Annotated in this window: 52 protein-coding genes and 4 pseudogenes (1 of these 56 cut by a window edge); 30 read left to right on the plus strand and 26 right to left on the minus strand. The window is 69.2% G+C overall.

Going from position 1 to position 56,221, the window contains the following annotated elements:
• Positions 1-491 (plus strand): annotated as a pseudogene (locus P3X83_RS04195) (hypothetical protein); the annotation flags it as partial.
• A gap of 33 nt (positions 492-524) precedes the next feature.
• Entirely contained in the window at positions 525-1,475 is a 951-nt protein-coding gene (locus tag P3X83_RS04200) for an ATP-dependent DNA ligase (RefSeq protein ID WP_277303514.1), read from the plus strand.
• Positions 1,476-1,678: 203 nt separating this feature from the next.
• On the opposite strand, the gene P3X83_RS04205 is transcribed toward P3X83_RS04200, so the two are convergent.
• On the minus strand, positions 1,679-2,008 hold the full coding sequence (locus P3X83_RS04205) for a DUF3140 domain-containing protein (protein ID WP_277303652.1): 330 nt from the start codon (positions 2,006-2,008) through the stop codon (positions 1,679-1,681).
• Here P3X83_RS04205 and P3X83_RS04210 point away from each other — a divergent pair.
• Positions 2,007-2,393, plus strand: a complete 387-nt coding sequence (locus tag P3X83_RS04210; RefSeq protein ID WP_277303658.1) for a hypothetical protein — start codon at positions 2,007-2,009, stop codon at positions 2,391-2,393. The two genes, P3X83_RS04205 and P3X83_RS04210, sit on opposite strands and share 2 nt — an antisense overlap.
• A 2-nt stretch (positions 2,394-2,395) precedes the next feature.
• Here the strand turns inward: P3X83_RS04210 and P3X83_RS04215 are convergent.
• The 5 genes and pseudogenes from P3X83_RS04215 to P3X83_RS04235 all read right to left on the minus strand — a co-directional run.
• Positions 2,396-2,536 (minus strand): annotated as a pseudogene (locus P3X83_RS04215) (DUF2945 domain-containing protein); the annotation flags it as partial.
• A gap of 149 nt (positions 2,537-2,685) precedes the next feature.
• Entirely contained in the window at positions 2,686-2,946 is a 261-nt protein-coding gene (locus P3X83_RS04220) for a hypothetical protein (protein WP_277303515.1), read from the minus strand.
• A 1,741-nt stretch (positions 2,947-4,687) separates the two neighbouring features.
• A complete protein-coding gene (locus P3X83_RS04225; protein ID WP_277303516.1) occupies positions 4,688-6,838 on the minus strand; it encodes a hypothetical protein in 2,151 nt (716 codons plus the stop codon).
• Positions 6,835-7,068, minus strand: a complete 234-nt coding sequence (locus P3X83_RS04230; protein ID WP_277303517.1) for a hypothetical protein — start codon at positions 7,066-7,068, stop codon at positions 6,835-6,837. The genes P3X83_RS04225 and P3X83_RS04230 overlap by 4 nt, the downstream gene beginning before the upstream one ends.
• Positions 7,069-7,120: 52 nt before the next feature.
• Positions 7,121-8,137 (minus strand): PHP domain-containing protein, encoded by a 1,017-nt coding sequence (locus P3X83_RS04235; protein WP_277303518.1) that lies wholly within the window; start codon positions 8,135-8,137, stop codon positions 7,121-7,123.
• Positions 8,138-8,386: 249 nt separating this feature from the next.
• Between P3X83_RS04235 and P3X83_RS04240 the strand changes: the two genes are divergently transcribed.
• The 5 genes from P3X83_RS04240 (at position 8,387) to P3X83_RS04260 (ending at position 15,674) form a co-directional block, all read left to right on the plus strand.
• Positions 8,387-11,635: a glycosyl hydrolase family 18 protein gene (locus P3X83_RS04240; protein ID WP_277303519.1), complete on the plus strand. Its 3,249-nt coding sequence runs from the start codon at positions 8,387-8,389 to the stop codon at positions 11,633-11,635.
• A gap of 257 nt (positions 11,636-11,892) precedes the next feature.
• Positions 11,893-12,057: a hypothetical protein gene (locus P3X83_RS04245; protein ID WP_277303520.1), complete on the plus strand. Its 165-nt coding sequence runs from the start codon at positions 11,893-11,895 to the stop codon at positions 12,055-12,057.
• 83 nt (positions 12,058-12,140) lie between these two features.
• Positions 12,141-13,502: a glycosyltransferase family 2 protein gene (locus tag P3X83_RS04250; RefSeq protein WP_277303521.1), complete on the plus strand. Its 1,362-nt coding sequence runs from the start codon at positions 12,141-12,143 to the stop codon at positions 13,500-13,502.
• 137 nt (positions 13,503-13,639) lie between these two features.
• Positions 13,640-15,277 (plus strand): alkaline phosphatase D family protein, encoded by a 1,638-nt coding sequence (locus tag P3X83_RS04255; RefSeq protein WP_277303522.1) that lies wholly within the window; start codon positions 13,640-13,642, stop codon positions 15,275-15,277.
• Between the two features lie 73 nt (positions 15,278-15,350).
• The gene (locus P3X83_RS04260) at positions 15,351-15,674 is read left to right on the plus strand and encodes a hypothetical protein (protein ID WP_277303523.1); all 324 of its coding nucleotides are present in this window, start codon (positions 15,351-15,353) and stop codon (positions 15,672-15,674) included.
• A gap of 67 nt (positions 15,675-15,741) precedes the next feature.
• On the opposite strand, the gene P3X83_RS04265 is transcribed toward P3X83_RS04260, so the two are convergent.
• Positions 15,742-16,284: a ricin-type beta-trefoil lectin domain protein gene (locus tag P3X83_RS04265; protein ID WP_277303524.1), complete on the minus strand. Its 543-nt coding sequence runs from the start codon at positions 16,282-16,284 to the stop codon at positions 15,742-15,744.
• Between the two features lie 320 nt (positions 16,285-16,604).
• Here P3X83_RS04265 and P3X83_RS04270 point away from each other — a divergent pair, with 320 nt between their 5' ends.
• The 4 genes from P3X83_RS04270 (at position 16,605) to P3X83_RS04285 (ending at position 20,306) form a co-directional block, all read left to right on the plus strand.
• Positions 16,605-17,861: an ABC transporter substrate-binding protein gene (locus P3X83_RS04270; RefSeq protein ID WP_277303525.1), complete on the plus strand. Its 1,257-nt coding sequence runs from the start codon at positions 16,605-16,607 to the stop codon at positions 17,859-17,861.
• Positions 17,861-18,751: a sugar ABC transporter permease gene (locus P3X83_RS04275; RefSeq protein ID WP_277303526.1), complete on the plus strand. Its 891-nt coding sequence runs from the start codon at positions 17,861-17,863 to the stop codon at positions 18,749-18,751. Before P3X83_RS04270 ends, P3X83_RS04275 begins: the two co-directional genes overlap by 1 nt.
• Positions 18,748-19,665 (plus strand): carbohydrate ABC transporter permease, encoded by a 918-nt coding sequence (locus P3X83_RS04280; protein WP_277303527.1) that lies wholly within the window; start codon positions 18,748-18,750, stop codon positions 19,663-19,665. Before P3X83_RS04275 ends, P3X83_RS04280 begins: the two co-directional genes overlap by 4 nt.
• Positions 19,666-19,757: 92 nt before the next feature.
• Complete coding sequence (locus P3X83_RS04285) at positions 19,758-20,306, plus strand: RNA polymerase sigma factor (RefSeq protein WP_277303528.1); 549 nt, start codon at positions 19,758-19,760, stop codon at positions 20,304-20,306.
• Here the strand turns inward: P3X83_RS04285 and P3X83_RS04290 are convergent.
• Positions 20,263-21,284, minus strand: a pseudogene (locus P3X83_RS04290) (RNA-guided endonuclease TnpB family protein); the annotation flags it as partial. The gene P3X83_RS04285 and the pseudogene P3X83_RS04290 overlap by 44 nt on opposite strands.
• 126 nt (positions 21,285-21,410) lie before the next feature.
• Here P3X83_RS04290 and P3X83_RS04295 point away from each other — a divergent pair.
• The gene (locus P3X83_RS04295) at positions 21,411-22,373 is read left to right on the plus strand and encodes a hypothetical protein (RefSeq protein ID WP_277303529.1); all 963 of its coding nucleotides are present in this window, start codon (positions 21,411-21,413) and stop codon (positions 22,371-22,373) included.
• Here P3X83_RS04295 and P3X83_RS04300 read toward each other — a convergent pair.
• Positions 22,363-22,776, minus strand: coding sequence for an ATP-binding protein (locus tag P3X83_RS04300; RefSeq protein WP_277303530.1), 414 nt, complete (start codon positions 22,774-22,776; stop codon positions 22,363-22,365). The genes P3X83_RS04295 and P3X83_RS04300 overlap by 11 nt on opposite strands.
• A 189-nt stretch (positions 22,777-22,965) precedes the next feature.
• Between P3X83_RS04300 and P3X83_RS04305 the strand changes: the two genes are divergently transcribed.
• The 3 genes from P3X83_RS04305 to P3X83_RS04315 all read left to right on the plus strand — a co-directional run bounded on the left by P3X83_RS04305 (position 22,966) and on the right by P3X83_RS04315 (position 24,636).
• Positions 22,966-23,796, plus strand: coding sequence for a helix-turn-helix transcriptional regulator (locus P3X83_RS04305; protein ID WP_277303531.1), 831 nt, complete (start codon positions 22,966-22,968; stop codon positions 23,794-23,796).
• Entirely contained in the window at positions 23,781-23,981 is a 201-nt protein-coding gene (locus tag P3X83_RS04310) for a DUF397 domain-containing protein (RefSeq protein ID WP_277303532.1), read from the plus strand. Before P3X83_RS04305 ends, P3X83_RS04310 begins: the two co-directional genes overlap by 16 nt.
• Before the next feature lie 280 nt (positions 23,982-24,261).
• Positions 24,262-24,636: a hypothetical protein gene (locus tag P3X83_RS04315; RefSeq protein ID WP_277303534.1), complete on the plus strand. Its 375-nt coding sequence runs from the start codon at positions 24,262-24,264 to the stop codon at positions 24,634-24,636.
• A gap of 644 nt (positions 24,637-25,280) precedes the next feature.
• Here P3X83_RS04315 and P3X83_RS04320 read toward each other — a convergent pair.
• On the minus strand, positions 25,281-25,583 hold the full coding sequence (locus P3X83_RS04320; protein ID WP_277303535.1) for a hypothetical protein: 303 nt from the start codon (positions 25,581-25,583) through the stop codon (positions 25,281-25,283).
• 154 nt (positions 25,584-25,737) lie between these two features.
• Positions 25,738-26,775 (minus strand): helix-turn-helix domain-containing protein, encoded by a 1,038-nt coding sequence (locus tag P3X83_RS04325; RefSeq protein ID WP_277303536.1) that lies wholly within the window; start codon positions 26,773-26,775, stop codon positions 25,738-25,740.
• Between the two features lie 99 nt (positions 26,776-26,874).
• Here P3X83_RS04325 and P3X83_RS04330 point away from each other — a divergent pair, with 99 nt between their 5' ends.
• The gene (locus P3X83_RS04330; protein ID WP_277303537.1) at positions 26,875-27,087 is read left to right on the plus strand and encodes a DUF397 domain-containing protein; all 213 of its coding nucleotides are present in this window, start codon (positions 26,875-26,877) and stop codon (positions 27,085-27,087) included.
• On the opposite strand, the gene P3X83_RS04335 is transcribed toward P3X83_RS04330, so the two are convergent.
• Positions 27,077-28,732, minus strand: coding sequence for a TROVE domain-containing protein (locus P3X83_RS04335; RefSeq protein WP_277303538.1), 1,656 nt, complete (start codon positions 28,730-28,732; stop codon positions 27,077-27,079). The genes P3X83_RS04330 and P3X83_RS04335 overlap by 11 nt on opposite strands.
• Before the next feature lie 323 nt (positions 28,733-29,055).
• A complete protein-coding gene (locus P3X83_RS04340) occupies positions 29,056-29,238 on the minus strand; it encodes a hypothetical protein (RefSeq protein WP_277303539.1) in 183 nt (60 codons plus the stop codon).
• A gap of 760 nt (positions 29,239-29,998) precedes the next feature.
• Here P3X83_RS04340 and P3X83_RS04345 point away from each other — a divergent pair.
• Both P3X83_RS04345 and P3X83_RS04350 read left to right on the plus strand, forming a co-directional pair.
• Positions 29,999-36,727 carry an RHS repeat-associated core domain-containing protein gene (locus P3X83_RS04345; RefSeq protein ID WP_277303540.1) on the plus strand — a complete coding sequence of 2,243 codons (6,729 nt, stop codon included), beginning with the start codon at positions 29,999-30,001 and terminating at the stop codon, positions 36,725-36,727.
• A 72-nt stretch (positions 36,728-36,799) separates the two neighbouring features.
• Positions 36,800-37,120, plus strand: a complete 321-nt coding sequence (locus P3X83_RS04350; protein WP_277303541.1) for a hypothetical protein — start codon at positions 36,800-36,802, stop codon at positions 37,118-37,120.
• Positions 37,121-37,143: 23 nt separating this feature from the next.
• Here P3X83_RS04350 and P3X83_RS04355 read toward each other — a convergent pair whose 3' ends face one another.
• Entirely contained in the window at positions 37,144-37,614 is a 471-nt protein-coding gene (locus tag P3X83_RS04355) for a MarR family winged helix-turn-helix transcriptional regulator (RefSeq protein ID WP_277303542.1), read from the minus strand.
• Between the two features lie 60 nt (positions 37,615-37,674).
• On the opposite strand from P3X83_RS04355, the gene P3X83_RS04360 reads away from it, so the two are divergent.
• Positions 37,675-38,091 carry a cupin domain-containing protein gene (locus tag P3X83_RS04360; RefSeq protein ID WP_277303543.1) on the plus strand — a complete coding sequence of 139 codons (417 nt, stop codon included), beginning with the start codon at positions 37,675-37,677 and terminating at the stop codon, positions 38,089-38,091.
• 277 nt (positions 38,092-38,368) lie between these two features.
• On the opposite strand, the gene P3X83_RS04365 is transcribed toward P3X83_RS04360, so the two are convergent.
• From P3X83_RS04365 to P3X83_RS04375, 3 genes are all read right to left on the minus strand, one after another.
• Positions 38,369-38,812, minus strand: coding sequence for an SRPBCC domain-containing protein (locus P3X83_RS04365; RefSeq protein ID WP_277303544.1), 444 nt, complete (start codon positions 38,810-38,812; stop codon positions 38,369-38,371).
• A gap of 218 nt (positions 38,813-39,030) precedes the next feature.
• Entirely contained in the window at positions 39,031-39,369 is a 339-nt protein-coding gene (locus P3X83_RS04370) for a metalloregulator ArsR/SmtB family transcription factor (RefSeq protein WP_277303545.1), read from the minus strand.
• Positions 39,366-39,818, minus strand: a complete 453-nt coding sequence (locus P3X83_RS04375; protein WP_277303546.1) for an SRPBCC domain-containing protein — start codon at positions 39,816-39,818, stop codon at positions 39,366-39,368. Before P3X83_RS04375 ends, P3X83_RS04370 begins: the two co-directional genes overlap by 4 nt.
• 217 nt (positions 39,819-40,035) lie before the next feature.
• Between P3X83_RS04375 and P3X83_RS04380 the strand changes: the two genes are divergently transcribed.
• Positions 40,036-40,944, plus strand: coding sequence for an LLM class flavin-dependent oxidoreductase (locus tag P3X83_RS04380; protein ID WP_277303547.1), 909 nt, complete (start codon positions 40,036-40,038; stop codon positions 40,942-40,944).
• Positions 40,945-40,990: 46 nt separating this feature from the next.
• On the opposite strand, the gene P3X83_RS04385 is transcribed toward P3X83_RS04380, so the two are convergent.
• On the minus strand, positions 40,991-41,806 hold the full coding sequence (locus P3X83_RS04385) for a PIG-L family deacetylase (protein WP_277303548.1): 816 nt from the start codon (positions 41,804-41,806) through the stop codon (positions 40,991-40,993).
• Between the two features lie 89 nt (positions 41,807-41,895).
• Between P3X83_RS04385 and P3X83_RS04390 the strand changes: the two are divergent.
• Both P3X83_RS04390 and pip read left to right on the plus strand, forming a co-directional pair.
• Positions 41,896-42,183 (plus strand): annotated as a pseudogene (locus P3X83_RS04390) (SDR family NAD(P)-dependent oxidoreductase); the annotation flags it as partial.
• A gap of 69 nt (positions 42,184-42,252) precedes the next feature.
• On the plus strand, positions 42,253-43,215 hold the full coding sequence (gene pip / locus P3X83_RS04395; protein WP_277303549.1) for a prolyl aminopeptidase: 963 nt from the start codon (positions 42,253-42,255) through the stop codon (positions 43,213-43,215).
• Here the strand turns inward: pip and P3X83_RS04400 are convergent.
• On the minus strand, positions 43,212-43,559 hold the full coding sequence (locus P3X83_RS04400) for a DUF952 domain-containing protein (protein ID WP_277303550.1): 348 nt from the start codon (positions 43,557-43,559) through the stop codon (positions 43,212-43,214). The two genes, pip and P3X83_RS04400, sit on opposite strands and share 4 nt — an antisense overlap.
• A gap of 110 nt (positions 43,560-43,669) precedes the next feature.
• Between P3X83_RS04400 and P3X83_RS43295 the strand changes: the two genes are divergently transcribed.
• Positions 43,670-44,164, plus strand: a complete 495-nt coding sequence (locus tag P3X83_RS43295; protein ID WP_346742679.1) for a MerR family transcriptional regulator — start codon at positions 43,670-43,672, stop codon at positions 44,162-44,164.
• Positions 44,046-44,360: a thioredoxin gene (gene trxA / locus P3X83_RS04410; protein ID WP_277303551.1), complete on the plus strand. Its 315-nt coding sequence runs from the start codon at positions 44,046-44,048 to the stop codon at positions 44,358-44,360. Before P3X83_RS43295 ends, trxA begins: the two co-directional genes overlap by 119 nt.
• 5 nt (positions 44,361-44,365) lie before the next feature.
• On the opposite strand, the gene P3X83_RS04415 is transcribed toward trxA, so the two are convergent.
• Positions 44,366-44,581, minus strand: coding sequence for a PLD nuclease N-terminal domain-containing protein (locus P3X83_RS04415; protein ID WP_277303552.1), 216 nt, complete (start codon positions 44,579-44,581; stop codon positions 44,366-44,368).
• A 121-nt stretch (positions 44,582-44,702) separates the two neighbouring features.
• A complete protein-coding gene (locus tag P3X83_RS04420) occupies positions 44,703-45,116 on the minus strand; it encodes a CBS domain-containing protein (RefSeq protein WP_277303553.1) in 414 nt (137 codons plus the stop codon).
• 108 nt (positions 45,117-45,224) lie between these two features.
• Here P3X83_RS04420 and P3X83_RS04425 point away from each other — a divergent pair, with 108 nt between their 5' ends.
• Positions 45,225-46,088 carry an SAM-dependent methyltransferase gene (locus P3X83_RS04425; protein WP_277303554.1) on the plus strand — a complete coding sequence of 288 codons (864 nt, stop codon included), beginning with the start codon at positions 45,225-45,227 and terminating at the stop codon, positions 46,086-46,088.
• Between the two features lie 62 nt (positions 46,089-46,150).
• On the opposite strand, the gene P3X83_RS04430 is transcribed toward P3X83_RS04425, so the two are convergent.
• Genes P3X83_RS04430 through P3X83_RS04440 form a run of 3 tightly spaced genes read right to left on the minus strand, consistent with a single transcriptional unit; the run spans position 46,151 to position 48,358 of the window.
• Positions 46,151-47,128: a CapA family protein gene (locus P3X83_RS04430; RefSeq protein WP_277303555.1), complete on the minus strand. Its 978-nt coding sequence runs from the start codon at positions 47,126-47,128 to the stop codon at positions 46,151-46,153.
• 46 nt (positions 47,129-47,174) lie between these two features.
• Positions 47,175-47,795, minus strand: a complete 621-nt coding sequence (locus tag P3X83_RS04435) for an ATP-dependent Clp protease proteolytic subunit (protein ID WP_277303556.1) — start codon at positions 47,793-47,795, stop codon at positions 47,175-47,177.
• Positions 47,796-47,797: 2 nt separating this feature from the next.
• Positions 47,798-48,358, minus strand: coding sequence for an ATP-dependent Clp protease proteolytic subunit (locus P3X83_RS04440; RefSeq protein WP_277303653.1), 561 nt, complete (start codon positions 48,356-48,358; stop codon positions 47,798-47,800).
• A gap of 408 nt (positions 48,359-48,766) precedes the next feature.
• Here P3X83_RS04440 and P3X83_RS04445 point away from each other — a divergent pair, with 408 nt between their 5' ends.
• Complete coding sequence (locus P3X83_RS04445) at positions 48,767-53,035, plus strand: AAA family ATPase (RefSeq protein WP_277303557.1); 4,269 nt, start codon at positions 48,767-48,769, stop codon at positions 53,033-53,035.
• Here the strand turns inward: P3X83_RS04445 and P3X83_RS04450 are convergent.
• Both P3X83_RS04450 and P3X83_RS04455 read right to left on the minus strand, forming a co-directional pair.
• Positions 52,941-53,840 carry a polyphosphate polymerase domain-containing protein gene (locus P3X83_RS04450; RefSeq protein ID WP_277303558.1) on the minus strand — a complete coding sequence of 300 codons (900 nt, stop codon included), beginning with the start codon at positions 53,838-53,840 and terminating at the stop codon, positions 52,941-52,943. The two genes, P3X83_RS04445 and P3X83_RS04450, sit on opposite strands and share 95 nt — an antisense overlap.
• A complete protein-coding gene (locus P3X83_RS04455) occupies positions 53,837-54,409 on the minus strand; it encodes a DUF4956 domain-containing protein (protein WP_277303559.1) in 573 nt (190 codons plus the stop codon). Before P3X83_RS04455 ends, P3X83_RS04450 begins: the two co-directional genes overlap by 4 nt.
• Before the next feature lie 218 nt (positions 54,410-54,627).
• Here P3X83_RS04455 and P3X83_RS04460 point away from each other — a divergent pair, with 218 nt between their 5' ends.
• From P3X83_RS04460 to P3X83_RS04470, 3 genes are all read left to right on the plus strand, one after another.
• Positions 54,628-54,846: a hypothetical protein gene (locus tag P3X83_RS04460; RefSeq protein WP_277303560.1), complete on the plus strand. Its 219-nt coding sequence runs from the start codon at positions 54,628-54,630 to the stop codon at positions 54,844-54,846.
• Positions 54,847-55,204: 358 nt separating this feature from the next.
• Positions 55,205-56,002, plus strand: a complete 798-nt coding sequence (locus P3X83_RS04465; RefSeq protein WP_277303654.1) for an SAM-dependent methyltransferase — start codon at positions 55,205-55,207, stop codon at positions 56,000-56,002.
• A 121-nt stretch (positions 56,003-56,123) separates the two neighbouring features.
• Positions 56,124-56,221, plus strand: the 5' portion of a protein-coding gene (locus P3X83_RS04470; protein WP_277303561.1) for a hypothetical protein. Its footprint extends 178 nt past the window's final position; 98 of the gene's 276 nt are visible here — the first part of the coding sequence; it begins with the start codon at positions 56,124-56,126; its stop codon lies beyond the right edge, outside the window.

Below are 56,221 nucleotides of genomic sequence, written 5' to 3' on the forward strand. Positions count from 1 at the left end.
CCACCCTCACCGGCCACACGAACGCGGTCTCCGACGTCGCCTTCGACCCACGCGGCCACACCCTCGCCACCGCCAGCGCCGACGGCACCGCCCGCCTGTGGGACATCACCGACCCCCGCCGACCTCGCCTCCTGGCCACCCTCACCGGCCACACGAACGCGGTCTCCGACGTCGCCTTCGACCCACGCGGCCACACCCTCGCCACCGCCAGCTTCGACGGCACCGCCCGCCTGTGGGACGTGACCGACCCGGCCAGGCCGGGGCCGCCCACGGTGCTCGCCGGGCACACCGCCCGCGTGCTGTCCGTGGCCTTCGACCCCCGGGGCGGCGTCCTGGCCACCGGCGGCGCGGACTCCACCGTCCGTCTGTGGGACACCGACGTCGCCCGGGTCGCGGCGCGGGTCTGTACCCTCGCCCATCCGGCGGTCACCCGGGCGGAATGGGCACGCTATCTGCAGGGCTCCGACTACCGGCCTCCGTGCGATGGTTGACCACGGGGGCGTCCGGTGGGCATCGTGGGGCGGATGACCAGCGATGAGACGCGCGACGGGGTGCCGCTGACGAACCTCGGCCAGCCGCTGTTCGACGGCGCCGACGCCACCAAGCGAGACCTGGTGGACTACCTGGACGCCGTCGCCGACCGGATCATCCCGGCCCTGCGCGACCGGCCCCTGTCGGTGCTGCGGGTACGTCCGGGCCAGGAGCCGTTCATGCAGAAGAACGTGCCCAAGTACGCCCCCTCCTGGATCCGGACGGTCACCCTCTGGGCGGCGGCCTCGAACCGCCAGGTCTCCTACGCCCTGTGCGACGACCGCCGCACGCTGCTCTGGTTCGCCAACCAGCGGGCCGTGGAATACCACCCGGGGCTCATCGTCGGCGAGAGCGCCACCCACCTGGTCCTCGACCTCGACCCTCCAGAGGAGGACTCCTTCCCCCGCGCCGTGGCGGCGGCCCTGCTGGTCAGGCAGGCGCTGGCCGACGACGGCCTCGCGGGGGCGGTGAAGACCAGCGGGGCCAAGGGCGTGCACGTGTTCGTGCCGGTCGTGGCGGGGATCCCGATGGAGGACCTCGCGGCGGCCACCCGGGCGGTCGCCGCCCGGGCCGAACGCCTCGACCCGGCGCTCGCCACCACGGCCTTCATCAGGGAGGACCGGGGCGGCAAGGTCTTCCTAGACTCCACGAGGGCGGGCGGGGCGACCGTCGTGGCCGCCTACAGCCCGAGGGTACGGCCGGGCGCGCCGGTCTCCTTCCCGGTCGCCTGGGACGACCTCGGCGGCGTCTCACCCGGTGACTTCACCATCCACACGGCGGTGGAGATCCTGGCGGGAGCCGATCCGTGGGCCGCGTCCATGCCTGCTCCGCAGCGGCTGCCGTCCGATCTGATCGAGGAGGGGGACACCATCCCGGTCGCCCGGGTGCAGGCCATGCACGAAGGCAAACGAAGGGCCCGTGCCCGCCGCGACGCGGGCGGGTGACCGCGCGGCGGGGCTCTCGTGTCCGGGGTATGTCCAGGGATTGTCCGCGGCCCCGGGAATCATCTGTGGTGTACCGCCCGGCGTGCACCGCGCCCGCAAGGGAACGGCAGGCAGCCCGCCTTGCGACGCCGGGCGGGCGGGCCCGGCGAGGCGACGCCCCACCCACGACTCTCGTCACGCGTCGCCTTGCCGGCCGCCCGGGTTCACTCCTTGATCGGGTCGTGTCCCCAGTTCATCAGGGAATGCCGCCACCGCGAGTCGCGGACGTTCCCCTTGGGACGCCGGGACATGCTCCTGCGCACGTACCCGACGACCTTGCCCATGTGCTCGTAGTCCCCTTCGCCGAGATCGGCCTTGCGGGTCTGGAGGATCTTGACGATCCGCCTGCCCGCCCGATGCCCCGGCGATTCCTGGCCGGGCCGCTTGTCCCCCGCGTTCTTGGACTCGTCGGTCGCGAGCCACCGCTCCAGGGTCTTCGGCCCCATGTTGACGACATCGCGGAACGCGGCCGCCGTCTCCTGCCTCTTGTCCATGGCCGCCTTCTTGGCGGTCGTCGTCTTACGAGCGGTCGTCGCGGCCTTGCCGGACGGCCTGCTCGCGGACGTCTTGGTGGTGGACGTCTTGGCGGCGGACGCCTTCGTGGTGGTGCGCCCGGTGGACGTCGTGCGGGCCGAAGTCCCGCTCGTGCTGGCGGCCGAGACCTTCCCGGTCGTTCCCGCCTTCGCGGTCGCCTTCCCCGTGGTGGCCTTCCCCATGGTCGCCTTGGCGGTCGTGGCCTTCGCACCGCCGGTCTTCATCGCGCTGGAGTTTGCTCCACCGGACTTGGTGGCACGGACTCCCGTTCCGTTGGGTGCGCTGCTCAGAGCCGACGCCTTGTGGAGGGCAGACCTCCCGCTCGCGTCGCTTCGAACCATGTAGCGCGGGTCGTCCCGCGTCGCAGTGACCGTACGGCCGGACATCCGGGTCTTCCCCGTCACGACCTTCTCCACCGTCCCGGTCGCCTTCGATCCGTGGCTACGCCAGGTGACGTGGTCACCGACGTCGAAATCTCGCTTCCCCATGCGTTTCGGCTACCCGGCCCACGATCGCGCACTCCCGCCGCCCGTCAACACGCATTACCGACTCGGTAGATCCCCCATCACCATCGGGACCCCGGGGGCCGGCCGGTGAGCCCCGGCCCCCGGGTACAGCACGCGCGATCAGCGCACGGTCATCGCTTGACCTCGCCTCGGTACCCGACCGGCCCCTCACCCTTGAACTGGGCGGAACCGGCGAACCTGGTGCCGTCGTCGAAGAACGTGACCTGACCGTTGCCCTGCGAGCTGGACCAGCTCACCTGCGTGCCCGTCGTGGGCAGACCGTCGCTCGGGACCACACCGTCCCGGTTTCTGATGACAATCGTCAGATCACTGTCGTTGTGCCAGTCGGCGGACGGGCCACCCCACTGAATCTGCGTCTTGTAAGTCGCCATGACCGATCGGTTTCCCTTCGCTGGCGGCAGTGTCTCCGGGAGTATCCGTCGCTGCGGACAAACGGATCAACACGTCCTGACAGGGTGTCAGCATTCAGGGTGTCTGTAACGAATGACTGCCGCATGGTAACCAGGGTGATTCGCGTGGAACGTGACACTAGCGCGGCATTCGCGAACCAGAAGGACGGACCGTGCGCACGAGGACACGGCCGGTTGTGGCCACATTTGGATCTGGCCAGAATCCCGGCCGCGCACTCTGAGTAGGGGCGTACGCATGTGCCCCCTCTCCGACCCGCCGATACTTGATCGCGCTGCGACGATGGGGGACGGCGATGAGCACTCCCGGACGCCCAATGAGCTTTCTGGACTTCAGCCAGTTCGTCAGGACAGTCCAGGTGACCCCCGACAACCGTTGGGTGATCGCCGGGGGGGACCGCCAGCAGCAGCGACTCCGGCGACCTGGCCGCCTTCGGCATCGAGACCTCCTCCGTGCTGTGGCGCGTGACCGACGAATGGCGCGTCCTGGACGCCGTGCTCAGCCCGGACGGCGAATCCCTCCTCGTGACCGAACTGCGGAACGAAGGCACCAAGGTCCGGGTGCGGGTCCTCGACGCGCGCTCCGGCGCCGAGCGCTCCCGCATGCCGGACGGCGGCCCGGACAGGTACTGGCCGCAGGCGAGGTTCGGGTTCAGCCCCGACGGCCGCTGGGCGGCCGGCAACGCGCTCGCCACCGACCCGGACGCGCCGTTCCGTTCGGCGCCTTCACCCTGCTGTTCGGCACGTCGGACGGCAGGCTCCGCTTGCGGTCCCGCGACGCCTGCGGCGCCGTGCTCTTCACCCCGGACGGCCGCCACATGGTCGGACTGGGCGGCTTCGCGCCGAAGGTCCTCGACGCCGAGACGGGCGCGGAGGTCTACCGGCTGAGCCCGTCGGCGGCCAGGTGCGCGCTCAGCCCGGACGGCCTGCGGCTCGCCTGTCACCGGCAACGACAACGAGGTCCGCCTGCTCGACACGGCGACCGGCACGGAGGAGTTACGGCTCGTCCACGACAACCCGGTACCGAGGTACGTGGGCTCCCTGGCGTACAGCCCGGACGGCCTGTGGCCGGCCACCAGCAGCGACGGCATCGCCCGCGTCACCCCCGCCGAGATCACCCTCGACTGACCTCACCCCGGTCGCGGCACACACCCATGCATCACCCCATACCGCCGCTGCGCGATCCTCATCAACTCCGTCAAATCCCGCACCGCATCCCGCCCAGCCGCCACCCGCGCCAACGAGATGTCGATCCAGGGCCGGACGTCACCACATCGAAACATCGCCACAACGTCATACGGATCGAGCGACCCCGGAGGATCGGCCAACACCAGCACCGACCCCTTCCCCAACTCCACAGGCAACGGCGTAGGCCGATACTTCGCGAACTCCCCCCCATGCAACCGCTCCAGCACCTTCTCCCCGTCCTCCTGCGCCCATCCGAGAGACACGGGATTGGGATACACATCAGGAGTCCGGCAGTTGCCGGAGCGTCTCCACGCCCCGTCCCAGCGATCCGTCAGATGACCGGCGTATCCACTGACCGTCCGCACGGCACTTTCAGGCAGGAACCCGCACACATATGGCGCCGCGTCCACCAGCGGCCGCACGTCCCTTACCAACGCCGGCTCGCTCCCGCCGTGCTGGGTGCAGGCCGTGGAAAAGCCCGCCGCCAGAACCAGTGCGGCGAGCAGGCGCGCCGGCGTCACCGGTCTCCCCTCGGCCTCTCGGCCTCTGCCAGCCCGAGGTTACGCCGCACGTCACCCGTATTAGCCGTGGTGTCGCGGGCCCGTTCGAGGAGGTCGCTCGTCTCGCTGTTCTGACGAGCCCATTTCAGGAAATCTCGATACTCGTCCTGTGTCATGGTCTGGAGCGCCTTGATCGCGGCCGGGTGTCCTTCGGCGAACGTCCGGTGCTCCAGGGGAATGTCATCGAACGCTCCATGACTGAGTGCCGTCGCGATGATCATCTGTTCGGTCAGTCGTTCGATCGCGCCATCGTTGTCTGCGATGTCCTTGTACGCCTCGTCCAGCGGAAGCCTTGGGTCCGACGCGAAGTGGCGGGCGATCTGGTCGTAGCCGGTTTCGGTGAGTTTTGTGTAGCCCGCCGTCAGGAGGTCGCCGAAGGCGCTCTTGGCCAAGGTGCCGAGGTGGGTGGCGCCGGGAAGGGGGAGCAGGCCGAGGGAGTCGCGGACCATGGTGCGCAGGGACTCGTCGGTCTTCTTGGCGTCGAGGCCGGATGCCACCAGTGCCTGGGCCCGGGTTTCCAGGAGGTGGCCGAAGAGGCGGGATTCCTCGACGACGCGGTTGGTCAGGTGGCGGTTGAGCGCGAAGAGGCGCTCGGTTCCGCCGATCTCGCCGTTCTCGTCGAAGTCGAAGCGGGCCAGGCCGTCGGCTCCCGTGAAGGAGGGGACGTCGTTCAGCGCGGCGCGCATGTGTTCGGTGTGGGCGCGGATCAGCAGCTCGAAGCAGGTGTCGTCGGAGTTGACGAACGCCAGCAGGCGGTCGAGTTCCTCCACGCCCAACCGGCCCAGGCGGCCGTGGTCGAGGATGGCGTCGGTGAGATCGGCGACGCGGGCCGCGAGGGCGGCGGCGAGGGGCTGACGCAGGGGGGCCAGGCGGTCGAGGCGGGCGCGGTCGGCGATGGCGAGGTCGCCGTCGTCGCCGACGGTGAAGACGCCGGACAGATGCGCGGATACGACCTCGGCGGCTTCCGCCGACAGAGTGCGGGAGGTGGGGTCCTGGCCGGTGAGGGCGGAGCGCAGCAGGCGGGCGAGGGCGGGATGGCCGCCCGTGGTGGCGAAGGCGTCGAGGCGGGTGGTGAGCAGGTGGGTGAGCGTGGCACCGCCGAGCAGCGTCTGGGAGGCGTCGCGGGTCATGGCGGTGGCGTGGAGGAGGTCGTCCACGACGGCGCGGCCGGTGCCGGTGGTGCCCGGCGGGCCGGCGGACGGTGGACCGTCCGCGAAGCCGGGGCCGAGACCGAGGACGGTGGCGAGGTCGAGCAGGGCGACCTGGCCGGTGTCGGTCAGCGCGCCCAGTGGGTCGAGGCGGGCCCGCCAGCGGGAGGCGTACCGCTCGTGCTCGAAGGCGACGGCGTCGCGGCCGACGACCTGCGCGAAGCGCGCGGAGTACGGCACGCCGGGGTCGGCCGCCCGCCAGACCAGGGCCTGCGCCTGGTAGCCGAAGTAGGTGAGGTCACCGTGGGTGTGCCTGGCCCGGCCCTGCCGGACGAGCTCGGCGAGGAAGTCGTCGCCCGCGAAGGCGGCGCTCGCCGGGTCGGTGCCCGCCGCGAGGGCCCGCGAGAGCAGCGCGGTGGCCTGCCGGGCCTGCTCGGCGTGCCGCCCGGCCGACACCGGATCGCCCGCGCGAGCGACCGACCGCACCAGCGCGGCGGGCAGGACGGTGACGCCTTCGGCCCCTATCGCGCCGAGGAAGGCCCGGACGAACCCGGGATCGCCGCCCCTGGCGGCGTGGGACAGCAGCCGGGCGAGGGCCCCGGCGTCGCCGTCCGTGACGAGGCGGGCGGTGCGGGCGGCGAGCAGCCCCTCGGCGGCGGGCTCGCCGTCGGGGACGCCGAGGAAGGTGCCGTCGGCCGTGCAGGTGGGGTGGGCGGCCTGTGCGCGCTCCAGCTCGCGGATGAGCCGCTGGCGGCGGCGGAGGTCGTCGCCCTGGCGCAGCACGCGGCGGGCGATGTCGCCGACGCGCAGCGCGGGGGTGGGGTCGAGACCGGCCGTGCGGAGTTCGGCGTGGAGCAGTTCGGCGAGCCGTTCGAGCCGTGGCCCGGCCTGGCAGTGGCAGGCCACCAGGAGGTCGAACTCCGGCTGCCTGACCCCGGTGAACCCCTTGCCGAGGCTCATGCCCGCACCGCCGCGCGACGGGCGTCGGCGAGGGCGCGGCTCAGGAGTGCGTGGAGGTCGTGGCGCAGGCCGTGGACGTCGGCGACGAGACGGTCGCCGGCGGGGCCGAGCCAGGCGTGCGCGTCGAGCAGGCGGCAGGATTCGTCGAGGGCCCGCCAGTGCTCGTCGGCCATCCGCTGGATCCTGGCCACCACCGCCTCCAACACCGCCTCCAACGCAGCGCCGTCCACCTCACTCCTAGATTACCAAGAGTAGTCGCCCGATCGCGCCGCGAACAGAGGCTCAGGCCCACGCGAGCAGGTCGGCCAGGGGCCAGGTGTTGATCACCCGTTCGGGGCGCACGCCGCACAGGGCCGCGCGTTCGCAGCCGAACCGCTGCCAGTCGAGCTGGCCGGGGGCGTGGGCGTCGGAGTCGACGGCGAACAGGCAGTCCATCTCCCAGGCCAGGCGCATCAGGCGCTTGGGCGGGTCCTGCCGGTCGGGGCGGGAGTTGATCTCGACGGCCACATCGAACCTGCGGCACGCCTCGAAGACCAGCTCGGCGTCGAAGTCCGATTCCGGCCGCAGCCCGCCCCTGCGGCCCCCGGCGCGGACGATGCGGCCGGTGCAGTGGCCGAGCACGTCCACGTTGGGGTCGGCGACGGCGGTGACCATGCGCCTGGTCATCTCGGCACGGTCCATCCGGAGCCGGGAGTGGACGCTCGCGACCACGACGTCGAGGCGGGCCAGCAGCTCGGGGTCCTGGTCGAGGGTGCCGTCGGGGTTGATGTCCACCTCGATGCCGGTGAGGATCCGGAACGGCGCGAGGCGGGCGTTCAGCTCGGCCACGACGTCGAGCTGGTCGCGCAGCCGTCCGGCGGTCAGGCCGTTGGCGACCGTCAGCCGGGGCGAGTGGTCGGTCAGGGCCAGGTATTCGTGGCCGAGCGAGATCGCCGCCTCGGCCATCTCCTCGATCGGGGAGCCGCCGTCCGACCAGTCGGAGTGGCTGTGCAGGTCGCCGCGCAGGGCCGCGCGCAGCGCGGCGGCCTCGGCTTCGAGGTCGTCGCCCTCGGTGGCCTGAAGACGGCGCAGATAGGTCGGGACGTCTCCGGCGAGGGCCTCGGCGACGGCCAGCGCAGTGACCTTGCCGATGCCGGGTAGGGTCGCCAGGGCGCCCCGGCCCGCAAGGCGTTCCAGCTCGTCGCGGGGCAGATCGGCCACGACGGCGGCGGCCCGCCGGAAGGCGCGAACACGGTAGGTCGGCTCGCCCGCCCGCTCCAGCAGAAAGGCGATGTCGCGCAGCGCTTGGACCGGGTCCATTGGGCAAACGTACCTCTGGGGGCGGCTGGGGTCTTGCCGGGCACAGCGAGGGGAGCTACCTTTCCACTAACAATTAGGAAACTTTCCTAACTGTGGTCTCCCCTGTCCTGGGCTTTTCGCTTGCGAACGGCCCACACCCCCCGGCTACGTGGAGCGACGATGGCTATCCGTACGGCACGAACGAGAACGAGAGGAAAACCCGGGTCCAGGGGGTCGGCGCTATTCGCCGCCCTGGCCCTGTTCCTTGGCATGGGAGTGGCCGCCACGGCCCCGACCGCGGCGGCGAACGCGTCGGCCGCGGGCCCCACGGCCGTCTGCAAGCCCACCCAGGACTGGGGCAGTGGCGCCCAGTTCGGTTGCACGATCACCAATGGTGGCACCAGCGCGATGTCGAGCTGGAAGGTCGAGTTCGACCTCGGCTCCAACGTGCGGATGGGCTCGTACTGGGACGCTTTGCTCACCAGTGCCAGCAACCACCACACGTTCACGAACCGCTCGTGGAACGGCGCGATCAACCCCGGCGCCTCCGCCTCGTTCGGCTTCCTTGTGACCTACAGCGGTTCGCTCGGCACGGCGCAGAACTGCAAGCTCAACGGCAACCCCTGTGACGGCGCGCCCACCGACAACCCGCCGACCGTGCCCACCAACCTGCGGTCCACCGACGTCCAGCCCACCAGCGTCGCGCTGGCCTGGGAGGCGTCCAGCGACGACGTCGGAGTGAAGAACTACGACGTGCTGCGCGGCGGCTCGGTCGTCGCGACCGTCACCGGCACCAGCGCCACGGTCACCGGCCTGACGGCCGGCACCACCTACAGCTTCACCGTCCGGGCCCGTGACACCGCCGACCAGCTCTCGCCGGTCAGTGCCGCCCTGTCGGTGACCACCCCGGGCACCGGCGAGGACCTCCCGCCGTCCCGGCCCACCAACCTGCGCAGCACCGACATCACGTCCACCAGCGCCGCTCTGGCCTGGGACGCGTCCACGGACGACAAGGGCGTGAAGAACTACGATGTGCTGCGTGACGGCACCGTGGTCGCGACCGTCACCGGCACCACCGCCAACGTGACCGGTCTCACCCCCGAGCGGACCTACAGCTTCACCGTCCGCGCGCGGGACACCGCCGACCAGCTCTCGCCGATCAGCGTGGCGCTGTCGGTGACCACCCCGGGCACCGGGCAGGACAACCCGCCCACCAAGCCCGGCAACCTGCGCAGCACCGGCCAGACCACCAACTCGGTCACGCTGGCCTGGGACGCCTCCACCGACGACAACGGCGTCTCCGGGTACGACGTGCTGAAGGACGGCGCCGTCGCGCAGACCGTCACCGGCACGAGCGCCACGGTCACCGGTCTCACCGCGGGCACCTACAAGTTCACGGTGCGCGCCAAGGACACCGCAGGCCAGCTCTCGCCGCTGAGCAACGAGATCAGCGTCACGATCGGCGGAAGCGGCGGCAACTGCCGTCCCGACGGCCTGTACCAGACGCCCGGCACCAACCCGCCGTACTGCCAGGCCTACGACAACGACGGCCGGGAGAAGCTGGGCTCGGACCACCAGCGCCGGATCATCGGCTACTTCACCAGCTGGCGTGACGGCGCCAACGGCGCCCCGCGTTACCTGGCCAGCGACATCCCGTGGGACAAGGTCACCCACATCAACTACGCGTTCGCGCACATCGACTCCCAGAACAAGGTGTCGGTCGGCGGCAACAACGCGAACAACCCGGCGATCGGCCGTGAGTGGCCGGGCGTCGCGGGCGCGGAGATGGACCCGGCGTATCCGTACAAGGGTCACTTCAACCTGCTCAACAAGTTCAAGAAGCAGAACCCAAACGTGAAGACCCTCGTCTCGATCGGCGGCTGGGCTGAGTCCGGCGGCTACATCGGCGACGACGGCAAGCGGGTCGCCTCCGGCGGCTTCTACACGATGGCCAGCACCCAGGCGGGCATCAACACCTTCTCCGACTCGGTCGTGGCCTTCGTCCGGCAGTACGGCTTCAACGGCGCGGACATCGACTACGAGTACGCCACGTCGATGAACTACGCGGGCAACCCGGACGACTTCAGCTTCTCCAACCCGCGCAGGGCCACCCTGATGGCGCAGTACGTCTCGCTGATGAAGACGCTGCGCGAGAAGCTCGACGCGGCCAGCGCGGCCGACGGCAAGTACTACATGCTGACCGTCGCCGCCCCGGCCTCCGGCTGGCTGCTGCGCGGCCAGGACAGCTACCAGGTCACCCAGTACCTGGACTACATCAACATCATGAGCTACGACCTGCACGGAGCGTGGAACCACTTCGTCGGTCCGAACGCCGCGCTCTACGACGACAACAAGGACGTCGAGCAGGTGGACGGCGCCGTCTACAGCACGTACGGCATGGGCTACCTGAACACCGACTGGGCCGCGCACTACTTCCGCGGCGCGGTGCCTGCGGGCCGGATCAACATCGGCGTCCCGTACTACACACGGGGCTTCCAAGGTGTGACCGGCGGGACCAACGGCCTATGGGGTAAGGCGGCACTACCGGACCAGACCAAGTGCCCGCCGGGCACCGGCGGAACGGTCGGCTCGACGACACCGTGTGGCCATGGCGCGGTCGGCATCGACAACGTCTGGCACGACCTGGACAAGGACGGCAAGGAGGTGCTCGGCGGCGGCAACCCGATGTGGCACGCCAAGAACCTCCAGCAGGGCATCCAGGGCAGCTACATCCGCGACTACGGCCTCGACCCCGACACCGACCCGGCCGACCGGCTGAGCGGCACCTACCAGCGGTTCTACGACAGCACCCTGGTCGCGCCGTGGCTGTGGAACGCCAGCAAGAAGGTGTTCATCTCCACCGAGGACGACCAGTCGATCACGGCCAAGGCCGACTACGTCGTGAACAAGGGTCTCGGCGGCGTGATGATCTGGGAACTCGCCGGTGACTACGCCTGGGACGCCTCGCGGAACAACGGCCAGGGCGAGTGGTTCATGGGCACCACCCTGACCTCGATCCTCTACAACAAGTTCCGTTCGGCCACGCCGTACAAGAACCTCAAGGCCGACGGCCGGACCATGCCGACCGAGGTGGCCAACGTGAAGGCCGAACTGGTCGGCTTCCCGGTCGGCGACTCCAACTACCCGATCTCGCCGAAGCTCCGGATCACCAACAACTCCGGGCAGACCATCCCCGGCGGGGCGACCCTCGCGTTCGACTACGGAACGAGCGCGCCGTCCAACATGAGCCAGCAGTCCGGCTGGACCATGACGGTGCAGGCGGGACACACCGGCAACAACGTGGGCGGCCTGAAGGGTGACTTCCACCGCGCGACGATGACGATCCCGAGCTACCTCAGCATCGCCAACGGCGCCACCGCGGAAGTCCAGCTCAACTACCGTCTGCCGATCGCGACCCCGTCCAACTGGGTGCTCACGTTCGGCGGCAAGAGTTACGCACTGGCGCAGGACTACCCGCGTTCGGCGACGCCGAGCGCGCAGAGCACACAGCGCCGCTGATTGACTCCGTCGCTCCCGTGGTCAGTCCTGGGTTCCGGCCCACGGGAGCGACGGAACACCTCGCCCGGCTTCGCCCCCGGGCGAACGGCGGTACGGCTCACCGTGGCGGGCCGTACCGCCCTTTTTCATGCCTATTCAGGGTGCTTTTCCAGCCTTCCGCATGCCCCGCTCATGCCCATGACTTCAACCGGCCCGGGGTTTGCCGCGACGCCGCTCCGGCGAGGGGCAGGACCGACGCGACGCGCGAAGGAGCGGCCATGACACCCGGTTCGATCACCGATCTCGGCGCGGGCGCGGTGGGCGCCGCCGTGGTGGCGAGCGGGAGCCTGTGGCTGGTCGCGCTGTGCGGGGCCGTCGTGGTCAGCGGCGCGCTGACGGTGCGGGCGCGGTTCCGGCGCGGCGCCGGCCCCTACTCCCACTGACGGCGGTGAAGGGCCCGCCGCCGATGCCGCCACCGCCGCCACTTCCGATGCCGCCACCGCCACCCCCACCGCCGCCACTTCCGATGCCGCCACCGCCGCCGCCGCTTTCCGCCCGGTGCGCCGGGCCGCTGACCCGCGCGCTGCTCGGTGGGCCGCCGCTGGCCGCGTTCGCGGTGTGGGGGACGGCGCAGGTGAGCGGGCTGTCCGGCGAGCTCGGCGGGCACGTACCGGCGGTGGCCTGGCTCGCGTCGTTCGTCCTGCTCTGGTGGGTGCCGCTGGCCTGGCTGGAACGCCCGATACGTGTCCCTCCTGAGCGGCGCGCCGGGCTGGCCGGGCTCGCCGTCACCGTGCAGGTCCCGGTCTACAACGAGGACCCGGCGACGCTGCGGGAGTGCCTGCGCTCGGTACTACGGCAGAGCAGGCGGGTGGAACGGGTCCGGGTGGTGGACGACGGCTCCGCCGACCCGGCCGCCTACGACCGGGTACGCCGCGACTTCGAAGAGGCCGCCGCCGCGCTCGGCGTCGAGACCACCTGGGACCGCACCGCGAACCGTGGCAAACGGCACGCGCAACTCCACGCCCTGTCCGGCGACGACGCCGACGTCTTCGTCACGCTGGACAGCGACTCGGTGCTCGACCGGCACGCGGTGCGCGAGGGCTTGGCGCCGTTCGCCGACCCGCGGGTGCGGTCGGTGGCCGGGCAGGTGCTCGTACTGAACCGCGCGGCCACCCCGCTCACCCGGCTGACCTGCCTGCTCTACCTGCCGCTCACCCGGGGCGTGCGCAGCGCCCAGTCCGTGCTGCGCCGGGTGACGGCCAACTCGGGCGCGCTCGCCTTCTACCGCGCGGACGTGGTCCGGCGCTGCGCCGGGGCCTACGCGCACGAGCGGTTCGCCGGCCGTCCGATGCAGATGAACGACGACTCGATGCTCACCTTCTACGCCATGCTCGGCGGGGACACCGTGCAGCAGCCGTCCGCGCTGGTCTTCACGCTCGTGCCGGAACGGGTGGGGCACCATGTGGCGCAGCAGCTCCGGTGGCTGCGCGGGACGACCGTCCGGCACCTGTGGTGGCTGCGTTACCTGCCGGTGCGCGGGTTCGTCTTCTGGGCGACCGTGGCCGAGTACCTGCACCTGGCGCTGGCGCTGGCCGTACCGGTGGCGCTGGCCGCCGACCCGGCCTGGCGTCCGCACCTGGGCGAGATCGGCCTGACGGCGCTGCGGGTGGGCGTGGCGATGAGCTACCTGACCGCGCTGCGGCTGTTCACCGTACGGCGCAGCGACGAACCGGCGGCGAGCCGCCTGCTGCTCTTCCTGGCCGCTCCGGCCGCCGCGCTGTGGCGGCTGGCGGTGCTGCGCCCGCTCCACCTCTACGCGCTGCTCACCTGCCGCCGGGTCGGCCGCTGGGGCACCCGCGCCGGGGTCGAGGTCACGATCGCCTCCTGACCCGAAGATCAGGCCGTCGGGGCAGGGCCGCTTTGCCGTTCCGCGATGCATCCTTGACGGGGGACGCTAGAGGCTTTGACTTGCGGGTAGCCTGACGGTTGCCCTTGGCGAACTCGGCGATTCGGGGAGGAATCTCAGTGCCAAAACTCCTGCTCGGGCCGCTGCTGCGCTACGTGGACGAGACCCGCGCGACGATCTGGGTGCAGACCGACGCCCCCTGCGTGATGCGGGTGAGCGGCGACGGCTTCGAGACCGTCGCGGCGGACACGTTCACGGTGCACGGCCACCACTACGCGCTGGCCGTCGTCACCGGCCTCGAACCCGGCGGCTCCTACCATTACACGGTCGAACTGGACGGCGAGCGGGCCTGGCCGGAGCCCGACTCCGACTTTCCCGCGAGCCGGATCCGCACCATCGACCCGGAGCAACGACGGCTGCGGCTGCTGTTCGGCTCGTGCCGCACCAGCGTCCCGCACGACGTGACGCACATGATGTCGCACGGTGTCGACATCCTGCGTTCCTACGCGCACCGGATGGCGGAGTTGCCCGAGCACGACTGGCCGTCCGCGCTGCTCATGCTGGGCGACCAGGTCTACGCCGACAAGCCGCCGCCCCGGATGCGCGAGTTCATCGAAGGGCGCCGCGACACCTCGGAACCGCCCGGCACGGAGATCGCAGACTACGCGGAGTACGCCGAGCTGTATCGCCAGGCGTGGAGCGAACCCGCGCTGCGCTGGCTGCTGTCCACCGTGCCCACCTCGATGATCTTCGACGACCACGACCTGCGCGACGACTGGAACACCTCCGACGCCTGGCAGCGCACCATGCGGGCGCTGCCCTGGTGGCGGCGGCGGGTGACCGCGGGGCTGGCCTCGTACTGGATCTACCAGCACCTCGGCAACATGTCTCCCGAGGAACTGGCCGACGACCCGATGTGGGGCAAGGTGGTCGCCGCCGAGAGCGACCTGTCCGAGCCGCTCGACGAGTTCGCCTGGCAGTCCGACGCCGACCCGGAGAGCTACCGCTGGAGCTACACGCGCGACTACGGCAAAAACCGCGTGATCATGCTCGACACCCGCTGCGCCCGCGTGCTCGACCCCGCCCGCCGCGCGATGATCGACCCCGCCGAGTGGGACTGGTTCGAGCGCGCGGCCACCGCCGGGCCGGTCGATCACCTCATCGTGGCCAGTTCACTGCCGGTCCTGCTGCCCCGGGGGCTGCACGAGGTGGAGAGCTGGAACGAGGCGGTCTGCGACGGCGCCTGGGGCAGGCGCGCGGCCTCGGCCGCCGAGTGGATCAGGCAGCGGATCGACCTTGAGCACTGGGCGGCGTTCCGCACCTCGTTCGACGCGATGTCGCGCCTGGTCACCGGCATCGTCCGGGGACAATACGGAACCGCGCCCGCGAGCGTGCTGTTCCTCGGCGGCGACGTGCACTTCTCCTACCTGGCGCAGGCGCGGCTGCGCCGTACCGGCGCCAAGGTCTACCAGATCGTGTGCTCGCCGATCAGGAACCCGCTGGCCCGCACCATCCGCCTGGCCAACGGCATCGCCGCCTTCGCGGTGGCCGGGGTGGTCGGCCGGGCACTGGCCCGCTCGGCGGGCGTGCGCAAGCCCGCGTTCTCCTGGAAACTCCAGGGCGGGCCGTTCTTCCAGAACGCCATCGCCACGCTCGACACCAACGGGCGCGAGGTCACGCTGCGCTACCATACGGCGCGCATCACGCAGGGCGATCCCCCCGCCCTCGCCGCGCTCACCGAACGCCGGCTGACCTGAGCCGATGCGTTCCCGACAGGTTTGAGGACCGATCGTGAGGGCAGACGCCACCACCCGAAGAAACGGCGATGCTTTGACACAGACGGACGATTGCGCCGACCAGGACCTCGTCGAGCGCGTGCGTGACCACCTCGGCAAGGCCGGTTTCGTGGTGGATCCGTCACGGCTCGCCGTGGACGGTGGGGTGCAGGTGAGCGACGTGCACGGGCGCGGGGTGGTGGTCTCATGGCACGGCGGGCCCGGCATGGCCGACCGTGACATCACCCAGCACGACAGCATCCGCACGGCGGTGCACCTGGCCCTGATCACCATCCTCACCAAGGTCGGGTACACGGTGACCAGCGACCTCGGCAACGGCGAGGTACTCGTGATCAGCGCGCCCGACCGCATGGCCTGACCGGCATGTGACGCGGTTGAGCGCGCTGGGGTGAAGCTGGAAAACTACCAGATGCGTGGTCGGCGGGCTAGAAGCCGGTCTTCCACAGCTGGTTGCCACCACCGTTGTCCCGAAGGGTGTAGACCTTGCCTGCCCGGTTGCTGTCCAGCATGCGGCCGCTTGCCTTGTTCTGCATCTTCATCTTCCGGTCGCCATCGAGCAACCATACGCGCCACAGCTGGTGGTCGTTATCCGACTGGCAGGTCCGCATGTAAACGTCCCCGTTGCCGTTGCTGTCCACGCACAGCCCCGTCTTCTCGTTCTTGAGCAAAAGCCAGCCCGGTTGCATGCCCCCCTGTGTGGTCCAGCGCTGGTATGAGCCTCCGTTGCATATGAGGGTGTAGGCGTTTCCCGCGCCGTGGCCACCGTCGCTGTCCAGGCACAGTCCTGTTTCCCAGTTGCGCCACATGTTGTACCCGGCAGCGCTTGCGGACGCGTTACCGGCGGTGGCGGCGTTGGCGGGGGCGGCATTGGCCATACCGGAAGTCAGGAGTGCGCCCGCGAGAAGCGGTGCGACCCACAGGGCCTTCGTAATACGCCGATTTTCGGTTTCCCGGACGGTCATGCTCATTTCCTCTCCGATGATAAAAGTGCGGCCACACAGGTAGTGCGACCCGGGCGGCCGGCAGATGGAGCGCTGACACCACTCCACCGCCAAGAGAGGAGAATCCCTTCACCTACCTACCGATGAATAGCCCATTTACTGACCAGTGGCCTTCCGACGGCGGTCACGGCCGGCAGATCGCTGCGGCAGTGGGGCCGGCCCCGACCTCCGGCGCGCGGCGCAGCTCGGCCGCGTCGAATCCATTGGTGATTCTTGCGCGATCCTGAAGGTATCTGTTGCTTTTCTCGGGAAACGCTGTGCAGCACCACGGGAAGGGAGGACCCGCCATGACCCGACCGGCGATCAGTCGCCGAGGGGTGCTGCTCGGCGCCGCCGCCTTCGGGGTCCCCGCCGCCCTGACCGGTTGCGGCGGGCCTCCACGGGGCCCGGACGGCATGATCACCCTCGGTTCCAACGCCTCCGACGCGATCCCCAGGAAGGCGCTACGGACCGTGGTCGAGCGCTTCGCCCCCGGCCGGGTGCGGATCAACACCGTGGACCACAACACGTTCCAGGAGAACATCAGCCGCTACCTGCGCGGGCGTCCGGAAGACGTCTTCACCTGGTTCGCCGGATACCGGATGCGGTTCTTCGCCGAACAGGGCCTGGCCGTCGACGTCTCCGACGTCTGGGGGCGCTTCGCCGCCGACTACGCCCCGGCCCTCAAGGCCGCCTCCACCGCCGCCGACGGCAGGCAGTACTTCGTGCCGTTCACCTACTACCCGTGGGGCGTCTTCTACCGAAAGAGCCTGTGGCGAGAGAAGGGCTACCAGCCGCCCGCCACCCTCGACGAGCTGACCGCGCTGGCCAGGCGAATGAAGGCCGACGGGCTGATCCCGATCGCCTTCGCCGACAAGGACGGCTGGCCCGCCATGGGCACCTTCGACATCCTCGACATGCGGATCAACGGCTACGACCACCACATGGCGCTGATGGCGGGCCGCGAGTCGTGGACCGACCCGAAGGTCAGGCAGGTCTTCGACACCTGGCGCGGCCTGCTGGAACACCACCAGCCCGCCGCGCTCGGCCGTACCTGGCAGGAGGCCGCGCAGTCGCTCGCCCAGAAGAAGACCGGGATGTATCTGTCGGGGATGTTCGTGGCCCAGCAGATCCCCGAGGCCGACCACGACGACCTCGACCTGTTCACCTTTCCCCAGATCGAGCCCCGGTTCGGCACCGACTCCCTCGACGCCCCGGTGGACGGCTACATGATCTCGGCCAAGGCCAGGAACGTCGAAGGGGCCAAGGCGCTGCTGACCCACTTCGCCGCCGCCCCGGCGCAGGACATCGTCACCGGGCTCGACCCCGGCACGCTGGCGACCAGTTCCAGGGCGAGCGGCGGCGGCTACACCGTGCTCCAGCGGCGCGCCGCCGAGCTGGTCTCCAAGGCGAGCCACATCGCCCAGTTCCTCGACCGCGACACCCGCCCCGACTTCGCGTCCACGGTGATCGTCCCGGCATTCCAGCGGTTCGTCGGCAAGCCGTCCGAGATCGATCCGCTGCTGCGCGACATCGAGGCGCAGAAGGTCAACATCTTCCGCTGATGACCACACCCAGCCGGGCCGCGTCCCGGATCCGCCGTCTCTCCACCCGTGACGTGATCGTCGTGACCGTGGGCGTCGCGCTGGCCGTCGCCCTCGACCTGGCCCTGATCTGGGGGCCCACCCTGGCCTCCGCGGGCCTTTCCGGCACCGACTGGAACGGGGTCTCCGACCTGCGCTGGGTCGGCGGGCGCAACTTCGCCGAGGTGGCCGCGGAGTACCCGCCGTTCTGGACGGCCGTCCGCAACAACGTGCTCTGGCTGGGCTTTCTCGGGCTGGTCGCGACGCCGTTCGGGCTTTTCTGCGCGGTGCTGCTGGACCGGCGGATGCGCCTGTCGCGCGTCTACCAGAGCGCGCTCTACCTGCCGGTGGTGCTGTCGCTCGCGGTGGTCGGGTTCATCGCCCAGCTCATCTACTCCTCCGACTACGGCGTGCTCAACGCGGTGACGGGGCTCGGCGTCGACTGGCTGGGCGATCCGTCGATCAACATCTGGGCCGTCCTGGCCGCCGCGGGCTGGCGGCACGTCGGGTACGTCATGATCATCTACCTGGCGGGGCTCAAGGCCGTCGATCCCGCGCTGAAGGAGGCCGCGGCGATCGACGGCGCGAACGAGGCGCAGGCGTTCTTCCGGGTGATCTTCCCGACGCTGCGCCCGGTCAACGTGATCGTGCTGGTGATCACGGTGATCGAGGCGCTGCGCGCGTTCGACATCGTCTACGCGATCAACAAGGGACGCAACGGGCTGGAACTGCTGTCGGTCCTGGTGACGGAGAACATCGTCGGCGAAGCGGGGCGGATCGGCTTCGGCTCGGCCATCGCGGTCGTCCTGCTGGTCATCTCGACCGGGTTCATCGTGATCTACCTGTCGCAGCTCTTCCGGGAGGACCGATGACGCTGACCGGAGCCGCCACCAGCCCGGCGCGGGCCCAGGCCCCTCCGGCGCCGCGCCGGGCGTTCCGCCCGGCGCGCGTCCTGCTGCACGCCTTCCTGGCCCTGGTCGCGCTCGGCTGGGTGCTCCCCCTGGCGCTGGCGCTCTACGCGTCCCTGCGGCCGTACGACGAGACGGCCAGGCTCGGCTACTTCTCCCTGCCCGAGTCGCTCACCCTCGACTACTACGGGCGCGCCTGGACCGAGGCCGGGCTGCCCCGCTACTACCTGAACACGCTGATCGTGGTGATCCCCGGCGTGATCGTCACGCTGGCGCTCGCGTCGTTCACCGCCTTCGCCATCGCGCGACTGCGCATCCCGGGCCGCCGGACCCTCCTGGTGGTGTTCACGGCGGGCAACCTGCTCCCGCCGCAGGTGCTGCTCACCCCGCTCTACACCATGTACGTCACGGTGCCGCTGCCGTGGTGGGCGTCGGACTCGATGTCGCTCTACGACTCCTACCTCGGGCTGATCCTGATCCATGTGGCGTTCCAGTTCGGGTTCTGCGTGTTCGTGATGGCCAACTTCATGAGGGCGATCCCGGAGGAGATCGGCGAGGCGGCTCTCGTGGACGGCGCGAGCGCGTGGCGGCGCTACTGGCAGCTCACCCTGCCGCTGTGCCGTCCGGTGCTGGCCGCCCTCGGCACGCTGCAGTTCACCTGGATGTACAACGACTTCCTGTGGGCGCTGGTGCTGATGTCATCCGGCGACAAGTTCCCGATCACCTCCGCGCTGAACAACCTGCGCGGGCAGTTCTTCACCGACTACAACCTGCTGGCCGCCGGTTCGCTGCTGGTCGCGCTGCCCACACTGGTCGTCTTCCAGCTCCTGCACAAGCACTTCGTGGCCGGGCTCACCCTGGGGTCCACCAAAGGCTGAGCGATTCGCTGGAAATGATGGGCTCACGACGCACATACGCAGAAGTGTCATGTCAGTGCGTTGATTAAGGGGACCTGCTATGGAAGCCGCCCGTGGATAACGAGCGGTCGGCACGATTCGAAGCCGTCTACCACCTGGCCTACGGCCGGATCACGGCGTACGCGGCCCGCCGCTGCGACTCGCCGCAGGACGCCGCCGACGTCGTGGCCGAGACCTTCACGGTCGCGTGGCGCCGCCTCGCGGAGGTGCCGGACGGGGAGGAGGCCGTGCCGTGGCTGTACGGCGTGGCCCGCAAGGTCCTGGCCAACCACCACCGGGGCGACGCGCGCCGCCGGGCGCGGAACGTGGCGCTCGACACCGACCTGGCCGACCTGTACGCGACCGGCCCGGAGAGCGGCGTGGAGCTGAACGCCATCGGGCGGGCGTTCCGGTCGCTGCCCGACGACGACCGCGAACTGCTCGCGCTGATCGCCTGGGAGGGCCTGGGCCGCGACGAGATCTCGACGGCGCTGGGGGTGTCGCGCAACGCCGTACGCATCCGGCTGCACCGCGCCCGCAGGCGCTTCTCCCGCGCGCTGGCCCGCGCGGGCGTCAACTTCACGCAGGAGAGCCGGCTGCGTCCGGCGGAAAGGCCGCTTTGACATCCTCCCCCTCCTGAAGAAGGGGGATTCCAACCGTCGCCAGTCGGCCTTCCTGCTTCATTGCCGGTCGCCCGCCGAGGAGGTCTCCTCTTGAGGTCTTACACCAGCTCCACAGGCGTTTCAGCTCTCCGCCAGCCCGGCGGCGAGCACGTTCCTGGCCGCGTTCACGTCTCGATCATGGACGGCGCCGCAGGGGCACTCCCACGTCCGGACGTTCAGCGGCATCTTGTCCCGCAAGGCCCCGCACGTCGAGCACAGCTTGGAGGACGGGAACCAACGGTCCACGACCACCAGAGTCCGCCCATACCAGGCCGCCTTGTACTCCAGCATGGACCGCAATTCCCGCCACGCGGCGTCGGAGATGGCGCGGGCCGGCGAGCGGTTGCTGACCATGTTGCGGACGGTCAGGTCTTCCACGGCGATCACTTGGTTCTCGCGAACAAGCCGTGTGGTGACCTTGTGCAGGTGATCCCTTCTGCGATCGGCGATCCGGGCGTACACCCGGGCCACCCGCAGCCGGGCCTTGGCCCGGTTGCCGCCGCCCTTCTCCTTACGGGCCAGCGCCCGCTGGGCCTTGGCCAGGCGTCGCCGGTCACGGCGCTCGTGACGCGGGTTGACGATCTTCTCCCCGGTGGACAGCGTGGCCAGGGCGGTAATGCCCGCGTCCACGCCGACCGCTCGCTCGACCGGGGCAAGCGATGTGATCGTCTCCTCGATCAGGAGGGAGACGAACCAGCGTCCGGCCGCGTCCTTCGACACGGTCACGGTGGACGGCTCCGACCCTCCTGGCAGTGGACGCGACCACACGATGTCCAACGGCGCGTCCATCTTGGCCAGGGTCAGTTTGCCGTCTCGCCAGCGGAACGCCGAGCGGGTGTACTCCGCCGACAACCGCGACTTCTTGCGCGACTTGAAGGTGGGGTACTTGGCGCGCTTGGCGAAGAAGTTCGCGAACCCTGCCTGAAGGTGGCGCAGCGCAGTTAAAGGCTGGTCTGTTGTGGTAGACGGCGATCCGCCTTACGGCGTATCGCCTGCCCCTGCCCTGCTCGGCAGGGGTCCGATTCTTCCTCCGCCTGAAAGCGGGGGTTTCCTCGGAGGTTTCCGGTGAAGAACACCGACGAGATCGACGGCCTGCGCCCGCTGGCGCGGGTCGCGCCCGGCGAACGGGGGGCCGACCCGGCGGGTGCGGGCGGCCGGGCCCTGCTGACCTCGATCATGGCGGAGGAGCCGGGGGCGGCGACGGCGCCCCGTCCGCGCAGGGGCCAGCGGACCGTCTTCGGCCTCGCGGCGGCGGTCGCCCTCGCCGCCGGGGCAGTGGTGGTCCCCACCTTCCTCGGGGACGGCTCCGCGCTGCCTAAGTCCTACGCGGTCACCCGGACCGACGACGGAAAGGTGATCATCCAGGTCCGCGACTTCCGCGACGCGGCGGGGCTGGAGCAGCGGCTGAAGGCGCTGCGGGTGCCGGCCATCGTGAACGGCTTGCCGAGCGGGCAGATGTGCCGCGAGCCGCGCGGCAAGCATGTGAAGGACATTCCGCCGGGTCTGTACGGCGTGCCGGAGAACATCCCCGGCGAGACCGAGGGCTGGCAGATGCGGATCGACACCACGCTCTTCAAGCCGGGCCAGACGTTCGTCTGGACCATCAGCGCCTCTGACGCGTCGGGCGACGGGAGCAGCACCAGCACGTACCTCATGGAGGGCCCGATCGCCCCCTGCGAGCCGGTGCCCGCGCCGCCTCCGGTGATCCGCGAGCCGGAGTACCGGACGGCGACCACGAAGGGCAGGTCGCTGGAGGGCTTCCGGGTGGACGAGAAGACCGTCGGCGAGGTACTGCCGGAGCTGCGCAAACGGCACAAGAAGGTGGAGTTCCTGATCATCGCCATCCCACCCGGCAACCCTGGCGGGTACGGCGAGCTGCGCACCCAGAAGGCACCGGTCGGCGACCACTGGACCGTCTGGGAGGCGGAGGAGAACACCAAGGGCGTGATCCGCCTGCTGGTCACCGAGCAGCGCTATGACAAGAACCCGGTCTACGGGGGGCCGCGGGACGACGTAATCAAGGAGTGAGCACGGCGAAGACGGTCTTGCCGGGGGATCGTTCGCAGTATTGGTAGCCGGTACTCGCGGCCACCGCGGCGACGATGAAGAGGCCGCGCCCGTTCTCGGAGTCGTCGGGTACGTCGTCTTCGAGAACGGGAAAGCCGGGGCTGGAATCCCATACGTCGATTCGAAGGCCACCGCCGTCCAGGTGGGTGAGGGTTATCCGGATCAGCGCTTCCTTGGCGAGCAACGCCGGGGCGGAGGGCCGGGTGGTCGCGTACCCGAGGGCCTGGACGGCGTTGGTGACGAGCTCGGAGACGACGAGCCGCGCGTCGTCGATCAGCCGGTCGTCATCGCATCCCCAGCCACGAAGGACGGCGGCCGCATAGGCACGGGAGATCCACACCGCGCTTGGAAGCGCGACGAGCATAAGCGAATCAGGTTTCACGAAAATTCCAAGCTACTGATATGTCGTCGATATCCCTTTTGACGACCAGCTGATTTCAAATTGCGGTCGCCTCACCCAAGAGTGCCCCGCATACTGTGGCCATCGGGTAATCCGGTCGCGACCTTCCGCTACGAAGCGCGACCTGAATGTGGTCACACCAGTGAGGCGACGATGGATCTCGGCAACGAACCGGCTAAGCGCGCGACCAGGGCTTTCGCCACCGAACTGGCAAGGCTCCGCGAGGAGAGGGGGCTTGCACAGACCTCACTGGCCGCTCGTTTGCAAGTACATCGGTCACTGATCTCGCATATCGAGCACGAGCGGAAGATTCCGACAAGAGCCATCGCCGAGAAGCTCGACCGAGTCTTCGGCCTGGTCGAGCGCAAGCATTTCGTCGGGCTATATAAACGAATCCTATATGCCCGCAATTCGCCTGCCTGGTTCATCAAGTGGCTGGAGGCGGAAAAGCAGGCCATCATGCTGCAGTCCTGGGATCCGCTGGTCATACCCGGCCTGCTACAGACCTCTGCCTACGCACGAGCGGTCATCGGCTCCAACCCGACGCTCGGCACCGCCGAGATGGAGGCCCGTGTGCAGACGCGGCTCGCTCGGCGAGAGATCCTGAACAAGGAGCGGCCGCCGACAGTATGGGTGCTACTCGACGAGAACGTGCTCGATCGCCCGATCGGCGGACCACCGGTGCTCGCCGAACAACTCCACCATCTCCTGGAGGACGCCCGTGATCCACGGGTGACCATCCAAATAGTGCCGTCCATGGCCGGAAATCCCGCCGGCCTCGTGAGCGCGTTCCAGATCGCCAGACTCCCGAACGGAATGGAGGTCGTTTCCGTTGATTCGATCATCGCCGGACAGCCGTCAGCCGATGCCGACATAGTCGCAAAGGCGAAGATGTGGTATGAAGCCATCAAAGCGGATGCACAGCCGCAAAGTGTGTCGTTGAATCTCGTAGAGGATGCGGTACGCCGATGGACGAAAACCTAAACCTTCACCCCGCCCAATGGCGCAAAGCCCGAGCCTCCGGAGCCAACGGCGAGCAATGCGTCGAAGTCGCCACCAACCTCCCTGGAATCGTCGCCGTACGCGACAGCAAAGATCCCAACGGCCCCACCCTCCACTTCACCCACACCGAATGGGCAGCCTTCCTCCGTACCACTAAGGAGGCGTAAGGGCTGAGTGCGGGCCACAGATCCCCCGCCAGCGTGGACGGCACGTGTCCCACGAGGGCCATGGCGTCCGGCACGCCCAACAGGACGCAGGCGATCCGTACCCCGCTCAGGTTTCGTTCCAGATCAAGCCAAGACTGCCGTTCACAGTCATCAGCCACCCAAGTGGAGCTACTCTTAGTGCCAGGTCGATCACGAGGAGATGTTCAGCCGGGCGGGACCGCTTGGCTCTGCAGCCGTTGCCCTACCTCTGATCGCAGTCGGGAAGTGCGAAGATGTCACCATGAGCATGAAACGGCGAGACAAGGCCTTGAACGACCTGGCCGAGGCGATCCGAAACGTGCGCCTTCCAGATGCGCCCAATATCCAGGGAGCTTTTATCGAGCCGCACCTGGACGTTGACGGCGAGGCAGCGCTCAAGGCCGTGATCATTCTTGACGCGCCGGACGAAGATGGGTGGTCGGCCGATTTCACGCATGCCCTGCGTAAGGAGGTGAACAGGCTTGCGACAGGACTTGATATCGATGAGCATGTTTACGTCACCCTGTTCACCCAGGAAGACTTTGAAGCTCGGAAAGAGAGTGACGATTCGCCGCAAGACAACAGCACTGGCGCCATTGACGATGCCTTGACAAAGGATCAGCAGGGTAGACCGTGAGGCGAGACTTCAAAGCAGATGACTGTCTGCATCTGGCCGACACCCTCGCTGGTCGTACCGCAGGACGCGGCCGCCTCGGACCGCTTACCTGAGGCGTGCCATCTCAACGGCCTATTATGCGCTCTTTCATGAGCTTGTTCAGCATGGCGCGAGGCGTGCCGCGAGGAATGGGGCCATCGAGCATCAGCATGCCATCGGCCGCTGGTACGCCCACGGCAATTTCAAGAAGGCCAGTCGATGGGTGGTGGACATCGGCGCAAACCGTACACCCCCTAATCCCGTCCAGCTTCTTCTGATCGATCCGCTCACAAAAACGTTCCGGCGGATCTAGAGGTGCTGGCGAGCGCCTTCAATGAGCTTTTGGATGCCCGACATGGCGCGGACTACGGCCCTGCCTTCGATGTGACCGCCCGGCTACTATCAGCCATATCAATACGGCTCGCTCCGGCATCGAGGCCATCAAGCGCATGGACAAGGCCGACCTCCACCAGTTCGATATGTACCTGCTGCTCGCCCTCGCGGCGACCGTATGATCAAGAACAGCTGAGCGAGACGGGACACCAGGCTCAGAGCTTAGAACTTCGACCATTCGTAGCCGGGAACGCTGTCCTATTCCTCCTTGGCCCACTCTCGGGCGAGGAACATCAGTCTGGTGAGTACGACGTCGCCCGCACGTTGTACGCGCAGGAGTAGGCCCAGATCCAACGAGACCGGGACGCCCTCGGGGACGTAGTGCAGGCCGAACTCATTGACCGGTCGGTACGGTAGTGATCGGCCGCCGCCCAGCCCAGGATTGCCTTGCTGCGCCAGTCAATGACCGTGGCCGGGTAGAGGAAGCCCCTACACATTCGGACGTAGCTGATGTCACCGACCAGCTTGGTCAGCGGCCGCTCGGTGGTGAAATCGCGGCCGACCAGGTCGGGGATGCCGCCAACGCCGCCCTGCACCTTGGTGACCGGCTGGAACGCCCGTACCCGGACCAGACAGGCCCTGGCCCGCTTGAATAGCGCCGCATCGGCACCGCCTGCGAGGCGTTCCCCCCGTCCCCGTACTCGGCCGCCTGCCCGCCGGCGCGTTGGCCAGGGACGGCCCGGGAAGGCTTTATGCGGTATGCGGCACCAAATATCCGAGATGGACACTTTGTAGCCAATCGTCGGTAATCCTCTCCCCGGTGATCCTCTCTATCGTCAAGATAGCGGCCGCCTCTCGTTCGCCATCGGTCAACTCGCCTAGCAAATCCTCGAAAGCCGCGTCTGAGCATCTGATGTCCGCGCCAATGCGATTGTCCGGATCATTCAACGAGAAATCGACCGCGAGAACGCCATGGCTCGCTACCGCAAATCGTCCTGCGCCATTCATTGTCCAATAGATCCCGAAGGATCGGACACCCAGTCGGCTCGCCCTGGTAACGCCCGACGCCATGGCGACGTCACCCCATGGCGCCATGGCGACACTATACTCGCCTAACCGGCCGACCAGCAGGGCAAAATTCCATTGCGCATCAGCGAGGTCCAACTCGGCCGAACTCGACAACATCTGTGCCACCGTGAGATCTTGAGCGGTGGTGAGATCAGCACCCAGAATGCGCGCAAGAGCTTCGTGCTCTACACCAGAGCACCAGTTGGCGCAGAAGCTCTCGAGTAAACCGAAGCGCCGCAATCGATCCTTCGTCGAGCGGGCATATTCCGCAAAGTTCATTCTTCCTCTTCTAACTAGGGGCTTGCGTGTGGCATAAACTGCGCCACACGCAGGGGCGGCGCCGGCTGGTATCTCCTCCGGCTTGGCCACCACCACCTGCTTGATCTGGTCCAGGCTGATCGACGGCGGGCGGCGGCCTGGGCGCGCCTCATCGAGCAGCCCGTCCAGCCGCAGGCGCAGGAACCGATGCCGCCATTTGGAGACCGTGTCCGGATGCACCCGCAACTCAGCGGCGATCTGCTTGTCGTCCTTACTCCGCGCAGCCAGCACGATTTTCGCGCGCATCGCCAGGACCTGCGCGGACTTGGCCCGCAGTGCCCATCGCAGCAGCACGGCCGCTCGGGCTCCGGCACTGTCAGCTCCGCTTTGGGTCGCCGAGCGCGCGCCGTCGGCCAGCGCCTCGAGCCGGCCTCGGGCGAAAGCCGCACGCCACCTACGCACCGTGCTCTCCGTGGATCTCCACTGCGGACGGTCCTGGATGTGCCACGGATGCACAACCCAGGGGCGTTTCTATCCAGCTCATAAAGGATGCGCTGAGCGATGGACGATGACCCTACGCTTGATCACGCCGATTGGCGCAAAGCACGAGCATCCGGAGCCAACGGCGCGCACTGCGTCGAAGTCGCCACCAACCTCCCAGACATCATCGCCGTACGCGACAGCAAGAACCCCAACGGCCCCACCCTCCGCTTCACCCGCACCGAATGGGCCACCTTCCTCCGCACCATCAAGGGTGCATCTGTCAGCGGATGAATCCGTTGACGACGAGTGGCAGTGACGCGTCCAGGCCGGCGACGTTGAGCACTCTGGCGTCGTTCGGGTCGCCGATGGAGTATCCGGCCGGGGTCATCGCCGCGACCACCAGCCGGACGTCGGCATTGATGGCTTTGCGGTAGGCGTCGAGTGACTGCGCGGGGTGGGAGTCGCCCGCCCAGGTTTCGTTGTCGGTGAAGACCACGACGCCGTCGGCTTCGAACCTCTCGCGGCGCGCCCACTTGAACGGCAGCGCCAGGTTCGTCCCGCCGCCGGAAGGCACCCAGGAGGCGATCTCGCGCAGGTTCGTCCGCCGGGTCACCTTGGACGCGTGCACCGACATGTCGACGTCGATGACGTGCACGCCGTCCTTTTCGATGCGGGCGAGCATGACGGCCATGGCGCACCCCACCTCGTAGGCCGTTCCAACGCGGGAGCCGCCGGAGTGGACGCCCTGCCCCATGGATCCGGAGGAGTCCACCGCCACGAGCAGCCGCTTTCCGGTGGGCTTGACAGCGCCGAACGACAGTTCGTAGGTCTTCTCCAGCGCGTCCAGGATCTCCGGGACCGGGATCCAGCGGTGCCCCTTGGCGCGCGGGTTCGGCCGGCTACGGCCGGAGGCGTAGACGCGCATGGCCAGCCAGGCGTCCATCGGGTGGATCCGGGCGCGGAGCAGCGCCTCGCCGTCGGTGAGCCGGGCCACGGCCCGGTGGGTGGCATCGCCCATGGGAGCCAGCGTGCCGATGCGGGTCATCCGGGCCAGGTTGCGGATCAGCGCGGTCATCCCCACGGTGTCCACCAGGGCGTCCCACACGGCGGGCTCGCGCAGCATCGCGTCAGGGAGGAACTCCCACGGCACCCGGGCCTCGGTAACGACGCGAACCGCCTCCTGCGGGGAGGTGACGGCCTTCGCCGTCAGGAACCGGTCCACCGCGGGCAGTTCGTCGCGGGCCTGGTCGTCGGAGACGTTCCCCGCGATCCACCCGAACAACGTCCTGCGCCGCGGCCAGTCGGCGACCGGATGGGCGATGCGCAGCACGTCACGCAGGTCGAACGCCTCGCCCTGCGGCGTCTTACGCTGCCGCGCCTTGCACGCCTTGAACGCCACATCGTCGGCGGTCCCGGTGAGGAACCAGGACGCGAGCGCGGTGCGCAGCGACCGGCCGACCCTGGGCGACGTGCCGCGGGCGGTGGGCTTGCCGCCCAGGTGCTTGTAGTAGCCGAAGAACTGGGCGAGGTGGTCGGTCGTGCGAGCCACGCGGGGCAGCGCGACCTTGGCGGCCTGCCTGGTCTTCGCGTCTCCGCACGCGTAGCAGGCCGCCAGGGCGAACAGGGCCGGGCGCTGCTTGGGAGCGCGCGGCGGCTGGGCGGTGGAGATCTCCGCGAGGAGGTCCACGACTCGCCGGCCGTTCGAGGCGATCGCCTGGAACAGCACGTCGGCGTTCTCCGCGGTGAGCTCGTCCTCGCCCACGTAGTAGGTGCCGCCCGTGGTGCCGAGGATCAGGAAGTCCTCCACCCGGGTCCACAGGTCCTTGGCGAACACGTAGCCGCCGGCGGCGTTGCGGACCTGGTCGGTGCGGCCGGGAATGCGCTGCGTCTGCGGGGTCGCGACGGTTGAGACGGCGGCGAGAGGATCACGTGCCATGGTGTGCTCCTTCTGTTCGATCCGCCCAGGCGGGAATCGAACCCGCGACCTCCCCAGTAGAAGTGGTAACCGACATGCTTCGACCCGTGCCGGCACCAGACCTGACCGGCCCACGAGGCCAGAAAGACGCGGATTGGTCAAACGGCACCGGAGGGCTCTATGCGAAAGACCACCGGCGCCCATTCGACCCGCGCCTCATCGGGTCTCGTGAACTGCCGCCCACGCTACCGATTCGCGCGACGAGTCACACCTGGATTTGGCGAATCAACCCATTGCCGCATCCCCTGCCGGTGTTCGCCATGCCCGCCGTTCCTGGCGGGCCGTCAACTTCCCCCGCAGGTCCCGCACGCGGTCCAGCCGTTCGCGATGGCGTCGCCCAGTTCTTTCGGCTCGATCGGCTGTAGGTCGTATCGCCCTTCACCGCTTTTCTGCCCGGCGATGAGACCCCAGCAATTCTCGGTCTTGTGGTACTTGTCGCCCTTTGCGGTGACGTACACCTCGGCCATGGTGGCGATCCCTCCGTCGCTTGCACCGTCTCGATACGAGATACCTTGGGCATGGCCGCACCGCCAGGGAAGGTGACGGCTTCCGCACCTTCCGGCTCGCCCGCGGCGGCGGGAGTCGCTCGTCACACTCCAGGCACGGCCACGTTCAGGACCGCCGGGACGGCCGCAGAACACCCGCGTCATGAAGAAAACGTTTTCTTGCTACACCCGCCCAGGTGAACACGTTTTCTCACGGCGACCACGCCTAACGCCACGAATCATGACGCCAGCTCACGGTCGCCATCGTCACCGAATCGTGACCAACGGCCTTTTGGGCGGCCCAATGGCGAATCCACCCATGGGCTGACCTGTCAGAAGATCCGTCTCCTGACACCTCGGCGGTTTTGGGCCTGCGCGCTTCGTGGTCGGAGGGTCACCCCGATTGCATTGACCTTTGATCGTCGCTCGCCGATATTCCGAGTGATCACCTTTATTTGGACCTTATGCCGCACGCGTCGGCCGACAGGGCCGAGCAGGTGGCATCCACTTCACTGGGGGCAGCGACGTGTTCTCGCGTGCGCGTTTATGGTTGATCTGCCTATTGGTGGCCGCGGTCGGCGTGGCCGGAACCGTGGTACTGAGCGATATTCCCTCTGACAACAATCGTCCGGAGAAATCAATCGACGGCCGGGAGATTCAGCAGGTCGCCGACACGACCGGAGCGGAGGACACACCTCCCCCACCATCCCAGGACAAGGCCCCACCGGCCTGGCCCAAACCCGTGACCGGGGACGTGGCCGTGGCGGCGAAGCCGACACCGGTCCAAGCGTCTCCGGTCACCGTCGCCGCCGTCGATGCGAAGGGCCCGGCGAAGGTGCGGGTGCAGAGCTATGGCGCGGACGTCGCCAAGCGGCTCGGCGGCATCGGCGTCGCCGTCCGGACGGCACGCGCCGACGGCGCCACAAGCACCACCAACACAGGCACCGGCACCGGCAAGGTTCGGCTGGGGCTCTCGTACGCGGGCTTCCGGGACGCGCTGCCGTCAGGCGCGGCATCCCGGCTCAGCCTGCTCCAGTTCCCCGCCTGTGCGCTCGCCGCACAGCCCGCCGCCACCTGCGCGCGGTCGGCGCGCACGGTCCCGATCCGCAACGACCGGGCGAGCGGCCGGATCGAGGCGACCGTCGATGTCGGCGACTCGGTCTACGTGCTGGCCGTCGCCGCGGCGGCCGCGGACCCCGGCTCCGGGATCACCAACTTCGCCGCGACCGACCTGAAGGCGGCCGGCACCTGGCAGGCCGGTAGCTCCGGCGGCGGGTTCAACTACTCCTACCCCATCACCGTGCCGCCGTCCGTGAACGGCCCCGGCCCGCAACTGGCCCTGTCGTACTCGTCCTCCGCGATCGACGGCCTGACCAACTACACCAACAACCAGGCGTCCGTGGCCGGCATGGGCTGGGACCTCGGAGTCGGCTTCATCGAGCAGCGGTTCCGGCCGTGCGCCGACGACTCCTTCGAGAGCCGCAAGGGCAGCCAGCGCGACTGGAAGGACCTGTGCTGGGAGTCGCCCGACGAGAACGACGGCGACGCCGCCACCACCGACTACACCACCTCCAACCTGGTGCTCTCACTTGAAGGCAAGTCGTCCAGCATCGTCAAGGACAAGGCGACGGGCACGTACAAGACCGCCGACGACTACGGCTGGAAGATCGAGCGGCTCACCTCGGACGTGACGCAGCAGCCGTACTGGCTGGTCACCACGACCGACGGCACCGCCTACCGGTTCGGCTACCGGCGCGACTCGATGTGGCAGACCGCGTACTTCGGCGACGACAACGGCGAACCGTGTCGTGACAAGTACCCGTCGGAACGCTGCTTCGCCCCCTGGCGCTGGAACATGGACCAGGAGGTGGACACCAACGCCAACCTCGTGGACTACCGCTACTTCCGCGAGGAGAACTGGTACTGCATGGTCCCCGGCGCGTTGTGCAACCCCGGCGGGCCATGGGATCCGAACGAGGCGCGGGTGCCCTACGACCGTGGCGGCTACCTCCAGCAGGTCGAGTACGGCCACAACAAGCTGATCGCCGGGAGCACGCCGACCGCGCGGGTCACCTTCAACGCGGTCGATCGCGGCACGCCGCCCCGCTCGGGAGCGCCGTGGGACAACGACACCCCCACCGATCTGGACTGCGCGCCCCGGTCACCGGATGTGGTGACCGCCTGTGACGACAAGGGCCCGACGTTCTTCACCTCCAAGCGGCTGAACACGATCGTCACCTCCACGGCCGGCGCGGCCGGTGCGTGGGACGAGGTCACCCGGCTTGAACTCGGCTACAAGTGGGTCTACACGGAGATCATCGAGCCGCTCCCGCCGTCAGCGCCGGTGCTGTGGCTGGACACCATCCGCCCGGTCGGCCTGGCCGGGAACGGCCCGGACATCCCGCTGCCGCCGGTCGACTTCGAGGCCACCCTGCTGGACAACCGCGCCGACTACAACAGCGGCCAGGGCAAGTCCAGGCTGCGGTTCCCCCGGATCTCGGCGATCTACAACGGTCTCGGCGGGCGCACCGACATCTCCTACGGCCAGGCCAACCCCTGCCCTGTGCCGTCCGGCTACCCGACCACAGGCTGGGACAACAACGCCCGCGACTGCTACCAGGCCACACTCGGCAGCTACTACGACGACGCCGGCATGTCGCATACCGCGTACGCCGTCTACATGAAGTGGCTGGCCACGCAGGTCACGGACAAGGACCTGGTCGGCGGCTCCCCCGATGTGACGACCCGCTACCAGTACGTCGGCACTCCGGCCTGGGCGCGACCTTTCAACTACAACGACGTGGAGACCACTGACGGGATCTTCTGCGGCCAGCCGTCCAACCAGTACTGCAAGCAGCTGAACGAGGACTGGGACGACTTCCGCGGCTACGGCACCGTCCGCACGATCGTCGGCGACGGCCCGGCGGCCGACGACTACAGCGTCACCAGCGCCACCTACTTCCGGGGCATGTACGACGACCCACGCTCCGACGGCACCCCCAAGCACACCACCGTCACCGACTTCGACGGCAACACGCACAACGACCTGCGCGTTCTCTCCGGACGCATCCTCCAGGAACAGACACTCCGCGCGACCACCGTCACCTCGGGCGCGCTCGCCGCGCTCGCGGCCGGGTGTACCTACGCGAGGTGGTCGCTCGGGTTCTACGTCAAGGGCGACCGGGTCACCTGGAAGAACCACCACTGGGAGGCCGTGGGCCCCACGGTCAACGAACCCGGCACCAACTCGGCCTGGAAGGACCTCGGCGACTGCGCGAGCGGGGGCGGCGGCGGTGCCACCCCGACGCCGACCAGCCCGGGCCCGGGTTCCGGTGTCGGGCCCGGCGGCTATGAGGAGGTCAGCTCCACCCGCCACGAGTACGTCCGCACCTCGACCGGCACCGGCCCCGGCATCTACGACCCGCTGATGATCAACACCAGCGCCACCTACAACCGGGAGAGGGTCACCGCCGGATGGCGCCGCACCGAGCAGCGGTTCACGTACGACTCCTACGGCCTGCCGTCCAAGCTGAACGATCTCGGTGACACCGCCACCGCCGCCGACAACGTCTGCCGGCTCACCACCTACGCCCGCAACACCGGCAAATGGATGCTCAGCCTCCCCGCCGGTGAGGAACGCCGCGCCGGTGACGACTGCGCGGCGGGCGAGGTGCTCGGCAGGACCACCATCCTGTACGACGGCGCGACCGACCCGGCTGCCAACACCCCCACTCGGGGCAACCCCACCCAAAGCCGCGTCCACTCCAGCACCTCGGAGTACTCCACGACCAAGGCCACCTTCGACGGGTACGGCCGGCCGATCTCGGCCACTGATGCGGTTGGAAAGGTGACCACCACCGCCTACGCCCCGGCCACCGGCTGGCCGTCCAACGGCATCACCGTCACCAACCCGCTCGGCCACGCCGTCACCACCTGGCCCTCCGCGTCGCACGGCCAGGCAAGCGGCATCCGCGACGCCGACGGCGACGACACGCAGGTCGACTACGACGCCGCCGGGCGCACCGTCCAGTTGTGGACGCCGCTGCAGCCGCGCACCGGCGGCACTCCGGCCGCCAAGATCGGCTACACGGTCTCGTTCGACGGCACCCTCGGCCAGCCCACCGCCCCCGCGCGCACCACGCTGAGCAACCTGCGGTCCGGCAGCGGCGGCGGCGCCGTCTGGGGTACCACGCACACCTACATCGACGGCTGGGGCCGTCCCCGCGAGCGGCAGGCCGACTCCCCTGCCGGGGGCCGCATGGTCAACGTCACCACCTATGACGGACGCGGGCAGCGAACGGTGGTATCCGAGCCCGCCCACAACACCGCGGCCCCCGGTTCCGGTCTGCTCAACCCCGCCCTGACCGACCTGCCGCAGTGGACCCGAACCGTCTACGACGGGCTCGCGCGACCCACCGCGACAATCGACTACACGGGCTCACGCGAACTACGCCGCACCACTACTCGCCACTACGGCGACAGGTACGAGATGCAGCCGCCCACCGGGGCCAAGACCGTCTACCACACCGACATCGCGGACCAGGTCGTCAAGATCGAGGAATGGGCGGACACCGCCACACATCACGACACGGCCTATGCCTATGACCGCAACGGCTGGCTGACCTCGATGACGGACGCCAAGGGCAACGTCCGCACGTTCACCTACGATCTGCGCGGCCTGCGTACCCTCATCCACGATCCCGACGCCGGGGACACCCGTCAGCAGTACGACGCGGCGGGGCGGGTGACCTGGTCCAGAGACGGCAACGGGACCAAGGTCTCCTATCGCTACGACGACATCGGCCGCAGGACCGGCCAGTGGGCGGGCGAGCCGGACTCCGGCGTCAAGCTCGCCGAATGGACCTACGACACCCTGTCCAAGGGCGCGCTGACCAGTGCCACCCGATTCACCGATGGCCGTGCCTACACCAACCGGGTCCTCGGCTATGACGCACTCGGCCGCCCCACCGGCTCCACCCTGGTCATCCCGGCCGAGGAAGGAGCACTGGCCGGGCAGTACACCTTCACCGCCGCCTACAACGCCGCCGGCGACATCGAGCGAATGGGAATGCCCGCCGCGGGCGGCCTGCCCGCCGAGACGGTGACCTCCAGCTACACCGAACTCGGCCTGGCCAAGGGCCTCACCTCCGACTTCGGCGGCGGTTTCACCTACGTCAAGGACACCTCCTACACCGCCACCGGCAGACTCAGCGAGCGCGCCTACGGCGAACGCGGGCAGGTCAAGCGCGGCCTGGTGTGGGACGAGGGAACCGGACGGCTCAACCGGGTGACCACCACCGCCCAAGCCGACACGACCACCCCCCGCACCGCCCAGGACGACCGGTTCACCTACGACGTCTCCGGCGAGGTCACCCGCATCCTGGACGCCGCCTCCGCCATCCCCGGGAGCACCGAGGGTCAGTCGGAATGCTTCACCTACGACGGACGGCACCAACTGTCGGCCGCCTACACCACGACCGCCTCTTCCTGCGCAGGTACGCCGGACGGGCGCGGCGTCGACCCCTACGACCAGCGGTTCACCTACGACACGGTCGGCAACATCACCACCAAGACCGACGCGGGCCGAACCTCCACTTACCGCTACGCCGCAGCCGGGGCGAACGCAGTACGGCCCAACGCGGTCGGCTCCATCGAGCGGCCCGGCGGCACCGACACCTTCCGGTACGACAACGCGGGGCAGTTGATCTCACGCGACCAGGACGGCAAGTCCGGCGCCTTCGAGTGGAACGAACTCGGCGAGCTGACCAAGGCCACCATCGACGGCCAGGACACCTCGATGGTCTACGACGCCAACGGCGAACGGCTCATCCGCCGCACCCCGGACGGCAAGACCACCCTCTACCTGGGCTCCATGGAAGTCGAGCTGTCCGGAGGACTGGTCACCGCCAAGCGGTACTACAGCACGCCCGACGAGTCGGTGGTCGCGATGCGCGCCACCGGGCGGGGCCTCACCTGGCTGGCCACCGGCCAGCACGGCAGCCAGCAGGTCGCCGTCGACGACGCCACCGGAACCGTCAGCCGCGAACGCTACCTCCCGTTCGGCCAGCGCAGAGGCGCCGACGACCTGCCGTTCACCGACCGCGGCTTCCTCGGCAAGATCGAGGACGCCTCCACCGGCCTGGACTACCTGTCGGCCCGCTACTACGACCCGGTCGTCGGCCGGTTCGTCTCCACCGACCCGCTGCTGGACATGGCGACGCCGACCTGGGCCAATCCCTACAGTTACGCGGGCAACAACCCGATCGGCCTGTCCGACCCCACCGGGCTCAATCCCTGCAGCCCACAGGACTCCGATTACAAGACGTGCATGCAGGACCAGTGCGCGCGGAAGTTCGGCAAGGTCAAATGCGCCGAGAACCGTCTCCGCGAGGCGGAACGACGGCGCGACGCGGAGTGGAAGGCGTTCCTCGACGCACTGCTCGAACTGGGCAAGCTCGCCGCCGACGAGCTGGGCATCACCGACGGCATCAAATGCTTCACCACTGGAGACCTCGGCGCCTGCTCACAAACGGCGCTGAACATCCTGGGCAGCCTGGCGGGCGGCATCGCCGGAAAACTGGTGGCGAAATACGGCCTGCCCTGGAAGTGGAAGAAGCTCGCCAATGTGGTGGCCAAGGCGAAGAACCTCATCGAGAAGGCCTACAACGCCTACAAGGCGTGGGGCAAGTCCAAGGATGAGGTGAAAGCCGCTCAGAACGCGGTCAACGCCGCCAAGAGGGCATGTAAAAGCAGTTTTGTGCCAGGCACTCCCGTCCTAATGGCCGATGGCCGCTACAAACCCATCGAGGAGGTCAAGGTCGGCGACCAGGTGGCCGCGACCGATCCGAAGACCGGGAAGACCAAGGCTCAGCCGATCCTGGCCGTCATCAGCAGCGAAGGGGTCAAGCGGCTCGTCCGGATCACCGTGGACACCGACGGTGCCCGGGGTGACGACACTGGCGTCATCATCGCGACCGACGAGCACCCGTTCTGGCGGCCCGATCGGCGCGCCTGGGCGGCCGCCGACGAACTCCGCCCGAACGACCGGCTGCGCACGGCGATCGGCACCACCGTCAAGGTCTCCGCTGTGACCATCCGGCCCGCCTACCAGCGGGTCCACAATCTCACGGTCGCGAGCGTCCAGACCTATCATGTCGGGGCGGGTTCCGCGGCGGTCCTCGTCCACAACACGGCGTGCTGGCATCTGGAGTACGCCGAGGACATCGCGCGCGGGCATGCCGGCAACAAGCATGCGAAAGATTTCCCGGGAATGTCGCTCGACGACCTCACGGAACATGTGAAGAACGTGATGCGCAACCCGGTTAAGACCAAGGAGCTCCGCGGCGGAAGAATGGCCTATCTCGGAGAGGACGGAACCATCGTGATCTTCGATCCAAGCAACCCTGACGGAGGTACGGTCTTCAAGAGAGCGAAGGACACACTCGACGAGTACTGGGAAGGGCTGAGTTAGCACATGTCAAATGCAGGGCTGGTTCGACCAAACCTTTCCCAAGACGAGGAGGCCCTCCTCCTGAAAGGGCTCATGGAATGGGCCGGCCCTGCCCGCTGCACGGACGCCTATGCAATCGCGATGGGTTTCGACGGCGTCACGGGCATGACCACGGAATGCCTGCGCATCCGCGCGGCGCTCACCGATGGCGGCGGGCTGACCGCCGCCGATTGGGCACGGGCCGTCCTCGCCACGGAGACCGCGTTCACCAGCGACACGATGGGATCGGGCTATGAGTGGGCGACCACGACGGGCCTCACGGACGCGTGGACCATCAAGACCCTCCGCTCCCTGCAGCGAAAGCTCACACCGCTGATGGTCCACGTCGACCTCGGACATCTTCGCGATCTTTAGAGCCGCGCTGGTTCGGCGTGTCCTCAGGACATGCCGAACCAGTGCGGGATGTCCAGGCGGAAGACTTCGGGTGGGGTGACCTTGCGGAGGTCGTCCTCCAGGGCGTCCAGGCGGCCGGGGCCGAGGGTGTCGGCCCAGCGGGCGCGGATGCGGTCGAAGATGCGCTCGGAGCGGGCGAGGGCGTCCACCGCGTGGGCGGTCAGCCGGACGATCTTGCGGCGGCCGTCCAGCGGGTCGTCGGCGCGCTCGACGTAGCCGAGCCGTTCCAGAGTCTCCACCATCTTGCCCGCCGCCTGCTTGGACACCCCCAGCCTGCGGCCCAGCTCCACCGCCGTGGCGCCGGACGGGCCGATCGCCTGGAACACGAAGCCGTGCAGCGGGCGCATGTCGGGGTGTCCCTGCACGGCCAGCTCCAGGTGCAGCTCGTCGATGATCACGCGGAAGCCGAGCAGCAGCCGCATCGGCAGCTCGAACCCGGGGGTCTCACTTGACATGAAAGACAACCTCGTTGACTATATGGGCAACCACATTGACCATCTTAGGGAGACACCCAGATGACCGTCATCCGTCACACCGAGCGCCGCCGTACCGAAACACCCAACGGCATCATGACCACCCTCGCCTCACCCACCCAGGGTGGCGCGGGCATGGCCATGTGGCACGTCGAGTTCAAGCCCGGCAGGCAGGGCCCGCCGCACGCCTTCGACACCGAGCAGATCTGGACCTTCCTGTCCGGCACCGCCACCATCGACCTCGGCGGCCACCACCTCACCGTCGAGCCCGGCGACACCGTGGTCTTCCCCGCCGACGCCTTCCGCCAGATGGACGCACACCCGGAAGACGGCTTCACCGCCATCGTCACCGCCCCGGCCGGCACCCGCGCCTACAACCCCTCGGGCGAAACCGCCTCCGACGCCGGCGACCTGGCCCCCAAGGCCACCGAACGCCTCACCCCGCCCTGGGCGCGCTGACCGAGCGGCGGATGATCCGAAGCGCGCCACAGGCATAGAGTGGACGGCCGAGGCTCCCTACCAGGACGACGAGGAGCCCGGGGAACTCGTGTGGGCGGTGGTCGAACTGCCTGAGAACTGGGACAGCGCGGGCGCCGGTGCGGCCTCTGGCATCACCGGCCGGACATACGGCGGCCCCGCGTTCGTGATGTCCACCGTGGACGGCTCGGTCTTCGCGCGGCGGTCCCGCGGGTATGGGTGCCGCGGACGGACGTGAGGGGATGGGTTCGGCTGGGCGTCAGTTCCAGTTGTCGATCTTGACGTCGTACGGTTCGGGGGCGCCCTTGCCGGTTTCGACCAAGGACTTCAGGCTCATCAGGAAGACGGCCCACTTGGTGCTGCAGTGGTGCATGAACTCCACCGGCTCCCGCCAGCCTTCGTGCTTGAAGAGGACGACGGCGTACTCCTCGGCCTGGTCGAGGTCAAAGTGCACGTGAGTGCCGACCCATTCCTGCGGCCCGTCGACCACTTCCCACGAGACGCGCTTGCCCGGGACGAGTTCGCGGACCTTCATGTTGAAGCCGCCGGCACCGAACCGGAATTCGAGCACGTCGCCGAGGTCTCCGCCGTCGCCTCGCACGTTGCCCGTCCACCAGGCGGCGAGCCCCTCGGTGGTGGTGAGCGCCGAATAGACCTCGGCGACGGACGACTTGATGCCCACGCGATGCAGAATGTCCACCATTTCAATTCCTTCTTTCCAGGATTCGCCGAACCCTTTTCAACCGGTCGTCGGGACCAGACGGGAAGGCGGCTTCATCAACCTCGGGCCGGTGCCGACGTCACGTCGGCACGTCTGGTCAAGCGGGCGCGGCGGCTCAGGCCGCGCCCGCGACCGGCGAACTTGAGGTTGGACAAGGGTTCACTGTTGTGCGCTGTTCGCTGTTCGCTGTTAAGCGCTGTTCACTGCTGCGCGCTGCGTTGGATCGCCTCGGCGATCCGCTTGATGCGCCGGAGCCTGGCGTCCCACGCCGACCCCACGGAGGACAACTGGGCGACCGCCCGGGCGAGCTGGGCCTCGTCCACGCGGTATCTCCTTTCTCGTCCGGCAGGTGACGCGTGCACCAGACCGACGCGGTCGAGCACGCCGAGGTGTTTCGCGATGGCCTGCCGGGTCACCGGTAACCGCTCGCTGAGGCTGGTGGCGGTGCCGTCGCCGTCCGCCAGGAGCAGGTCGAGGATCCGGCGACGGGTCGGGTCTCCGATCGCGGACCACAGGTCGTCGTCGACCGCGGAGCTCACCGGGCGGACACCAGCCGCGCGGCGTACTCCCCGAGCCCGGGGATGTAGGTGTTCCAGCCGACGACATGGTCCTGGTACTGCGCCGCCAGCTTGGCCTCCTCCCAGCCCATCTCCCGGAACCCGGTTTCGGTGAGCCGGACCGTCGTGCCGGTGCCGGAGGGGATGAGTTCGAAGGTGACCAGCAGCGCGTTGGCGAGGTCGTCCACCTTGCCGTCGGCGTAGCACCAGCGGAACGAGAAGAGCCGAGGCGGGTCCACCTTCACCACGCTCATCGGGACGACGTTCTCCCGGTCACCCCAGGCGAGCTCACCGATCGAGCCGGGCGTCGCCTCGAAGTCGGCCTCGTCGGCCCACCACTCCATGATGTGCTCGGGACGGCTGACGACCTCGAACACCACCTCTGGCGAGGCGTCGATGTGAATCTCGCGTTCGATGCTGCCGTACTCCATGCTCTTCACTCATCTCCATGCGCAATGTTTGGTTGCGCTTCACACTAGCGCGCGTTCCACCAATTCGCAACCATCGGTTGCACAATGGCGGCCCGGTCGCGGAGGCCGGTTCCGTCTCTGGGGGCCGGGAGTGTTGCGGCAACGGGGACGGGTGGTGGGGGGCACCCCGGGCGGGCCCCTCCGGAGGTTGGGGAATGCGCCCTTGTAGGGTTCGAACATGCGATTCGCGATCTCCATGCCACAGGCCGTCAGCAGTGGTTCGTTCGATTCGGTGGGGTTCCGTGAGTACCTCACGCGCGCCGAGGCGCTCGGTTTCGAGGGTGCCTGGACCACGGAAGGGGTGCTCGGCTCGCCCGGGCTCGGGCCGATGGAGACGCTCAGTTACGCGGCGGCCTGCACCAGCCGGATCCGGCTGGGGTGTGCGGTGCTGATCAGTGCGTTGCACAGTCCGGCGCATCTGGCCAAGAGCGTCGCCACGCTCGACCAGCTCAGCCTGGGTCGCCTGGACGTGGGCGTCGGCATCGGCGGGCGGGGGCGCATGTTGTCGGCGTTCGGCGTCGATCCGGACACGCTGACCGCCCGCTTCGTCGAGGGCCTGCGGCTGATGAACGAGCTGTGGACGCAGCCCAAGGTCAACTTCGACGGGCGCTTCTGGCAGTTGCGCGACGCGGTCATGGAGCCCAAGCCGCGTCAGCGTCCGCACCCGCCGATCTGGTTCGGGGGTTCGCACCCGAACGCGGTACGGCGTGCCGTCCGGCTGGGTGACGCCTTCATCGGCGCCGGGTCCTCGACCACCGCGCAGTTCGTGGAGCAGGTCCAGGTGCTCCGGGAGGCGCTGGCCGAGCAGCAGCGGGATCCGGCGGGGTTCCCGATCGCCAAGCGGGTCTACATCGCGGTGGACGACGACGCCGAGCGGGCCCAGGGCCGGATCGCCGACGCCCTCACCCGCATCTACGGGCGCACCGACCTGGCCGCGGTCGCGGTGGCCGGTACGCCCGGTGACTGCGTGGCCGGCCTGCGGGAGGTGGCCGACGCGGGCGCGCAGATGATCGTGCTCAATCCGCTGTTCGACGACCGCGACCAGATGGAGCGGCTCGCGGCCGAGGTGATGCCCGGACTCTCCTGATCCGGAACCTGATCGGAACCTGATCGGAACCTGATCCGGAAAACGATCAGCGCAGGCCGGCGAACAGGTCGGTCTCGTGGTCGGGCGCCCCGGCGACACGGCTGTGCTTGCGGACGAACGACTCGGCGCCCAGGATCCGGTTCTGCATCTCGTCCGGCAGGTCGAGCATGAAGATGTTCTCGCCCTGGCTCTCGTGCGCGCGCAGCGCCTTGACCTTGCGCTCCACGTAAGCCGAGGCGTCCACCACACTGGTGATCTGCTCGTCCGGGATGCCGAAGTCGTCGGGCAGTTCGTCCTCCATGGGGATGCCCGCCGCCCGCATCATGGCGAACATCTCCTTGACCCACGAGCGCGGGACGGCCGTGTAGTAGAGCTTGTCGGGGATCCCGGTCGCCTCGGTGGCCGCCACCGCGATGCGGTGGGCCTGGATGTGGTCGGGGTGCCCGTAGCCGCCGTTCTCGTCGTAGGTGACGAGGACCTGCGGCCGGTAGCGCTCGATGAGTTCGGCGAGCCGTCCGGACGACACGTCGAGCGGCACGTTGGCGAACGACTCGGGGTCGCCGTTGGCGTCCCATCCGGCCATGCCGGAGTCGCGGTAGCCGAGCAGTTCCAAGTGTTCTATGCCCAGGTGCGCGACCGACGCACGTAGTTCGTCCAGGCGGAGCCGGGCGACGGCGTCGCCGTCGTGTCCGGGCTGTCCGGGCTTGAGTCCGCCGGGCGCGTCGCCCTGTTCCCCGTTCGTGCAGGTCACCAGGACCGTGCGGATGCCTTCCTCCGCGCAGCGGGCGAAGAGGCCACCGGTGCCCAGGACCTCGTCGTCGGGATGTGCGTGGACGGCCATCAGTGTCAGTTCCCGAGCCATGCAATCCCCCATATCAACAGATTTGATGACACCGGAACGACCCTACCCGGCCGATCGCCTATCATTAGATAATGAACAGTCATTATCTAATGGATCGACCGCTCACCGGGGCGGTGGCGCTGGTCGCCGGGGGCACCAGGGGCGCGGGGCGCGGCATCGCCGTCCAGCTCGGCGCGGCCGGGGCGACGGTCTACGTGACCGGCAGGACCACCCGCGAGGCCCGCTCGGAGATGAACCGGCCCGAGACCATCGAGGAGACCGCCGAACTGGTCGACCGCGCGGGCGGGCGCGGCGTCGCCGTCCGCGTCGACCACCTCGACCCGGCACAGGTGCGCGACCTGGTCGCGCGCATCGACGCCGAACAGGACGGCCGCGTCCTCGGCGGCGTGGAGCCCGACGAATCCCGACGCTGAGACGTAGCCTGCAGGGCGGGAGGCTACCTACCTATGGATCAAGGTTTCCGGACGTTCTACCCACCCATCGAGCCCTACGACAGCGGCACACTCGATGTCGGCGACACCAACGAGATCTATTGGGAGACCTGCGGCACTCCCGGCGGCAAGCCCGCGCTCTTCCTGCACGGCGGCCCCGGCGGCGGCCTGCTGACCGACCACCGGCGGCTGTTCGACCCCTCGGCGTACCGAATCGTGCTGTTCGACCAGCGCAACTGCGGGCGCAGCACCCCGCACGCCGGAGACCCCGCCACCTCGCTCACCGCCAACACGACCTGGCACCTGGTCGAGGACATCGAGCGGCTGCGCGAGCACCTGGGCATCGACCGCTGGCTGGTCCTCGGCGGTTCGTGGGGCAGCACGCTGGCGCTGGCCTACGCGCAGCGCCACCCGGAGCGGGTCACCGAGCTGGTGCTGCGCGGCGTCTACCTGGCCCGCCGCTCCGACGAGTCGTGGTCGCTCACCGAGACCGGCGCGGCGCGGCTGTTCCCGGAGGAGTGGGCGCGGTTCCGCGACCTGATCCCGCTCGGCGAGCGCGGCGACCTGCTCAGCGCGTACGGCAGGCGACTGTTCGACCCCGACCCCGCCGTCCATCTCCCGGCGGCCCACGCGTGGGCGGCCTGGGAGCTGTCGGCCAACACCCTGCTCCCCGTCGAGCCGCCCGAGCTGGACGACCGCACCGTGCTCGGCTTCGCCCGCATCGAGCAGCACTACTTCAGCCGGGGCTGCTTCCTCCAGGAGGGCGGGCTGCTGCGCGACGTCGACCGGATCCGCCACATCCCGGCCGTGCTGGTGAACGGCCGCTACGACATCAAGACGCCCCCGGAGCAGGCGTGGGATCTGCACCTGGCCTGGCCGGAGGCGGAGTTCCACATCGTGGAGAACGCGGGGCACGCGGGAGCCGAGCCGGGCACGCTGCACCACGTGGTCAGCGCGACCGACCGGTTCCGCGCCTAGCCGGGCGGTGGAAAGGAGCCGTCGGGGCCGGGGACGAAGGGGACGACACGCACCACGGCGTCGGCGTTGAGCGGGCCGTAGATATGCGGAAAGGCGTCAGGCCGTCCGGGCACGGCCTCGTACTTGATCTCGGGGCCGACCAGGTCCTCGTCGATCTCCAGTAGCAGCAGGTCGCCGGCGTCGCGGTAGAAGGCGCCGGCGACCGACACCACCTGGCCCTGGGTGCTCGCGTGGATGAAGCCCTCCTCGGCGAGCGACCGGCCCCGGGTGGAGACCAGGTAGGCGCCCTCCTGCCGGGCTCGCTCCCAGTCTGCGGGGAAGGCGATGTGGTAGATCAGTCCCATCTCCCCATTCTGCCGGGAAGAAGACGGCGGAGACAGCGCTTGACATTGACATCGGTGTCAACGCTTACCGTGCCAATCAGCCACGGAGATGGCGATCAGGGAGGTACCGCATGCGGATCGGCGAGCTGGCCGAGCGGACAGGGGTGAGCACCCGCTCGCTGCGCTACTACGAGCAGCAGGGAATGATCACGGCCCGCCGTACCGCGAACGGATACCGGGACTACGACGAGTCCGCCGTCCGGCTGGTCACGGAGATCCGTGAACTGCTGGCCGCCGGTTTCGGCCTGGAGGACGCACGGCCGTTCGTGGAGTGCCTGCGGGCGGGCCACGCGGCGGGCGACGCCTGCCCGGAGTCCGTCGCGGTCTACCGGCGCAGGCTGGCCGAGATCGACGCGGAACTCCGCGCCCTGATCACGCGCAGGGCCGCCGTGGCCGACCAACTGGCGCGCGCCTGTCCCGGCTGCGCCCTGTCCAGGGAGGCACACCATGATCACACTGACCACCGGAAACTTCGACGAGCAGGTGCTTCAGGCGGACAAGCCGGTGCTCGTCGAGTTCTGGGCCGACTGGTGCCCGCCGTGCCGGATGATCGCACCGATCCTTGACGAGATCGAGGCCGAGCACGGCGACCGGCTGACGGTCGCCAAGCTCAACGGCGACGACCACCCTGAGATCGTGCGGCGGTACGGCGTGATGGGCTTCCCGACGCTCAACTTGTATCGGGACGGCGAGGTCGTCCGGCAGATCGTCGGGGCCAAGCCCAAGCGGCTGTTGCTCGCCGACCTCGCGGGCCACTTCTAGCCAGGTCAGCGCTTGCGGCCGAAGACGAAGTAGGCGATCGGCCCGAGGAAGTTGACGAAGGCGGCGACCGTCCAGACCCGCTTGGCGCCCCTGATCCGCTCGGCCGGGCGGCGGCGGATGTCGACGAGCGCCGCGATCAGCAACACGACCTGCACCACCGACGCGCCGCCGATCAGCCCCCGCTCCCCCCGGGACAGCTCGGACCACTTCTTCCTCGCCATTGACGCGCTCCTGACCTGGGGAATACGGGGACCTGACGGCCACACTACATCCGCGACGTCGCGCGGACGCGCCCGGCCACCGGCCCCGGCGGGGGCCGGTGGCACGCCCGGCGCGGGCGGGTCAGGCCGAAGCGTAGATGCGGTGGACGAACTCCGCGAGCTTGGCGTCGGGTAGCTCCTTGGCCAGGTCGGCCTCGCTGACCATGCCGACTATCCGGCGCTCGGATATCACCGGGACGCGCTTGATCTGGTGCTTCTCCATCGTGGCCAGCGCCTCCTCGACGCTGGTCCGCGCCTCCACCCACACCAGCCCGGCGGCCAGTTCGCCCGCCTCGGTGGTGTCGATGTCCCTGCCCTCGGCACAGCACTTGATCACGATGTCCCGGTCGGTGATGATGCCTTTGAGCCGATCGTCTTCCCCGCAGATGGGCAGCGCGCCGACATCGAGGTCACGCATGATGCGCGCGGCCTTTCGCAGACTGTCGTGCTCGCCGATGCACTTCGCCCCCTGGTGCATGACGTTCTGAACGGTCATTTCGCCACTCCCCGTGGTCATCCGAATCCCTCCTGAACGATCGATTGACGTTCCCCCGCCCCCTACCCAAAACTTCCGGCATACGCGTGTGATCTGGAAGGGACTCCAGTGGACGACCCCGGCGACACCTCCGTCCGGCCCGGCGACGAAGAGAACTGGTACCGGCTGCGGGCGAACGGCCGTCTCGACCCGGTGGAGTTGCGGACCGACCGGCCCCACCCGGCCCGGGTGTACGACTACCTGCTCGGCGGCAAGGACAACTTCCCCGCCGACCGCACCGCCGCCGAGGCGAGCCTGCGCAGGGCGCCGGGCTTACGCGTGGCCGCCCGCGCCAACCGCGACTTCCTGGCCCGTGCGGTGCGCGCGGCCCTCGCGGACGGCGTGCGCCAGTTCATCGACATCGGCACCGGCATTCCCACCAGCCCCAACGTGCACGAACTCGCCCAGGGGTCCACACCCGGCACCCGGGTCGTCTACGTGGACAACGACCCGATCGTGGGCGCGCACGCCCGCGCGCTGCTGACCTCCTCGGGCGAGACCGCCTTCCTGCTCGCCGACGTGCGCGACCCCAAGGCCATCCTGGACGCCCCGGAGACCCGCGACCTGATCGACTTCGACCGGCCGGTCGGCATCCTGTGCATCGCCACCCTGCACCACGTGCCCGACGAGGACGATCCGCAGGGCATCATCGAGCGCCTGGTGGGCGCCGTGCCGTCCGGGAGCGTGCTGGCGCTGACGCACCTGGGCTCGGACCTCGCGCCCGAGGAGGCGGCGGCGATCGCCACCGGCGCCGCGCGCGCGAGGGTCACCGTGCTGCCCCGCCCACGCGAGACGGTGGGCGCGTACTTCGACGGGCTCGACCTGCTCGCCCCCGGCCTGGTACGGGTGCCGGACTGGCGGCCGGAGCACGCGGTGCTGCCGGAGGATCTTGAGCAGACCTGGATCTACGGCGGCGTGGCGCGCAAACCATAGCCGCGCAAACGTAGCCACGGAAGCCGAAGCCGCGGCCACGGAAGCGGTGGCCGCGCGAGCGGTCAGATCGGCGGGGGGAACACCACCACCAGCAGGCCGTCCTCGAACCTGACGTCGGTGCCGAACTCGGCGCACGCGCGGGTGAACCGCTCGCGGATCCAGGCCAGGTCGTCTCCCCGGGCCAGGTCGGTGCGGCCGAACTCCAGGCGCAGCGGCACGGCGCGCAGCATGATCGGGCCGTGGTCGTCCACCGTCACCAGGTAGAGCAGCGACAGGTCGTTGCGGAGTTCGTCGTCCACGGCGTAGTCGTCGATGAAGTCGCCCATGTCGTAGATGACGGGCGGCGCCACCCCGTGGAAGACGTGCGCGGAGTGCCCGGCGATCAGCCCCGCCCCGGCGTCCAGCAGCGCGTCCCCCGCCGCGCGGACGTACTCGCGCGGCCGGGCCGTCATGTTCGGGCCCCAGTGCGGGGTTACCACGACGAGGTCCGCGTCGGCGCGCGCCGAGCCGACGGCGTCGCTCAGCCAGCCGGGAACGCCCTCGGCGAGATCGGCGTAGGCGATCCCCGGCGTATCGACGCCCGCCGCGTACCCGGCGGGGTGGTCGGCGACGCCGACCACCCCCAGCCGCGTCCCGGCCACCGCGATGACCGCGGGCTCCCTGGCCCGCCGTTCGTCCGCGCCCGCCCCCACGACGCGGATCTCGGCGCGCTCCAGATGTTCCAGCGTGTCCAGCAGGGCGTCGTGACCGTAGTCGAGGGCGTGGTTGTTGGCCAGCGTCACGCACCCGACGCCCAGCTCCGCCAGCAGGTCCGCCGCCTGCGGCGGCGCCCTGAAGTAGAACGGCTTGCCCGGCGCCGTCCACGGCTCGCCCCTGGCCGACACGCAGCACTCCAGGTTGAGCACCCACAGGTCGGCCTCGGCGAGGTAGCGCCGGACGCCGCCGGAGACGTAGGCGGACGGCTCGGCGGACCGGGAAAGCAGATCGGCGACGCCCCGCCCGAGCATCGTGTCACCGGTGAGCGCCAGCGTGACGGCCATGCTTGCCGCTTACCCGCCGAGGTGATCGGTAACCCGCGAAGGAATTTCAGCTCGCAGCTCTGACCTGGCGTTTCCTCGAACTGACCACGTCGTCGATGAGCCCGTACGCCTTCGCCTCCTCCGGCATCAGGATCTTGTCGCGTTCGAGGTCCTTGGCGACCTTCGCCACCGGCTGGCCGGTGTGCCTGGCCAGCAGCTCGTTCTGCAGGTCGCGCAGCCGCAGGATCTCGTTGGCGTGGATCTCCAGGTCGCTGCCGCTGCCCTGGCCGCCCTCGGTCCAGGGCTGGTGGACCAGGATCCGCGAGTTGGGCAGCGCCAGCCGCTTGCCCGTCGCCCCCGCGGCGAGCAGCACAGCGGCCGCCGACGCGGCCTGGCCCAGCACGATCGTGGACACCTCCGGCCGGATGAACTGCATGGTGTCGTAGATCGCCAGCATCGAGGTGAACGAGCCGCCTGGCGAGTCGATGTAGATGTTGATGTCGCGGTCGGGGTCGATCGACTCCAGCGTGAGGAGCTGGGCCATGACGTCGTTGGCCGACGTGTCGTCCACCTGGACGCCCAGGAAGATGATCCGGTCCTCGAACAGCTTGTTGTAGGGGCTGGTCTCCTTGATGCCGTAGGTCGTCCGCTCCACGAACGACGGCAGGACGTGCCTGCTCTCGAACATCCTCAACCCCCGTTCGCGGTCAGGTGGGTCGCCTGCGGCACCACCTCGTCGATCAGGCCGTAGTCCTTGGCCGCGGCCGCGGTGAACCAACGGTCGCGGTCCCAGTCCTCGCGGACCTGCTCCGGCGACTGCCCGCTGTGGTGGGCGATCCGCTCGGCGAGGACCTGCTTGACGTAGAGCATCTGCTCGGCCTGGATCGCGATGTCGGAGGCGGTGCCGCCGATGCCGCCGAGCGGCTGGTGCATCATGATCCGGGAGTAGGGCAACGAGTGCCGCTTGCCGGGGGCGCCCGCCGTCAGCAGGACCTGGCCCATCGAGGCGGCGAGGCCGATCGCGACCGTGGCCACGTCGTTGGGCACGAACTGCATCATGTCGTAGATGGCCATCCCCGCCGAGACCGAACCGCCCGGGGAATTGATGTAGAGAAAGATGTCGCGCTCGGTGTCCTCGGCGCTCAGCAGCAGCAGCTCCGCGCAAATCCGGTTGGCGATGCCGTCATCGACCTCCTGCCCCAGGAAGATGATGCGCTTGCGCAGCAATCGCTGGTAGGTGTCCTCCAGCATCGGCGCGCGAGGGGCCTCGACGGCCCGCGCACGGACCCGCCCAATGTACTCATGACCCGTCGGCTCGCCCGGCCGCCACGGAGTGATCATTTGTTTCACCTGCTCTTCCGGCACTCATGAAGCGATTCCGGTGAATCGATTCGATGAAACGCTAACGCCGCCCCCGACCACCACGAAGTCATTTTCGCTGACGGCCAATAACACGCCGGGAAATCCACCGACAGCGGATTAAGCCGAAAGCGCACTCTGCTGAGCGCTAATATTCCTGGCGATTGGCGCGCCTCCTGTGTTATCCGCCGGTGACCAACCCTTCTCCGCACCGTAGTGACGAAACAGGCTGTGTCCGCCAATCACCCGTATTACCCTGCGGAGCAGCACGCGCACCCACCACGACGGAGGGGTCGGGACATGGCGGATGCCGGATGGCATTCGAGACGAGCGCTGAGCATCGGGGTGGCGGCGTTCGACGGGACGAACCTCGCACCGCTCGGCTTCGCGCCGGAGTTGTCGGCACGACTCGCCGAACGCCTGGAGAAACTCGGCTACACCACCACGCGCCCGCGCGTGCACACCGCGCCCGGAGCCCAGATCGGCGGCATGGTCTCCGCCGCGTTCGACGGCGACGGCCTCGCGGTGGTGCACATCCTCAGCCACGGCCAGGCCGTGGACCGAGCTGGAACGTTCTACGTGCTCGGCGCCGACGGCGTCGCCCACTCCTCGGCCAACGTCGGCGCCTGGCTCGCCGACCTGGAAGCGGTGCCGGGAAAAGCCCGTACTCTGTTCCTGCTCGACCTGTGCCAGTCCGGGACGACGGCGCGCTTTCCCTGGCAGGACGGCTCCGCGCAGGCGCGGGGCTGGGTGATGGCCGCCTGTGGCCACGACCAGGCCGCGTTCGACGGCCGCTTCACCCAAGCGCTGATCAACGTCCTGGACCGGCTGGCGGACGGCGACATGGACATCGACCCGGCGCTGCCGTACGTGCCGCTGCCGACGGTGGCCCGCGCCGTCCGCCAGGAGGTCAACCGGCTGACCGGGGGCGGATACCCGCAGCACGTCACCAACAGCCGGGTCGACATCGCCGACGACGTCGACGTGGCGTTCTTCCCCAACCCCGCGCACGACGCCGACAACCCGCGCCGCCTGCTGCGCCGTGACCTCGACATCGGGCTGGTGCCGTTCCTCGACGACCTCGACGAAGGGCTCGACGCCCGCCACTTCCTGAGCCGCGCGGCGGGCACCCGGATGACCGAGGAGCTGATCGGCTGCTTCACCGGCAGAGACGCCCAGGTCAAGCAACTGTCGCCATGGCTCAACCGGGTCGGCGAGGGCACGCTCGCGGTCGTCACCGGCGGGCCGGGCTCGGGCAAGTCCGCCCTGCTCGGCGTCATGGTCTGCGCCGCGCACCCCCGCCTGCGCGCCCCCACCCGCCCGCTGTGGGACCGCAGCGCGCAGGCGCCGTACCCGATCGAGGACGGCTTCGCGGCCGTGCACGCCCGCCAGCGCGGCGTCCACGAGGTCGCCGGCTCCATCCACCGCCAGCTCGGCTTACCCGGCGAGGACACCGCACCGGCCGCCGTCATCGAGGCGGTGGGCGAGCTGACGCCGCACCCGGTGATCGTCGTGGACGCCCTCGACGAGGCCGCCGACGGGCCCGCCCTGATGACGAGCCTGCTGCTGCCCCTCGCCCGCGAGGCGGGCGCGCGGCTCCTCGTCGGCACCCGGCCCTACCCGGAGTACCAGCCGCTGCTGGACGCCGAGTACGTGGTCAACCTGGACTCCGTCCCCGCCGAGGTGCTGGAGGACGACCTCAAGAAGTACATCGACGAGCTGATGCGCACCACGACCGACTACCGGCGGCGCACCGCCGTCCAGGGCGCGTTCGCCGGCGAGACGGCCTACACGCTCGCGCACGGCGCCGGCCCCACCCGCACCGGCGGCGAGTTCCTGGTCGCGGGCCTCTACACGCGGCACGTCGTGGCCGCCCACGCCGGGTCGCCGATCGAGAGCGTCGGCCGGGCCGAACGGCTCGGCCGGGAGGCTCCCCGCACGCTGCCCGAGGTGCTGGAACTCGACCTCGGGCTGCAGGACACCGAGCCGCTGCTGCGGCCCCTGTTGGTCACCCTGGCGCACGCGCTCGGCCAGGGCATGCCCGAGACGGTGCTGACCCGGGCGGTCGCCGCCGCCACCCCCGACGGCCGCGTCCCTTCCACCACCGAGGTTCGGCAGGCCCTCGACGCCGGGCGCTTCTACCTGCGCCAGGCCACCGAGACCGACGGCACGCTGCTCTACCGGCTGTTCCACCAGAGCCTGGCCGACCACCTGCGCGACGATTCCCCGGCCTTCGAGGCGGCGCTGCTGGACCGTCTGATGGCCCCGCTCGGCCCGCCCGACCGGCGCGACTGGTCGGCGGCCGAGCCGTACGTGCTGCGGCACCTGCGCGGGCACGCGTCCCGCGCGCGGCGCTCCGACGTGTTCGGCGGCGACCTGGGCATCCTGTTCGAGACCGACCCCGAGCCTTCGATGCTGGAGGCGTTCGGCGTCCGGCCCCTGCCCGGCCTGCTGGACCTGATCCGCGACTCCTCCCTGCCGATCGCGGAGCGAAGGGCCAGGGCGGCGCTGGTCGCCGCCCGCGCGGGGGACCGGGCCCTGGCCGAACGCTTCTCGACCACGTCCGGCGGCCCGGCGATCCCCTGGCGTCCGCTGTGGTCCCGGCCGCACGGCGACCCCGAGGAGCAGGCCACGCGCGACCAGATGACGCTGAAGGCGCTGGGCTCGGGCACGCTGCGAACCCCGCCGTCGCCGAGGGCCCTGGCGTGGACGGCTGCGCTCACCACTCTGGTGGCGGTCGGGGCGTATGTCGGCTTCGAGACTGGCACCGGCAATGGGTTCGCCCTGTTCGTGGCGAGCAACAAGGACATCTGGCCGAACTCCCTGTCGCTGATGGCGATCTTCGTGCTGCTGACACTGGTCATCACCGTCACCGTCAGGTATCCCGCCCGGTTCGAACGCCTGGTCTACGACTACCTGGAAGAGAGGCGGGAACGGCGGCTGCTCGGCACGTCGCTGGCGAAACAACGACGACGACGGCGACGCACACCCGTCCGTCTCACCTCGCGAGAGCGGACCACTCTCGTCGTCACCGGCTCGGGCCGCCGCCGCCCCACGCTCGTGCTCGGGGGCGACCGCGGGCTGTGGACGCGGCGCCTCGGCTCCGGCGGCACCTTCGAGCGAACCCGCATGCTGCGGACCGGCCGGGTGAACGCGCTGGCGGCCGTGGATCCGGACGGACTCCGGCCGCTGGTGGTGGTGGCGGGGTCGATGGGCGTCCTGGAGGTCTGGAACCCGCTCACCGGCATCCGGCTGCGGCAGGTGGACGACGCTCAGCGGCAGTACTTCACCTGCCTCGCGACCGCCGAGGTCAACGGCCGGAACGTGGCCGTCACGGGAGACATGGCAGGCGGCATCCGGCTGTGGGACGTCGGCACGCTCAACGGAGCCGACCTGCAACGCCCCGCCACCTCGACCGCCCCCCGGCCCGCGATCGAGACACTGGCGACCGGGACGCTGCAGAGCCGTCCGGTCGCGGTGAGCGCGGACGCCGATGGCCGGATCCGGTTGTGGGACCTCACCACGAACGAGATGATCGCGCAGGCGAGCACCTCTCCCTACACCGCCAGGGCGCTCGCGATCGTCGACGACCTCCTGATCGCCACCGGACGCCATGGCGTGTGCCTGTGGGATCTCACCTCGATGCGAGAGATCACCTCGCCGTACTCCCAGGGCCGGTGGATGGAAGGCGTGGAACTCCTCAGGACGCCGCGCGGCCCCGTCACCGCGATCGGTGAATCCGGGCGGATCATGTTGTTCGACCCGCACGGCGGACAGCCGCTCGGCGACTGGACGGACACCGGGCAGGGCTCTCCGCTGATGACCGCCTACCGCGACGACGCCGGCGAGCAACGGCTGGTGACGTGCGACGAATCCGGCTCCGCCACCGTGTGGAAGATCGAGGCCAACGAGGACGGCACGTCCGGCGATCCGGTCACCGCGGTCTGGAACGGCAGGCTGTGCGTGGCGGAGCACAGCCGGATCGTCACCTTCGACCTCAGCACCGGGGCCGAGACGGCACGCTCGGCCGACCTGGGCTTCGAGCCCGGCGAACTGTCGGCGGTCGAGGTGAACGGCTGGTCCGGCCTGTCGATCGAGGCGCGTGACCGCCGCGGGCTGTTCTGGTGGGACGGCTCGTCCGACACGCTGGTGAATCCCGGATATCGGCCGAGGACGCCGCCGAGAGAGCAGGCGACCGCCGTCGTCGGCACCACGCTCGTCGAGATCCGCGCCGACGAACTGAATGAAGGAGTGATGTTCCGCGACCTCGGCGCGCGTCGAGGCCTGGAGGGCGGTGGCACGGGGAGGGTCACCGCGGTCGCGGCGGTGACCCTGGCCGGACGGGCCGTCGCGTTCTCCGCCGCCCACGGCGAGGTCGCCGTCTGGGACCTGGCCGAGCGGGAGGTCGTCGGCTCGATCCACATCGGCAGGGAGGTGACGTCGCTCCAGGCCACCCCCGACGGATACCTCGTGGTCACGACCCCGGGCGACACGACTGTGTTCCGCACTGGGTTCCGTACTGGGTTCCGCACTGGGTTCCGCACCGAACCATCGGCTCCCCCCGGCTGACGACCCTGCTGCGGGGCGGCGCCCGGAAGTAGTCACGCAGTACGGGCTGCCAGCGGTTCGCCGGAGCGCCGCGCAGCAGCGCGACCGCCATGCAGTACTTGCTGATGACGGCGGGCCGCACGCCCAGCGTGCGCAGCAGCCGGTCGGGCAGGGCCTGGCCGGTCACCGACTTCGACTCCAGCAGCACGTAGTCGCGGCGCGCGCCGAACGCCCGCCGTCCGTCGTGGCAGACCAGCCCGGTGTCGCAGGTGAGCCGGGCCTCGCCGGTGCGGTCCACCAGCGTCACGCGCCGGTAGTCGGTGGTCAGGATCGGCATCAGCGTGTCCGGCGGGCGCACCCGCAGCCCGCGCAGCACGGTGTCGGACACGAAGGCCCGGCCGCCCGACGGCAGCGTCTCGGCGGCCGGCGCGGGTGTCAGGAGCTGGTACGGCATGCGGTGCTTGTCGGTGCTGGATCGTCCGCCGCTCAGCTTGACCTCCAGCCACCGGTCACCCGAGTCCAGGTACGACCGGGTGCGGATCTTGAACCGCCGCCGCCTCCCCTGCCGGTGCTGCCGGTAGGTCAGCAGATCGGGCGTGTCGAAGTAGGTGGAGCTGTACCGGAACTGCCTGCGCCATCCGATCTCCAGTACGGCGAAGCGCTCCCCGAGCAGCGCCACCAGCTCCGCCAGCAACGTGGCCGGGACCAGGTACTTCAGGTCGGTGCGGGACAGCAGCGGGGCGGTGTCCGCCAGCCCCACCGGCGAGAGTCCGGCCGCGATCCCGGCGAGCATCAGGTCGGCGTCGCGCGCCCGCCCGCCGTTCACCGGAGCGCCCCCACGCTGTGCGCGGACACCTGGAAGCGGACGTCCACCACCATCACCTCCCGCACGTAGTCCACCTGGGTTACCTCGCACGACAGGACGGCGACGCGCAGCCGGTTCTCCAGGTCGGCGCGCAGCGAACGGGCGTCGCTGTGCACGCAGTCCAGCGTGACGACCTGGTGGCGGGTGCGTTCCAGCAGGCGGGGATGGTCGGCGACGTACATCACCGCGAGCAGCGTGGCGTCGAGCAGCACGGCCGTGACCGGCCAGGCGGAGGCGATGCCGTTCACCAGGCCGAGCGCGATGGCCACGAAGTAGTAGGCGATCTCGCCCTGGGTGATCTCGCTCGACCGCAGCCTGATGATCGACAGCACCCCGAACAGGCCGAAGCCAACCGCGAGATCGACTCGCTGCGCCTGTAAGAGGGAGACCACCGCGAAGATGCCGACGTTCAGCGCGGTGTAGGCGAACAGCAGGTCACGCCGGTGGTGCCGGCGGAAGTACAACACGTAGGCCAGCACCGAGATCGCGGTGAGATCCAGGACAAGCCCCACCAGAGTCGCCGAACGCACCGTGTCCTCCTATATGTCCACCCTCGGGCCATTCGGTGAACAGCTTGGGCAGGGTGCGTGAAGCATCGGTGAGGAAACGGTGAGGACGCTCTCATCGGGCGGGTTTACACCACTTTGCGGCCCCGCCTGCTCTGATGGAGTTCAGCCCCGGGCGGCTGGATGAAGCCCTGAGCCGCCCGGGGTTCCAGCCGGAGTGAATCCGACGGAAGGACGTACGTATGGTACCGAAGTGGAAGATCGTTGTCGGCACCACGGTGGCAGGGGGCGCGATTCTCCTGGCCACCGGGGGCGTCGCCCTGGCCAACGCGGCCGCCGCCCCCACCCCGGCGCCGTCGTCGCCGTCCTCGCCCGCCTCGCCCGACCAGCCTGACCGCTCGCCGTCCGGTGAACGCCACAAGGACTGCCCGAAGGACCGCGCCGACGCCGCCTCCCTGTGAGGTAGCGAGCCACGGTGATGGAAGACCGCCTCCCGGCGCCAGAGCCCCAGCGGCGGGCGGCAGGAGGTCGGGAGCCCCGGTGGCGGTGACGGGCGACCGGAGCCCCCGACCCGCCGGAGCGCGGCGCCGAGCCTCTCCCCCGGCGCCGCGCTCCCGGCGACCCCGCCCGCTCCCAGGGAAGTAGGTCAGCCCCATAGCTCAATGTCGGGAATGTCATACGATCGGCAGAAAAGGGTGCAGTCTTCGCTACACCCGCATGAAAGGGGAATTCGCGAGATCCTGACCCCTGAATCCCGCTAATGTGTGCCTTATAGCGGTAGATCGACGTGGAGGTACGGGGTTGGCCGGCGACAAGCGGGTGGGAGTCAATCTCAGGACGAACGTGCCCCACTCGGCACGCGTCTATGACTACTTCCTGGGCGGCAAGGACAATTTCGAGGCCGACCGCACGGCGGCCGAGGAAGTCATCAAGATCGCCCCCTACATGCCGACGTCCGTGCGCGCCAACCGCGACTTCATGGTCAGGGTGACCCGCCACCTGGCGGCCGAGCGCGGCGTCGACCAGTTCATCGACATCGGAACGGGCCTGCCCACCTCGCCCAACCTGCACGAAGTGGCCCAGCAGGCCGTTCCCGCCGCGCGCATCATCTACGTGGACAACGACCCGCTCGTCCTCGTGCACGCCCGCGCCCTGCTCACCAGCACCCCCGAGGGCAGGACACGCTACATCCAGGCCGACCTCAACGACGCCGACGCCATCATCGACTCGCCCGAGGTCCGCGAGACCTTCGACTTCAGCCGTCCCGTCGCGCTGTGCCTGATCGCCGTCGTGCACTTCATCCGTGACGAGGACGCGCTTCACTCGATCATCGACCGCCTGATGAAGCCACTGCCCAGCGGCAGCTACCTGACGCTGTCCACGATCGCCCTCGACAGCGCGCCCGGCAAACTGGTGAGCGAGGCCGTCGCCCAGCACAACCGCCGCGGGATCATGTCGAAGGCCCGCACCAGATCGCAGATCGAGAAGCTCTTCACCGGATTCCGGCTGATCGAGCCGGGCGTGGTGCCGGTCCACCGGTGGCGGCCGGACGAGAAGGCGCGCCTCGTGAACGATTCCATGGTCTCGATGTACGGCGGCCTGGCCGTCAAAGACTGACGTCTCCCCGCTGATCCGTAACGTCGGCCACGGCCGGTACGAAGTCGTCATGCGACTGTCATGCCCTATCTGAAGCCGACGGCCGGAAACGAGCGGAGTTTCCCGCTGAGGGGAGCATGAAATGTTAGGACGGCGAGCGCGCCTCGCGGCGCTGACGATCGGCGCCACCAGCCTGTTCACGTTGTCCAGCGGTATCGCGGACGCGTCCTCCGGCCCCAC

This window comes from Spongiactinospora sp. TRM90649, assembly GCF_029382225.1.
Taxonomy (GTDB): Bacteria; Actinomycetota; Actinomycetes; order Streptosporangiales; family Streptosporangiaceae; genus Spongiactinospora.

Excerpts from the sequence above, each read along its gene's own strand:
- P3X83_RS04200 (WP_277303514.1), top strand. The coding sequence starts at position 525 with ATGACCAGCGATGAGACGCGCGACGGGGTGCCGCTGACGAACCTCGGC.
- P3X83_RS04210 (WP_277303658.1), top strand. The coding sequence starts at position 2,007 with ATGGCCGCCTTCTTGGCGGTCGTCGTCTTACGAGCGGTCGTCGCGGCC.
- P3X83_RS04205 (WP_277303652.1), bottom strand. The coding sequence starts at position 2,008 with ATGGACAAGAGGCAGGAGACGGCGGCCGCGTTCCGCGATGTCGTCAAC.
- P3X83_RS04220 (WP_277303515.1), bottom strand. The coding sequence starts at position 2,946 with ATGGCGACTTACAAGACGCAGATTCAGTGGGGTGGCCCGTCCGCCGAC.
- P3X83_RS04225 (WP_277303516.1), bottom strand. The coding sequence starts at position 6,838 with ATGAGCCTCGGCAAGGGGTTCACCGGGGTCAGGCAGCCGGAGTTCGAC.
- P3X83_RS04235 (WP_277303518.1), bottom strand. The coding sequence starts at position 8,137 with ATGGACCCGGTCCAAGCGCTGCGCGACATCGCCTTTCTGCTGGAGCGG.
- P3X83_RS04240 (WP_277303519.1), top strand. The coding sequence starts at position 8,387 with ATGGGAGTGGCCGCCACGGCCCCGACCGCGGCGGCGAACGCGTCGGCC.
- P3X83_RS04245 (WP_277303520.1), top strand. The coding sequence starts at position 11,893 with ATGACACCCGGTTCGATCACCGATCTCGGCGCGGGCGCGGTGGGCGCC.
- P3X83_RS04250 (WP_277303521.1), top strand. The coding sequence starts at position 12,141 with ATGCCGCCACCGCCGCCGCCGCTTTCCGCCCGGTGCGCCGGGCCGCTG.
- P3X83_RS04265 (WP_277303524.1), bottom strand. The coding sequence starts at position 16,284 with ATGAGCATGACCGTCCGGGAAACCGAAAATCGGCGTATTACGAAGGCC.
- P3X83_RS04270 (WP_277303525.1), top strand. The coding sequence starts at position 16,605 with ATGACCCGACCGGCGATCAGTCGCCGAGGGGTGCTGCTCGGCGCCGCC.
- P3X83_RS04275 (WP_277303526.1), top strand. The coding sequence starts at position 17,861 with ATGACCACACCCAGCCGGGCCGCGTCCCGGATCCGCCGTCTCTCCACC.
- P3X83_RS04280 (WP_277303527.1), top strand. The coding sequence starts at position 18,748 with ATGACGCTGACCGGAGCCGCCACCAGCCCGGCGCGGGCCCAGGCCCCT.
- P3X83_RS04300 (WP_277303530.1), bottom strand. The coding sequence starts at position 22,776 with ATGCTCGTCGCGCTTCCAAGCGCGGTGTGGATCTCCCGTGCCTATGCG.
- P3X83_RS04305 (WP_277303531.1), top strand. The coding sequence starts at position 22,966 with ATGGATCTCGGCAACGAACCGGCTAAGCGCGCGACCAGGGCTTTCGCC.
- P3X83_RS04310 (WP_277303532.1), top strand. The coding sequence starts at position 23,781 with ATGGACGAAAACCTAAACCTTCACCCCGCCCAATGGCGCAAAGCCCGA.
- P3X83_RS04315 (WP_277303534.1), top strand. The coding sequence starts at position 24,262 with ATGAGCATGAAACGGCGAGACAAGGCCTTGAACGACCTGGCCGAGGCG.
- P3X83_RS04330 (WP_277303537.1), top strand. The coding sequence starts at position 26,875 with ATGGACGATGACCCTACGCTTGATCACGCCGATTGGCGCAAAGCACGA.
- P3X83_RS04335 (WP_277303538.1), bottom strand. The coding sequence starts at position 28,732 with ATGGCACGTGATCCTCTCGCCGCCGTCTCAACCGTCGCGACCCCGCAG.
- P3X83_RS04340 (WP_277303539.1), bottom strand. The coding sequence starts at position 29,238 with ATGGCCGAGGTGTACGTCACCGCAAAGGGCGACAAGTACCACAAGACC.
- P3X83_RS04350 (WP_277303541.1), top strand. The coding sequence starts at position 36,800 with ATGGAATGGGCCGGCCCTGCCCGCTGCACGGACGCCTATGCAATCGCG.
- P3X83_RS04355 (WP_277303542.1), bottom strand. The coding sequence starts at position 37,614 with ATGTCAAGTGAGACCCCCGGGTTCGAGCTGCCGATGCGGCTGCTGCTC.
- P3X83_RS04360 (WP_277303543.1), top strand. The coding sequence starts at position 37,675 with ATGACCGTCATCCGTCACACCGAGCGCCGCCGTACCGAAACACCCAAC.
- P3X83_RS04365 (WP_277303544.1), bottom strand. The coding sequence starts at position 38,812 with ATGGTGGACATTCTGCATCGCGTGGGCATCAAGTCGTCCGTCGCCGAG.
- P3X83_RS04375 (WP_277303546.1), bottom strand. The coding sequence starts at position 39,818 with ATGGAGTACGGCAGCATCGAACGCGAGATTCACATCGACGCCTCGCCA.
- P3X83_RS04380 (WP_277303547.1), top strand. The coding sequence starts at position 40,036 with ATGCGATTCGCGATCTCCATGCCACAGGCCGTCAGCAGTGGTTCGTTC.
- P3X83_RS04385 (WP_277303548.1), bottom strand. The coding sequence starts at position 41,806 with ATGGCTCGGGAACTGACACTGATGGCCGTCCACGCACATCCCGACGAC.
- pip (WP_277303549.1), top strand. The coding sequence starts at position 42,253 with ATGGATCAAGGTTTCCGGACGTTCTACCCACCCATCGAGCCCTACGAC.
- P3X83_RS04400 (WP_277303550.1), bottom strand. The coding sequence starts at position 43,559 with ATGGGACTGATCTACCACATCGCCTTCCCCGCAGACTGGGAGCGAGCC.
- P3X83_RS43295 (WP_346742679.1), top strand. The coding sequence starts at position 43,670 with ATGCGGATCGGCGAGCTGGCCGAGCGGACAGGGGTGAGCACCCGCTCG.
- trxA (WP_277303551.1), top strand. The coding sequence starts at position 44,046 with ATGATCACACTGACCACCGGAAACTTCGACGAGCAGGTGCTTCAGGCG.
- P3X83_RS04415 (WP_277303552.1), bottom strand. The coding sequence starts at position 44,581 with ATGGCGAGGAAGAAGTGGTCCGAGCTGTCCCGGGGGGAGCGGGGGCTG.
- P3X83_RS04420 (WP_277303553.1), bottom strand. The coding sequence starts at position 45,116 with ATGACCGTTCAGAACGTCATGCACCAGGGGGCGAAGTGCATCGGCGAG.
- P3X83_RS04430 (WP_277303555.1), bottom strand. The coding sequence starts at position 47,128 with ATGGCCGTCACGCTGGCGCTCACCGGTGACACGATGCTCGGGCGGGGC.
- P3X83_RS04435 (WP_277303556.1), bottom strand. The coding sequence starts at position 47,795 with ATGTTCGAGAGCAGGCACGTCCTGCCGTCGTTCGTGGAGCGGACGACC.
- P3X83_RS04440 (WP_277303653.1), bottom strand. The coding sequence starts at position 48,358 with ATGCTGGAGGACACCTACCAGCGATTGCTGCGCAAGCGCATCATCTTC.
- P3X83_RS04445 (WP_277303557.1), top strand. The coding sequence starts at position 48,767 with ATGGCGGATGCCGGATGGCATTCGAGACGAGCGCTGAGCATCGGGGTG.
- P3X83_RS04460 (WP_277303560.1), top strand. The coding sequence starts at position 54,628 with ATGGTACCGAAGTGGAAGATCGTTGTCGGCACCACGGTGGCAGGGGGC.